This window comes from Acinetobacter sp. WCHAc060025 (genome assembly GCF_004209355.1).
GTDB classification, from domain to species: Bacteria; Pseudomonadota; Gammaproteobacteria; order Pseudomonadales; family Moraxellaceae; genus Acinetobacter; species Acinetobacter wuhouensis.
Genome location: NZ_SGSX01000003.1, coordinates 57,672 through 115,342, shown reverse-complemented (window position 1 = coordinate 115,342; position 57,671 = coordinate 57,672). Strand labels below are relative to the sequence as shown.

The 57,671-nt window shown below is 37.9% G+C and carries 55 protein-coding genes (2 of these 55 cut by a window edge); 32 read left to right on the top strand and 23 right to left on the bottom strand.

Annotated elements, in window-relative coordinates; genetic code table 11:
- Positions 1 to 934: the 5' portion of a DNA cytosine methyltransferase gene (locus EXE09_RS03385; protein ID WP_130116351.1), read on the bottom strand. 44 nt of this gene lie to the left of the window's left edge; only the first 934 of its 978 coding nucleotides appear in the window; the start codon lies at positions 932 to 934; its stop codon lies off the left edge, out of view.
- Positions 931 to 1,857: an NgoPII family restriction endonuclease gene (locus tag EXE09_RS03380; RefSeq protein ID WP_130116350.1), complete on the bottom strand. Its 927-nt coding sequence runs from the start codon at positions 1,855 to 1,857 to the stop codon at positions 931 to 933. Before EXE09_RS03380 ends, EXE09_RS03385 begins: the two co-directional genes overlap by 4 nt.
- Before the next feature lie 245 nt (positions 1,858 to 2,102).
- Between EXE09_RS03380 and EXE09_RS03375 the strand changes: the two genes are divergently transcribed.
- The 5 genes from EXE09_RS03375 to EXE09_RS03355 all read left to right on the top strand — a co-directional run bounded on the left by EXE09_RS03375 (position 2,103) and on the right by EXE09_RS03355 (position 4,962).
- Positions 2,103 to 2,681, top strand: a complete 579-nt coding sequence (locus tag EXE09_RS03375) for a recombinase family protein (RefSeq protein WP_130116349.1) — start codon at positions 2,103 to 2,105, stop codon at positions 2,679 to 2,681.
- Between the two features lie 22 nt (positions 2,682 to 2,703).
- Complete coding sequence (locus tag EXE09_RS03370; RefSeq protein WP_130116348.1) at positions 2,704 to 2,940, top strand: hypothetical protein; 237 nt, start codon at positions 2,704 to 2,706, stop codon at positions 2,938 to 2,940.
- Between the two features lie 14 nt (positions 2,941 to 2,954).
- Complete coding sequence (locus EXE09_RS03365) at positions 2,955 to 3,182, top strand: hypothetical protein (RefSeq protein ID WP_130116347.1); 228 nt, start codon at positions 2,955 to 2,957, stop codon at positions 3,180 to 3,182.
- A 155-nt stretch (positions 3,183 to 3,337) separates the two neighbouring features.
- Positions 3,338 to 4,531 carry a hypothetical protein gene (locus EXE09_RS03360; protein WP_130116346.1) on the top strand — a complete coding sequence of 398 codons (1,194 nt, stop codon included), beginning with the start codon at positions 3,338 to 3,340 and terminating at the stop codon, positions 4,529 to 4,531.
- 227 nt (positions 4,532 to 4,758) lie between these two features.
- Entirely contained in the window at positions 4,759 to 4,962 is a 204-nt protein-coding gene (locus EXE09_RS03355) for a hypothetical protein (protein WP_130116345.1), read from the top strand.
- A gap of 143 nt (positions 4,963 to 5,105) precedes the next feature.
- Here EXE09_RS03355 and EXE09_RS03350 read toward each other — a convergent pair whose 3' ends face one another.
- Positions 5,106 to 5,354 carry a helix-turn-helix transcriptional regulator gene (locus EXE09_RS03350; protein WP_130116344.1) on the bottom strand — a complete coding sequence of 83 codons (249 nt, stop codon included), beginning with the start codon at positions 5,352 to 5,354 and terminating at the stop codon, positions 5,106 to 5,108.
- A 733-nt stretch (positions 5,355 to 6,087) separates the two neighbouring features.
- Between EXE09_RS03350 and EXE09_RS03345 the strand changes: the two genes are divergently transcribed.
- The 3 genes from EXE09_RS03345 to EXE09_RS03335 all read left to right on the top strand — a co-directional run bounded on the left by EXE09_RS03345 (position 6,088) and on the right by EXE09_RS03335 (position 11,220).
- Positions 6,088 to 7,365 (top strand): sensor histidine kinase, encoded by a 1,278-nt coding sequence (locus tag EXE09_RS03345; RefSeq protein WP_130116343.1) that lies wholly within the window; start codon positions 6,088 to 6,090, stop codon positions 7,363 to 7,365.
- A gap of 151 nt (positions 7,366 to 7,516) precedes the next feature.
- The gene (gene glnE, locus EXE09_RS03340; protein ID WP_130116342.1) at positions 7,517 to 10,267 is read left to right on the top strand and encodes a bifunctional [glutamate--ammonia ligase]-adenylyl-L-tyrosine phosphorylase/[glutamate--ammonia-ligase] adenylyltransferase; all 2,751 of its coding nucleotides are present in this window, start codon (positions 7,517 to 7,519) and stop codon (positions 10,265 to 10,267) included.
- A gap of 26 nt (positions 10,268 to 10,293) precedes the next feature.
- Positions 10,294 to 11,220 carry a branched-chain amino acid transaminase gene (locus EXE09_RS03335; protein ID WP_130116341.1) on the top strand — a complete coding sequence of 309 codons (927 nt, stop codon included), beginning with the start codon at positions 10,294 to 10,296 and terminating at the stop codon, positions 11,218 to 11,220.
- Positions 11,221 to 11,317: 97 nt separating this feature from the next.
- Here EXE09_RS03335 and EXE09_RS03330 read toward each other — a convergent pair whose 3' ends face one another.
- Positions 11,318 to 12,340, bottom strand: a complete 1,023-nt coding sequence (locus tag EXE09_RS03330; protein WP_087552428.1) for an NAD-dependent epimerase — start codon at positions 12,338 to 12,340, stop codon at positions 11,318 to 11,320.
- The gene (locus tag EXE09_RS03325; protein WP_068972851.1) at positions 12,337 to 13,506 is read right to left on the bottom strand and encodes a nucleotide sugar dehydrogenase; all 1,170 of its coding nucleotides are present in this window, start codon (positions 13,504 to 13,506) and stop codon (positions 12,337 to 12,339) included. The genes EXE09_RS03330 and EXE09_RS03325 overlap by 4 nt, the downstream gene beginning before the upstream one ends.
- A gap of 213 nt (positions 13,507 to 13,719) precedes the next feature.
- Here EXE09_RS03325 and EXE09_RS03320 point away from each other — a divergent pair, with 213 nt between their 5' ends.
- The 3 genes from EXE09_RS03320 to EXE09_RS03310 are packed head-to-tail and all read left to right on the top strand — an operon-like array spanning position 13,720 to position 16,280.
- Positions 13,720 to 14,487, top strand: a complete 768-nt coding sequence (locus tag EXE09_RS03320; protein ID WP_130112923.1) for a glycosyltransferase — start codon at positions 13,720 to 13,722, stop codon at positions 14,485 to 14,487.
- Between the two features lie 38 nt (positions 14,488 to 14,525).
- The gene (locus EXE09_RS03315; protein ID WP_130112924.1) at positions 14,526 to 15,509 is read left to right on the top strand and encodes a Stealth CR1 domain-containing protein; all 984 of its coding nucleotides are present in this window, start codon (positions 14,526 to 14,528) and stop codon (positions 15,507 to 15,509) included.
- 12 nt (positions 15,510 to 15,521) lie between these two features.
- Positions 15,522 to 16,280, top strand: a complete 759-nt coding sequence (locus EXE09_RS03310) for a glycosyltransferase family 25 protein (protein WP_130112925.1) — start codon at positions 15,522 to 15,524, stop codon at positions 16,278 to 16,280.
- A 17-nt stretch (positions 16,281 to 16,297) separates the two neighbouring features.
- On the opposite strand, the gene EXE09_RS03305 is transcribed toward EXE09_RS03310, so the two are convergent.
- Complete coding sequence (locus EXE09_RS03305; RefSeq protein WP_130116340.1) at positions 16,298 to 17,509, bottom strand: hypothetical protein; 1,212 nt, start codon at positions 17,507 to 17,509, stop codon at positions 16,298 to 16,300.
- Between the two features lie 128 nt (positions 17,510 to 17,637).
- Here EXE09_RS03305 and EXE09_RS03300 point away from each other — a divergent pair, with 128 nt between their 5' ends.
- On the top strand, positions 17,638 to 18,837 hold the full coding sequence (locus EXE09_RS03300; RefSeq protein WP_165382030.1) for a hypothetical protein: 1,200 nt from the start codon (positions 17,638 to 17,640) through the stop codon (positions 18,835 to 18,837).
- 79 nt (positions 18,838 to 18,916) lie between these two features.
- Here the strand turns inward: EXE09_RS03300 and EXE09_RS03295 are convergent, their stop codons facing one another.
- The 5 genes from EXE09_RS03295 to EXE09_RS03275 form a co-directional block, all read right to left on the bottom strand.
- Entirely contained in the window at positions 18,917 to 19,825 is a 909-nt protein-coding gene (locus EXE09_RS03295; RefSeq protein WP_162994899.1) for a VirK/YbjX family protein, read from the bottom strand.
- A gap of 212 nt (positions 19,826 to 20,037) precedes the next feature.
- The gene (locus tag EXE09_RS03290) at positions 20,038 to 20,910 is read right to left on the bottom strand and encodes a lysophospholipid acyltransferase family protein (RefSeq protein WP_130116338.1); all 873 of its coding nucleotides are present in this window, start codon (positions 20,908 to 20,910) and stop codon (positions 20,038 to 20,040) included.
- Positions 20,911 to 20,922: 12 nt separating this feature from the next.
- Positions 20,923 to 21,150: a hypothetical protein gene (locus EXE09_RS03285; RefSeq protein ID WP_068972859.1), complete on the bottom strand. Its 228-nt coding sequence runs from the start codon at positions 21,148 to 21,150 to the stop codon at positions 20,923 to 20,925.
- Positions 21,151 to 21,304: 154 nt separating this feature from the next.
- Positions 21,305 to 23,092 (bottom strand): aspartate--tRNA ligase, encoded by a 1,788-nt coding sequence (aspS, locus tag EXE09_RS03280; RefSeq protein ID WP_068972860.1) that lies wholly within the window; start codon positions 23,090 to 23,092, stop codon positions 21,305 to 21,307.
- Between the two features lie 197 nt (positions 23,093 to 23,289).
- Complete coding sequence (locus tag EXE09_RS03275; RefSeq protein WP_130116425.1) at positions 23,290 to 24,060, bottom strand: DUF4184 family protein; 771 nt, start codon at positions 24,058 to 24,060, stop codon at positions 23,290 to 23,292.
- Positions 24,061 to 24,194: 134 nt separating this feature from the next.
- Here EXE09_RS03275 and znuD point away from each other — a divergent pair, with 134 nt between their 5' ends.
- Both znuD and EXE09_RS03265 read left to right on the top strand, forming a co-directional pair.
- On the top strand, positions 24,195 to 26,330 hold the full coding sequence (znuD, locus tag EXE09_RS03270) for a zinc piracy TonB-dependent receptor ZnuD (RefSeq protein ID WP_130116337.1): 2,136 nt from the start codon (positions 24,195 to 24,197) through the stop codon (positions 26,328 to 26,330).
- An 84-nt stretch (positions 26,331 to 26,414) separates the two neighbouring features.
- On the top strand, positions 26,415 to 27,878 hold the full coding sequence (locus EXE09_RS03265) for a phospholipase D family protein (RefSeq protein ID WP_130116336.1): 1,464 nt from the start codon (positions 26,415 to 26,417) through the stop codon (positions 27,876 to 27,878).
- Positions 27,879 to 27,966: 88 nt separating this feature from the next.
- On the opposite strand, the gene EXE09_RS03260 is transcribed toward EXE09_RS03265, so the two are convergent.
- Positions 27,967 to 28,425 carry a hypothetical protein gene (locus EXE09_RS03260; protein WP_130116335.1) on the bottom strand — a complete coding sequence of 153 codons (459 nt, stop codon included), beginning with the start codon at positions 28,423 to 28,425 and terminating at the stop codon, positions 27,967 to 27,969.
- Positions 28,426 to 28,596: 171 nt separating this feature from the next.
- Here EXE09_RS03260 and EXE09_RS03255 point away from each other — a divergent pair, with 171 nt between their 5' ends.
- Entirely contained in the window at positions 28,597 to 29,109 is a 513-nt protein-coding gene (locus EXE09_RS03255) for an RcnB family protein (RefSeq protein ID WP_130116334.1), read from the top strand.
- Between the two features lie 85 nt (positions 29,110 to 29,194).
- Here the strand turns inward: EXE09_RS03255 and EXE09_RS03250 are convergent, their stop codons facing one another.
- Positions 29,195 to 29,689: a phosphate-starvation-inducible protein PsiE gene (locus EXE09_RS03250; RefSeq protein ID WP_111861207.1), complete on the bottom strand. Its 495-nt coding sequence runs from the start codon at positions 29,687 to 29,689 to the stop codon at positions 29,195 to 29,197.
- A gap of 144 nt (positions 29,690 to 29,833) precedes the next feature.
- Between EXE09_RS03250 and EXE09_RS03245 the strand changes: the two genes are divergently transcribed.
- Complete coding sequence (locus EXE09_RS03245) at positions 29,834 to 30,457, top strand: FMN-binding negative transcriptional regulator (RefSeq protein WP_130116333.1); 624 nt, start codon at positions 29,834 to 29,836, stop codon at positions 30,455 to 30,457.
- A 6-nt stretch (positions 30,458 to 30,463) separates the two neighbouring features.
- On the opposite strand, the gene EXE09_RS03240 is transcribed toward EXE09_RS03245, so the two are convergent.
- From EXE09_RS03240 to EXE09_RS03220, 5 genes are all read right to left on the bottom strand, one after another.
- Complete coding sequence (locus EXE09_RS03240) at positions 30,464 to 31,024, bottom strand: hypothetical protein (protein ID WP_130116332.1); 561 nt, start codon at positions 31,022 to 31,024, stop codon at positions 30,464 to 30,466.
- 157 nt (positions 31,025 to 31,181) lie between these two features.
- A complete protein-coding gene (locus tag EXE09_RS03235; RefSeq protein WP_130116331.1) occupies positions 31,182 to 32,963 on the bottom strand; it encodes an acyl-CoA dehydrogenase C-terminal domain-containing protein in 1,782 nt (593 codons plus the stop codon).
- A 192-nt stretch (positions 32,964 to 33,155) separates the two neighbouring features.
- Positions 33,156 to 34,958 carry an acyl-CoA dehydrogenase C-terminal domain-containing protein gene (locus tag EXE09_RS03230; protein ID WP_130116330.1) on the bottom strand — a complete coding sequence of 601 codons (1,803 nt, stop codon included), beginning with the start codon at positions 34,956 to 34,958 and terminating at the stop codon, positions 33,156 to 33,158.
- Positions 34,959 to 35,411: 453 nt separating this feature from the next.
- Entirely contained in the window at positions 35,412 to 37,058 is a 1,647-nt protein-coding gene (locus EXE09_RS03225) for an acyl-CoA synthetase (RefSeq protein ID WP_130116329.1), read from the bottom strand.
- Between the two features lie 231 nt (positions 37,059 to 37,289).
- Complete coding sequence (locus tag EXE09_RS03220; RefSeq protein ID WP_130116328.1) at positions 37,290 to 38,339, bottom strand: AraC family transcriptional regulator; 1,050 nt, start codon at positions 38,337 to 38,339, stop codon at positions 37,290 to 37,292.
- Between the two features lie 136 nt (positions 38,340 to 38,475).
- Between EXE09_RS03220 and EXE09_RS03215 the strand changes: the two genes are divergently transcribed.
- The 8 genes from EXE09_RS03215 (at position 38,476) to EXE09_RS03180 (ending at position 47,407) form a co-directional block, all read left to right on the top strand.
- Positions 38,476 to 40,224, top strand: coding sequence for a neutral/alkaline non-lysosomal ceramidase N-terminal domain-containing protein (locus EXE09_RS03215; RefSeq protein WP_130116327.1), 1,749 nt, complete (start codon positions 38,476 to 38,478; stop codon positions 40,222 to 40,224).
- A gap of 12 nt (positions 40,225 to 40,236) precedes the next feature.
- Positions 40,237 to 41,535 (top strand): D-arabinono-1,4-lactone oxidase, encoded by a 1,299-nt coding sequence (locus EXE09_RS03210; protein WP_130116326.1) that lies wholly within the window; start codon positions 40,237 to 40,239, stop codon positions 41,533 to 41,535.
- Positions 41,536 to 41,611: 76 nt separating this feature from the next.
- Positions 41,612 to 42,772 carry an alanine racemase gene (locus EXE09_RS03205; RefSeq protein WP_130116325.1) on the top strand — a complete coding sequence of 387 codons (1,161 nt, stop codon included), beginning with the start codon at positions 41,612 to 41,614 and terminating at the stop codon, positions 42,770 to 42,772.
- Between the two features lie 443 nt (positions 42,773 to 43,215).
- Complete coding sequence (gene thrS, locus EXE09_RS03200) at positions 43,216 to 45,138, top strand: threonine--tRNA ligase (RefSeq protein ID WP_130116324.1); 1,923 nt, start codon at positions 43,216 to 43,218, stop codon at positions 45,136 to 45,138.
- 5 nt (positions 45,139 to 45,143) lie between these two features.
- On the top strand, positions 45,144 to 45,695 hold the full coding sequence (infC, locus tag EXE09_RS03195) for a translation initiation factor IF-3 (protein WP_086322731.1): 552 nt from the start codon (positions 45,144 to 45,146) through the stop codon (positions 45,693 to 45,695).
- A 291-nt stretch (positions 45,696 to 45,986) separates the two neighbouring features.
- On the top strand, positions 45,987 to 46,604 hold the full coding sequence (locus EXE09_RS03190) for a glutathione S-transferase N-terminal domain-containing protein (protein WP_087552701.1): 618 nt from the start codon (positions 45,987 to 45,989) through the stop codon (positions 46,602 to 46,604).
- A gap of 64 nt (positions 46,605 to 46,668) precedes the next feature.
- The gene (locus EXE09_RS03185) at positions 46,669 to 46,953 is read left to right on the top strand and encodes a hypothetical protein (protein ID WP_130116323.1); all 285 of its coding nucleotides are present in this window, start codon (positions 46,669 to 46,671) and stop codon (positions 46,951 to 46,953) included.
- 28 nt (positions 46,954 to 46,981) lie between these two features.
- Positions 46,982 to 47,407, top strand: coding sequence for a YqaA family protein (locus EXE09_RS03180; protein ID WP_130116322.1), 426 nt, complete (start codon positions 46,982 to 46,984; stop codon positions 47,405 to 47,407).
- On the opposite strand, the gene EXE09_RS03175 is transcribed toward EXE09_RS03180, so the two are convergent.
- The 3 genes from EXE09_RS03175 to EXE09_RS03165 all read right to left on the bottom strand — a co-directional run bounded on the left by EXE09_RS03175 (position 47,404) and on the right by EXE09_RS03165 (position 50,366).
- Entirely contained in the window at positions 47,404 to 48,126 is a 723-nt protein-coding gene (locus EXE09_RS03175) for an energy transducer TonB (protein WP_087552698.1), read from the bottom strand. The two genes, EXE09_RS03180 and EXE09_RS03175, sit on opposite strands and share 4 nt — an antisense overlap.
- A 102-nt stretch (positions 48,127 to 48,228) precedes the next feature.
- The gene (locus tag EXE09_RS03170) at positions 48,229 to 48,981 is read right to left on the bottom strand and encodes an energy transducer TonB (RefSeq protein ID WP_130116321.1); all 753 of its coding nucleotides are present in this window, start codon (positions 48,979 to 48,981) and stop codon (positions 48,229 to 48,231) included.
- Between the two features lie 125 nt (positions 48,982 to 49,106).
- Positions 49,107 to 50,366, bottom strand: a complete 1,260-nt coding sequence (locus EXE09_RS03165; protein WP_130116320.1) for an MFS transporter — start codon at positions 50,364 to 50,366, stop codon at positions 49,107 to 49,109.
- 224 nt (positions 50,367 to 50,590) lie between these two features.
- Between EXE09_RS03165 and rpmI the strand changes: the two genes are divergently transcribed.
- Positions 50,591 to 50,785 carry a 50S ribosomal protein L35 gene (gene rpmI, locus EXE09_RS03160; RefSeq protein ID WP_002054552.1) on the top strand — a complete coding sequence of 65 codons (195 nt, stop codon included), beginning with the start codon at positions 50,591 to 50,593 and terminating at the stop codon, positions 50,783 to 50,785.
- An 11-nt stretch (positions 50,786 to 50,796) separates the two neighbouring features.
- Positions 50,797 to 51,156, top strand: coding sequence for a 50S ribosomal protein L20 (gene rplT, locus EXE09_RS03155; protein ID WP_004723060.1), 360 nt, complete (start codon positions 50,797 to 50,799; stop codon positions 51,154 to 51,156).
- Positions 51,157 to 51,237: 81 nt separating this feature from the next.
- Here rplT and EXE09_RS03150 read toward each other — a convergent pair whose 3' ends face one another.
- Positions 51,238 to 52,401 (bottom strand): hypothetical protein, encoded by a 1,164-nt coding sequence (locus EXE09_RS03150; protein WP_130116319.1) that lies wholly within the window; start codon positions 52,399 to 52,401, stop codon positions 51,238 to 51,240.
- A 53-nt stretch (positions 52,402 to 52,454) separates the two neighbouring features.
- On the opposite strand from EXE09_RS03150, the gene EXE09_RS03145 reads away from it, so the two are divergent.
- The 4 genes from EXE09_RS03145 to EXE09_RS03130 all read left to right on the top strand — a co-directional run bounded on the left by EXE09_RS03145 (position 52,455) and on the right by EXE09_RS03130 (position 54,210).
- Positions 52,455 to 52,835 (top strand): hypothetical protein, encoded by a 381-nt coding sequence (locus tag EXE09_RS03145; protein ID WP_130116318.1) that lies wholly within the window; start codon positions 52,455 to 52,457, stop codon positions 52,833 to 52,835.
- Between the two features lie 111 nt (positions 52,836 to 52,946).
- Positions 52,947 to 53,153 (top strand): hypothetical protein, encoded by a 207-nt coding sequence (locus EXE09_RS03140; RefSeq protein ID WP_068972882.1) that lies wholly within the window; start codon positions 52,947 to 52,949, stop codon positions 53,151 to 53,153.
- Positions 53,154 to 53,157: 4 nt separating this feature from the next.
- Positions 53,158 to 53,649: a GNAT family N-acetyltransferase gene (locus EXE09_RS03135; protein ID WP_068972883.1), complete on the top strand. Its 492-nt coding sequence runs from the start codon at positions 53,158 to 53,160 to the stop codon at positions 53,647 to 53,649.
- A 12-nt stretch (positions 53,650 to 53,661) separates the two neighbouring features.
- Entirely contained in the window at positions 53,662 to 54,210 is a 549-nt protein-coding gene (locus EXE09_RS03130; RefSeq protein WP_130116317.1) for an NADAR family protein, read from the top strand.
- Positions 54,211 to 54,244: 34 nt separating this feature from the next.
- Here EXE09_RS03130 and EXE09_RS03125 read toward each other — a convergent pair whose 3' ends face one another.
- Complete coding sequence (locus tag EXE09_RS03125) at positions 54,245 to 55,276, bottom strand: hypothetical protein (protein ID WP_130116316.1); 1,032 nt, start codon at positions 55,274 to 55,276, stop codon at positions 54,245 to 54,247.
- Between the two features lie 217 nt (positions 55,277 to 55,493).
- Between EXE09_RS03125 and pheS the strand changes: the two genes are divergently transcribed.
- The gene (pheS, locus tag EXE09_RS03120) at positions 55,494 to 56,474 is read left to right on the top strand and encodes a phenylalanine--tRNA ligase subunit alpha (protein WP_130116315.1); all 981 of its coding nucleotides are present in this window, start codon (positions 55,494 to 55,496) and stop codon (positions 56,472 to 56,474) included.
- Positions 56,475 to 56,605: 131 nt separating this feature from the next.
- Positions 56,606 to 57,671, top strand: partial view of a phenylalanine--tRNA ligase subunit beta gene (gene pheT / locus EXE09_RS03115; protein ID WP_130116314.1) — the start only. Its footprint extends 1,316 nt past the window's final position; the window shows 1,066 of its 2,382 coding nt (coding positions 1-1,066); its start codon is at positions 56,606 to 56,608; the stop codon falls past the right edge of the window.

Sequence of the window (57,671 nt, the reverse complement as noted above, 5' to 3'; positions counted from 1 at the left end):
AAGTCACGGGAACTGCATTGCCGACCATTTTATAACCATCGGCAACAGAGGTGTAATCAAAAATGAAGTCATCTGGGAATGTTTGTACTCGAGCGCACTCTCTGACACTCATTCGTCTATATTTGTCTTCATATCCTTTGGCAAATTCAAATTTGTCTTTTCCAACATTAACCATTCTTGGCGCTTGAGGATGAATGGGGGCATGACGTCCGCCTGCTTGGATTGTAAAGGATGGTTCATCCCAAGTACGGACACGATTTCGTGACATGAACATAGATGAAAAACCGCCAGTCATATATTCATGGTTTGGAAATTTGACTTCGGGGTTAGTCTTTTGTGTTGAAATAGCAGGTACAGCATTATCTACTAGGTCAGAAATAGAGTCTCTTAAAGTGTGGACAACTTTAGGAGCTTCAGGAAATACAAATTTTTTATTTAGACTTTCGTGGAAACCTACGATAATTACACGTTTTCGGTCTTGCGGTACATCGAAGTCGCAGGCATTAAGAAGTTTATAAGAAATTACATACCCTGCTTCTTCAAACATTTCAATTATATTTTGAAAAGCTGTTTCATGACGTTTATGCAAGATTCCAGAAACATTCTCGGCTAAAAAAAACTTTGGCTTTTTCGCTTTAAGTAAGCGGATGTATTCATGGAAAAGTTTTCCACGTGCATCTTCTATGCCTCGTTTGGCACCAGCCTCACTCCAGCTTTGACAAGGAGGACCACCAATGATTCCATCAACGTCAGGAATAGCATCATCTTCTACATCGACAATACTACGGGTGTCTAACTCCGCTTCAGGAAAATTTGCGTGATGTGTTGGATAGACTGTTTTGTCATATTCATTAGACCAAACGATGTTGAAGCCTGCTTGTTTAAAACCAAGGTCTAAACCTCCACAACCAGCAAACAATGTTGCAACTTTCATCTAAATAAGCTCACTACTACAGCATCAATATTTTTTGCTGGATTATCTGGGTTGCAGATTTTAACATTTTTTTTATTTATTACCTCGCTATGTTCTTCTATTAAGTGGTCAAGAACTATCCTGTCTTCCTCGGGGAAAGTGTCAAACTTTTTCTTTGAAACAATTAAATGCGCAAAAAAAGGAGATTTCGTGTTCAGCTCTAAATATTCAAATACTGTTATCGGTTGGTCAATTAGCCACATCCCTCTTACTCTTAAGTCGGTAATATTTAGGGGATCAACATTATTAATTCTCGCTATTTCCCTAGTCGGAGCTAAATCTATTCCTAAGCTTTCGATTGCTTCGGTAATGGTTGATTTAATACTTGAATAAGTCTCTGCTGATGCTGCATAGCACTCGCCATACACAAACCACAGTGAACATAACTGCTTACCTTTGACCGTTCCAATGATGTATAGCATGTCTTTTTGTTGCCACTGTTCTTCTAGTGGTAAGTCGCCATCTTCCTCACAATTTCGACACTCTTCCTTAATTAAAGGGTCGTTTCGGAGTAAAAATTGTTTAGGTGCAGAACTATTTAATTGCAAAGGATTTGCTTTTGTATCACTTTTTGGCTTTTTTAGACGCTTTTTTTGGGAATTTTCATCTTTTGGAATTTTCCCTTGAACCTTTTTTACCTCGATTGCATCCCCCTTTTTTAATACGAGATCAGGTGGATGATTTTTTGAACCTAAGTATGAAAAAACCTCTTGATATTTTCTAATAGGATTTGGGTCATTGATGGAATCTGAATAAAGGTCTTTTACGAATTTTTCTAAGGCATCTCCAACTTGGTTTACCCGATTTGTAACATTGTAGTCTTCGTTGAATTCTTCTATTACTGTATTAAAAAGCCGATTAAAAGCTTGGAGTGTATTTGACATATCTTTGAAATTTAATAATGAATTAGGTAAATATTACGACTCTAAATATTTTAATCAAGGATGTTAGTGAATTCTAAACAGAAAGATGAATTTGCTCCGCATGGTTTACTTAATCGGAACGTTCCGAACAACAGGTTAAACAGTGAGCTTTCAATGTTCCGCATGGTTGAAAATTTAATTCGGAACATGCATTATTGCAACTTCTAGAACATGCGGAACGGTTTTGTTTCAAGCGAGAAAATAACATGGCACATGTAGCGTACATTCGAGTAAGTACTCTCGAGCAAAACACAGACCGTCAATTAGATGGCATCGCACTCGATAAGCAATTTGAAGACAAGGCAAGCGGTAAGGATACCCAGCGCCCACAACTTCAAGCAATGCTCGAATACGTGAGAGAAGGCGATACGGTACATGTTCATTCGATTGACCGCTTGGGACGTTCATTGACCGACCTAAAAGACCTATTGAAGCAACTCAATGCAAAGGGTGTCACTGTTAAATTTCACAAAGAGAACTTGGAATTTTCGGCAGGTAAAGCAAACCCAATGCAAGACCTAATGTTCAACATGTTGGCGTCATTCGCTGAATTTGAACGTGCCATCATCAAGGAAAGACAAATGGAAGGCATTGCGAAAGCAAAAGAAAAAGGCGTTTACAACAAGGATAAACGTAAGAAAGTGGCTTATGCACAGCTAAACAAAGCGATTGAAGACGGTATGTCATATCGTGCAGTTGCTAAACAGTTTGGCGTTGGTGTTGGTACGGTAGATCGTGCCGTTAAAGCACATAAAGAAGATAGCACTTACATCATGGGTGCCTAATAGAGGTCACAAGGACAAAGCAATGCAACGGACAGCAAAGCAAACTTTTAAAATTAACGATGCAGCGAGATACCTACGCCATGCATTACCTGAAAAAGATCATCGAGCATGGTGGGGTTATCTCAAGTGGAATCCAAAGCGCTGGGAACAGCAAGACGGCATCCGCATTAACTTCACCGAGATTGAAGGCAAGGCAATCTACGCAAGATCGGAGCTAGACAGCTTCATCGGCACATACACAGCAAATACAGCAAACTAATTGAGGAGTAGAGCATGGACGCTCAAAAACAACGCTTAAATGCGCTCAGCGCAGTTTTAGCAACAACACTAAGCAAACCAACCAAGACCGAAGCTGTTTGGGTCACAGCGAGTAATGACGGCTACAAGGTGGCATTCGATTCCAACAGCGGTACAGAAACCGCCGTGTTCAGCCTAACCAAAGAGCAAGTGACAGGGCTAGTGCAAGATGTATTGGGCTTGGACTACAACTTGCTTGAGTGAGCAAAGTTCGACACTTTAGGATTTGTAGGTAACAAAAAAAGGAAGTGTGACAACACTTCCTTTTTCTACATTAAGACAGTCGGCAAACTGATAATGATGATCAACGAACTGGTGTCATTTTAGCAGAATTTGCCAAAACTAAAAATGGGTAAGCAATGGAAATTCAACAATATATGTCACCTAAAGAGCGTGACGAATTGGAAAAAGCAACCACAGAATTAGATGAGTTTGTAGCTAACTTTTTGGCATCTGAAACCGAACCAAAGCCTGAGCGTGTCATTGCTTGGGCTGACATTGAGATAGAGGATGACTTGCCTACTGCGGTAAAGTTCGATACTTCATTTCAAACCGCTTGTGATGTTTTGGATGAGTATGCCAATCGCAAAAGCGTTAAAGAGTCGCTTGCCGAAGCTCGCAAGGTAGAAGCTAAAGCAACAGATATTAACTGTTTCGATTTGAAGCCTGAGTTCAACAATCCCGCTCTGAACCAACATTTTAAAATTGAGAAACCAACGATCACAGCGGTTATTGATTGGCTTAGATTGGAGATCATTGTCAGTAAGGCATACAAGTTTAAACGTCCAACTCAGCCGTACAATGACATTAAAGATTTCCTAAAAGCAGAAGGAATTAACGAAAATCCTTATGTGAAACAGGCAAGCAGTTGTAAGTTTGAAATTGATTTTCATGACGTTAAAAATGGTAAAGAGTATGCCGAAACTCTTAAAAAGCTACGTGATGAATATGAGCCAATCTCACTTAAAGTTGCTACGCTTGAAGTGTCAATCGACTTTTGGAATCTATCCACAGGTGCATTTTTATTGGCTTTGCAAAAGTCGGTAAAGATTACAGAACTCTTTGAAAACACAGACCTGAGAATCTACAACGACGATGGCGGTAAGGTTATGCCACGTACAGCTACTAATGCAATGAAGCACGTGCATGATGGGAAAACCATTGGCATTGGTCATAAGAACAAAGGTAGCGTGTACATACGCATCTATTTCAAGACGATGGACAAAGGATTGGATTTGCCGAAAGATCAGCACCGTACACGGATTGAAATTAATGTACGTGATGAGACACTTGCAAGCATGGGTAATGATGCAGACAATTTAAAGCACTTGGTGAATGAAAGTTTTAAGCTACTAAAATTCACACGATTGGCTGACACCGCCACAGTGAAGCAGACAGCGGAATACAGAAGCAACGTGGAATTGTTTGGTAAAGAAATTAGCGTGATTAGCAAGAGCCGAAACAGACGAAAGCACCCTGATCACATTGAAACACATACCGAGTTTAACAAGTTAGTTTCAAAAGCCGTAAGCAATTTTCTACGTGGTTTTTAATTCGTAAATTTTACCTCAAAACTTCACTTAACCACCTCAAGTGAAAATTAGTACCAAAGCCTTTAACCGTATGGTTTAGGCTGTGGTCGGCGTAGCTTGAGCTTTCAAACGTTTCTTAATAACTGTACGAAGTACCTACGCAGTGAGGTACTGACTACACCACCAACGAAGTTAAGGATTAACGAGAGGATGAGCGACAGCGAGTCCGAATGTAAAAAAGAAAACCATTGTTACAACAGCCAACATTGCTAGGTTCGATGTTTACCTCGCTACCGCTCGGTAAAATCTCTCAGCACAAATATGGTAGTCAATGTATCACCGATCAGTTTGCCTATGCTTCGCTACGCCAAACTTCACAGCATCAAATGAATGGAGATTGTATTGGATATGTGATGAGTGAAGTCTTAGGTATGGTGCAAATGCGGGAATAGGATCCATTCGTAAATCGGGAGCTAATTTGAAAGTGCTTATACTTTAAAGTTAATTGAAACTTAACATATTTAAGCCATTACGGCACCTTACAGCGCCGTTGGCATTTCATAGTAAAGATATAAATGAAGATATGTTTTAAGCCTTACAAAGCAAATGGTGAAGTTTTATGAGGGGTTTTACTTGCGGTCTTCATGTTAGCACTTTGGCATTTATTAAAATGCCAATCTTCAATTCCTTGTCGATCAAAATAGACAGGTGCCTGTCGGCTTGTCCCTTCTTTGATTGGTCTAGGGAATGTTTGATCTTTCTTGATTAACTTTTGAAGTCCACTACGACTAATGCTTAGTGTCTGGCAAACAGTATTAAAGGTTAAGCGAATTGGAGTAGCCATGCCTATATCCTCGGGCAATTTGTAGAAGTATTTTGCCTGCAGAGTTGAGAGGAAGAGAGCGTGGGAAGTGAAACACGGCGTGAATCCTATAAAACATTAATAATTAGAAATTTTAGCAACTTTTGATTATACGAACGGAGATGGGAACACGCAATTGATCGTTTGCTTGTTTTTTGTTCGAATGGTAAATTGATATTTAAGTCCCTAAATAAGTCCCTATAATTTAATAAAATAATCTGAAAGTCTTACTACAAGTGTATTTAGAGTAGTGGTTCGAGTCCGACCCTCGGGACCAGATGATCTGGAAAAGCCTCTAAGCATATTAAGACTTAGGGGCTTTTTTATTGCCTAATCAAAAGGTTGGTTACTTTGGATTCTGAACGGGAGCTATTATTGAAACTAAGCATCCACATAAACTTTAGTTTTATTACGTTTTCGAGAGGTGTATATCTATATAGCCGTTCACAAGATGTCTAAATAATTTAATCAAATCATAAACAGATATAAAGTTATAACCTTTTGCAAATATTAAAAAAAATGTGATTTTTATCGGAAATTTAAAACAGTTCATTTATTTGGTTAATAATCTGTTATATTGATTTATGTAAATAATTGTAATCGCTGTGGGATCATTCATTTTTTCATATTTCACTTTTTCAGTGCAAAAAATTAAAATATTTAAATCGAATGCTTAATAAAGTAATGCTGTACTGAAAGTGCAAATGAGGTAACCATGACTTTAAGCGTGTTAGAAGCTCAACAAGCAGATGAATTAAGCGCTTGTCGCCGATCTCTGATTTTAGGTGTATATAGTTCTGATAATAAAATCGAGCGTTATCTAAGAGTTGCTCGTGCAATCTTGAATGTTGAAAATGCAATATTTACCTTTCACAATGAACCATACGTTTGGATTGCGACAGAAGATAGTGATTTTAATGTTGCAATAATGTCAGATAAATCGAATCTTTCACATTATTTTGATCATAATTTAATTATGACTCGAACCCATAAGAATTATGAAAAACTCAGTTCATATGCACAAGATGCTGGGGTCAAGCATCAACGTTTATTGTGCTATGACTTTAAACTTGAAAGTGATGAGTCTATTGCACATATTTATTTTTATGATGATGAGTCGAGAGACTTTAGTGCCAAACAACAAGCACTTTTAGAAGAACTTACATCAGGCTTGGTCACGATATTACAACGTAAATCTGAATCTCAAGATTATTTTGAGCTCTATGAACAAGAGCGTGCACTCAACTTCAGTAAAACTAAGTTTTTCCAAGTGATTGCGCATGATCTACGTGCGCCATTTCACGGGTTGATAGGCTTTTCTGATGTACTTGCTAATGAGCGTCATACGCTTGATGAGGAAAGTGTTCAAAACATTGCAGAGTATTTATATGATACTTTGCAGTCGACGTATTCATTACTAGAGAATTTATTGAATTGGGCGATGGCAGAAGGCGGACGTTTTGTTTATCACCCGATTAACTTCAAATTAAAAGAAGTCACAAAAATTATTTACGATGTTTTAAATCCTTTAGCCGTTAACAAGGATATTGAGTTAATTGTAAATGTTGCCGATGACCTGAGTGTATTTGCAGATATGAATATGCTGACATCTATTATTCAGAACTTAGTCTCCAATGCTTTAAAATTTACCCCAATTGATGGTTCAGGATGTGTTTCTATTTCCGCAAGACAAGTAGATCAAAATATAGAAATTAAGATTCATGATACAGGCTTGGGCATGACACAATCACAAATTGACCATGTTTTTGAACCTGAAATTAAAGCAAGTCATAAAGGTACGATCGGTGAACAAGGAACGGGGCTTGGCTTAGTGCTGTGTAAACGTTTTGTCGATTTAAATCATGGACAAATTTCTGTGACCTCTCAAAAAGGTATTGGTACAACATTTACTATGATGCTTCCTGCAACAAAGGCAAGATGTGAGCAAATGGTACTTCTTCAAACGGAAGTGCCTAAACTCACAGTTTCATAAACTGTTGATGAAATTTAAAGATCGTGAAATACAATAAACCTTTGGATGGATATTTTTTAAACTGTGCATGATGGCGATGCCATAAATTTTCCCTAAAAGCCATGTAAACTGATATAAAAGAATAGATAAATTAGAAGTACAGGCTTTTTCAATGAACGCTGAACAATTGCAAAAAACATTACATGCAAGTCAGTATGCAGAACAAGTATTAGGTTTACATCAAATTGCATTAGAACAAGATTATGCAGTTGATGGATTTCAGAAATCGCTCAGTACTCAACAAATACAACAATTGGTTTATGAAAATCTCTTAGATATTCAAGATGAAATGGCTTGGATGAAAGCTTTGCGTATTCTACGTGCTCGCTTGATGTTTCGTTGGATTTGGCAAGATGCCAATCAACTGACTGATGTCGTGACATTAACACGAGAACTGTCTGATTTTGCAGATGTTAGTATTGTTGCTGCAAAAGCATTTGCACTCCCTCCTCTCATTGCAAAACATGGTGAACCTATTGGTTATCATGGTGATGTTCAAGACCTTATTGTTATTGGTATGGGGAAATTGGGCGCGCAAGAGCTTAATTTATCAAGTGATATTGATCTAATTTTCGCTTTTGATGAACAAGGTGAAACCAATGGTCGTAAATGTATCGATGTGCAACAGTTCTGTATTCTGTGGGGACAGAAACTGATTTATCTACTGGATCATATTACTGCTGATGGTTTTGTATTCCGTGTCGATATGCGTTTGCGCCCTTGGGGGGATGGTTCGGCCTTGGCAATTAGTCATGTCGCTTTAGAAAAATATTTGAGCCAGCATGGACGTGAATGGGAGCGCTATGCTTGGATCAAGGCACGTATTATCACCAGCGGAAAAGATGGCGATGATTTACTGGAAATGACACGTCCGTTCGTGTTCCGTAAATATGTAGATTACACTGCTTTTGAAGCCATGCGTGAAATGAAAGCAATGATTGAGCGAGAAGTTGCTCGTCGCAATATTGCAGATGATATTAAGTTGGGTGCAGGTGGGATTCGTGAAGTTGAATTCATTGTCCAAGTTTTCCAACTGATTTACGGTGGCTCAAAATTAGAATTACAAGATCGCCAATGTCTGGTGAGTTTACGTCATTTAGGTGAGGTGGGGTTGCTTGATCATCAATCGGTATTAGACCTTGAGGACGCTTATCTATTCTTACGTCGTGTTGAACATGCGATTCAAGCACTTAATGATCAGCAAACACAGTCTTTACCGACTGAACCTGAACTGCGTCAAAGAATTACCGATACGCTTGGCTTTACAGATTGGGATGCTTTCTTAGAATTCCTAAACCAAAAACGTAGCAAAGTGACTTTCCAATTTGAACATTTGATTAAAGAAAAAGGTTTGGAATCTCCAACGGAAAGTTTTAGTCAGCTTGAAAGTCAGCTTAACGAGGTTCTGGATGATGATGCGAAAAATTTAATTCATGAGTTTTGGTATGGTCATGCGATTAAAAAATTACCAGCCAAAGCGGTTCAGCGTTTAAAAGAGTTTTGGCCACATTTGGTTGAGGCTGTTTTACAGTCAAATCATCCTCAAATGGCCCTGACTCGGTTAATGCCTTTGGTTGAGTCAGTAATGCGCCGTACGGTGTATTTGGTCATGTTGATTGAAAGCAAAGGGGCGTTACAGCGTTTAGTGAAAATGGCAACGGTCAGTCCTTGGATTTGTGAAGAGTTGACGCATTATCCTGTGCTTCTGGATGAATTTTTGTCGATGGATTTTGAATTACCAAAGCGTAAAGATTTGGAAGATTCATTACGCCAACAGTTATTACGTATTGAAATTGACCAAGTTGAAGACCAAATGCGAGTCTTGCGTCTATTCAAAAAATCCAATGTACTCACCGTTGCAGCCAGTGATGTTTTGGCAGAAAGTCCACTGATGAAAGTTTCCGATGCTTTGACGGATATTGCAGAAGTATCGGTCATTGCAACATTAAACTTAGCCTATCAAATGGTTGCTAAACGTCATGGCTATCCTATAGATGCTGATGGCGTTCGTTGTTCGCTTGATCACATGGCTTTTGCTGTGGCAGGTTATGGCAAGTTGGGTGGAATAGAGCTAGGTTATGGTTCTGATTTAGATCTCGTTTTTCTTCACTATATGGATGAGCAGGCAGACACCGATGGGCAAAAGCCAATCAGTAGTTTTGAGTTTGCTATGCGTGTAGCACAGAAATTTATGTCTTTGATGACCACGCAAACTTTGGATGGTCGTGTCTATGAAATTGATACGCGATTACGTCCGTCTGGTGAAGCGGGTTTATTGGTGACCAGTTTAAAGGCATTTGAACAATATCAGTTGAAAAGTGCGTGGCTATGGGAGCATCAGGCGATTGTTCGCGCACGCTCTATTGCGGGTGAACAAAGTTTACGAAATAAGTTTGAAGAATTGCGCTGTAAAATATTAACCTTGCCACGAGAAGAAGAAACGGTTCGCCGTGAAGTATTAAACATGCGTCAGAAAATGAAAGATCATCTTGGTTCATCAAAAGAACAGAAAAAAGATGGCATTTTTCATTTAAAACAGGACGCAGGTGGTATCGTTGACATCGAATTTATGGCACAGTATGTGGTGTTAGCCTGGAGTGGGACGAATCAAGATCTCGCCCATTATTCCGACAATGTACGAATCTTAGAAGACGCTGCTAAAGCCGGTTGCTTATCCAGTGACGACGTTTCAGCCTTGATTCAAGCTTATCTTAGTGAACGCGCCGAGAGCCATCGTTTAGCCCTTGCAAATCATAATATGCAAGTCAGTGCAGCCGATTGGCACGATACCAGAGAGGTCGTTTGCAAATTGTGGCAAAGATTAATTGATCCAACAGCGACATTCGCTTTGGAACGTGAATAATTGTATAAAAATTTGGAGTGTGCGCCATGAACTTGGCTGATCGTGATGGTTTTATTTGGCAAGATGGACAAATGGTGGATTGGCGTGAGGCTAAAGTCCACGTCTTAACTCATACGCTACATTATAGTATGGGTGTGTTTGAAGGTGTCCGCGCTTATGAAACTCCTAACGGTACTGCGATTTTCCGTCTCCAAGACCATACAAAACGTTTGTTAAATTCAGCGAAAATTTATCAAATGAAAGTTCCATTTGATCAAGCGACTCTTGAACAAGCTCAAATTGATGTTGTTCGTGAAAATAAACTGGCTTCTTGCTATTTACGTCCAATTATTTTCATTGGTTCGGAAAAATTAGGTATCGCTGCATCAGATAATACCATTCATGCAACTGTTGCTGCATGGAGCTGGGGTGCTTACCTTGGCGATGACGCAATGGCGAAGGGTATCCGTGTAAAAACTTCATCATTTACTCACCATCACCCTAACGTGACCATGTGTAAAGCAAAAGCTGCGGGTAACTATACGTTGTCAATTCTTGCACACCAAGAAGTGGCTCAAGCGGGTTATGATGAAGCAATGTTAATGGATCCACAAGGTTATGTATGCCAAGGCTCTGGCGAAAACGTATTCCTAGTAAAAGATGGCGCTTTACATACTCCTGATATTGCGGGCGGAGCGTTGGACGGTATTACACGTCAAACGATCATTACTATTGCAAAAGATTTGGGTATTGAAGTGGTTGAACGCCGTATTACACGTGATGAATTCTACATCGGTGATGAAGCATTCTTTACAGGTACTGCTGCTGAAGTAACGCCGATCCGTGAATATGATGACCGTCAAATCGGTTCTGGTGCGCGTGGTCCGATCACTGAAAAAATTCAAAAAGCATTCTTTGATGCGGTTCAGGGTAAAGATCCTAAATATGCACATTGGTTAACTTATGTAAAATAAGTGGCTGAATGCTAAAAAGGATTCCTGTCTTTATGGATAGGAATCCTTTTTTTATTTCAAGGTATTGATGCTAATAATTAACACCAATCGTCTCTATTTAGACTTTATAAAAATTTCGATACCAATCCACAAATTGTTGTACACCATCTTCAACTGACACTGAAGGTTTATAACCCACAGCATTTTGTAAAGCTGTACTGTCTGCCAAAGTATCTTGTACATCACCAGGTTGTAATGGAAGCAATTCTTTAATCGCTGAATGACCTGTTGATTGTTCAATAGCATTGATGAAATCAATCAATTTCACTGGGTTATTATTGCCAATATTGAAAATACGGAATGGTGCATAACTGGTTGATGGATCAGGATTGTTGCTGTCCCAATTTGGATTAGGTTGCGCAATTTGATCGCTGGTACGAATCACACCTTCGACAATATCTGAAATGAAGGTAAAGTCACGGCTATGATTACCATGGTTATACACTTGAATGGTTTTACCTTCGATAATGTTTTTGGTGAATTTGAAAGGCGCCATGTCTGGGCGACCCCAAGGGCCATAAACCGTAAAGAAGCGTAAGCCCGTTGTAGGTAATCCAAATAAGTGACTATAGCTATGCGCCATCAATTCATTGGCACGTTTTGTTGCGGCATAGAATTGAACAGGGTGATTGACACCATGTTTTTCACTAAATGGCATGGTGGTATTGGCACCATACACACTACTGGTACTTGCATAAGTCAAATGCGGAGTTTTGTTGTAGCGACAAGCTTCAATAATATTAGTGAAGCCGATTAAGTTACTTTCGACATAAGCCAATGGATTTTCAAGTGAATAACGCACACCTGCCTGAGCAGCCAAATGAATGACACGATCAAACTGATGATCTTTAAAACATTGATCCACAATCGCTTTATCGGCAAGGTTCGCACGAATAAAGGTGAATGTTCCTTGAGTGTGTTGTGCAGTTTGCTCTAAAACTTCAAGACGAGCTTCTTTCAATGCTGGATCATAATAATCATTCACTACATCGAAACCGACAACATCATCTCCACGTTCTAACAGCTTTTTCGCAACACTGAATCCAATAAAACCTGCGGCACCTGTGACAAGGACTTTCATTCATCTGCTCCGAAAATATCTCGTGTATACACTTTTTCTAATACATCACTTAAATCATCTGAAATACGATTGGCAATGATCACATCACTTTGTTGTTTAAACTGCTCTAAATCATTGACCACTTTAGATTTGAAGAATTCTTCTTCTTGCAAAGTCGGTTCATAAACAATCACTTCAATGCCTTTGGCTTTAATGCGTTTCATTACACCTTGAATCGCAGAAGCTCTGAAGTTGTCCGAACCACTTTTCATAACCAAGCGATAAATCCCGACAGTATTTGGGTTTTTCGCGATGATAGAATCGGCAATAAAGTCTTTACGGGTACTGTTTGAATCGACAATTGCTTGAATCAAATTACTCGGGACATGGTTGTAATTTGCTAACAATTGTTTGGTGTCTTTCGGTAGGCAGTAACCGCCATAGCCAAATGATGGATTGTTATAGTGATTACCAATACGTTGATCTAAACATACGCCATCAATAATTTGATGGGTATCTAAACCAAAGATTTGTGCATAAGTATCCAATTCATTGAAGTAAGCGACACGCATTGCCAAATAAGTATTGGCAAATAATTTAATGGCTTCGGCTTCAGTTGAATCAGTAAATAGAACAGGGCTGTCTTTTTTGATTGCGCCCTCAATAAGTAAGTCTGCAAAGAGCTTGGCACGATCAGACTTTTCACCCACGATAATCCGAGAAGGATATAAGTTATCGTGTAAGGCTTTACCTTCACGTAAAAACTCTGGTGAAAAGATAATGTTTTCTGTTTTGAATTTTTCTTTTAAGCCTTTGGTGAATCCAACAGGAACGGTTGATTTAATAATCATCACTGCACTAGGATTGATCTCTAAAACTTGTTGCACCACACTTTCAACACTTTGGGTATTAAAGTAATTGGTTCGAGTATCATAATCGGTTGGTGTCGCAATAATCACAAAATCAGCATTCAGATAAGCTTCTTCAGGATTGGTTGTGGCTTTGAAGTTTAATTTTTTTTCTTTTAGAAACTCTGAAATATCAGCGTCTTGAATGGGTGATATTTTATTATTCAGTAGGTTGACTTTGTCTTGAATAATATCTATTGCAACAACTTCATGGTGTTGTGCAAAAATCATAGAGTTCGATAAGCCAACGTAACCTGTTCCAGCGACTGCTATTTTCATAAAAACCTAATCTAGAAAATGTGCTTGCAAAATGTATATCATGAATCAGTGAAACGATAAAAATGACTTATTCAAATCATAATTCAGCCGTTTAATGATAACGACATCATAACATATTCTCATGAAACAAATTGTTCAGCTTATGCAATCGAATACAGTAACTTGGCGACGGTAATGGTATGATAAGGTATTGCTCAGGTGGAAGATTGATGCATGCAGGTCAATGAATCAAATTTACAGTCGAATTTAGCTGAATCAGAACAAAATATTGTGCTGTGTATGAAGTGGGGCACCAAATATGGTGCTGATTATGTCAATCGACTCTACAACATGGTTAAGCGTCACACCACAGTCGATTTTCAAATGGTCTGTTTGACTGATCGCACAGAAGGCATCAATCCTGATGTGAAATGTTTTCCAATTCCTTCATTGGCACTTCCAGAGGGAAGCCCTGAACGTGGTTGGAATAAACTTTCAACTTTCGAGCCTGATTTATATGGTTTAAAAGGCAATTTATTGTTTTTAGACCTTGATGTGGTCATTGTGGATAATATTGATGGATTCTTTACTCATCCTGGAGAGTTCCTGATTATTCACGACTGGAAACGACCTTGGCGTGTGACAGGGAACAGTTCAGTTTATCGTTTTAAAATCGGTGCTTTTCCTGAGATATTATCGTATTTTCGTGAAAATTTTGACGAAGTTAGTCATAAATTCCGTAATGAGCAAGAATATCTTTCTTGGTACGTAAATCAGCAGAAAAAACTGAGCTATTGGCCGAAAGAATGGTGTAAGAGTTATAAATATCATTGCCTACAAAAGATTCCATTGGCGTATTTTAAGCCACCTATAAAACCACAAGATGCAAAAATTATCATTTTCCATGGTGAAATCAATCCGCCTGATGCTGTTTCTGGTGGTGGTGGTAAATGGTATCGTCATGTATTGCCATCTGATTGGATTAAAGATGCTTGGCAATAATAAAGTAAAATGATTGACAAAATTTGAGTGTAAGTTAGATGCAAGAGTTGGATATTGTTATTGCTTGGGTAGATGGCAATGACCTTGAATTAAAGCGTAAACGTCATAAGTATTTGACTGGTGAAGATGCATCAGATGCAGTCAGCGATACACGTTTTGCGAGCAATGATGAGATTTATTACAATATTGCGTCTATCTTGAAATATGTGCCATTTTGTCGCCGTATTCATATCGTCACAGACAATCAACAGCCGGAATTTTTAAATGAATTTGTTTCGCAGGGTTTGTGTGAAGCAGATAAAATTCGTGTTGTAGATCATCGTGAAATTTTTGCAGGCTATGAGCAGTTCTTGCCAACGTTTAATACACGTTCAATTGAGAGCATGTTGTGGAATATCCAAGGGCTTTCCGATTATTTTATCTACCTAAATGATGACTTTTTCTTTAATTCGACAGCGCAAACTGAAGACTTTCTAGAAAGTGATAAAATTGTGACTTATGGACATTGGAAGAGTTGCTTTAGTTATAAGACCAAACTGAAATATCGTAAGTTTTTGAACAAACATTTTAATAAACCAATTCAGCCTGGTCATGTAATCGGGCAGATGTTGGGCGCAGATATTTTAGGTTTGAAAGAGTTTTTTGAAATTCATCATTATCCTCATTGCGTAGATCGAAAAATTTTGAGTGAATATCTACTTAATCATCCTGATTTATTGGAAACTCAGATTAAGTATAAGTTTAGAAGCGTCGAACAGTTGAATCCAATTTCATTGATGAATCATTTGAAAATTCAAAAGGATGAAGCGGTTTTAAAGCCTGATTTAGAATTGGCTTATCTAAAAAATGCTGAGAGTATTGAAACTTTTGTTTCGGCTCTAAAGCAGAATGAGATTAAATATGGTTGTATCCAAAGTTTGGACCAACTCAATGCTCAAGATGCTGAAATTGTGCGAAATGCAATGATCGAAAAATTACGCGGTTATTTACCACAAGCTGTAATTTCTGCCAAAGTTTTATAATAGGAATTCTTCATGAAAGTTGAAACATATCTGATTAATTTAGATGGCAGTGATGAGCGTTTAAAAAATGCTTCAGAAATTTTGACAGCTCAAAATGTTAAGTTTGAAAGATTTCCTGCTGTAGATGGTCGTGGTAAGCCTTTAGAAGCCTTTGAAACTTATAATGATGATAAAGCAAAACAAGTCATGGGACGTAGCCTGCTTAATGGTGAGATTGGCTGCTATTTGAGTCATGTTGGATGTATCCAAAAATTTTTAGCTACTGATGCGGATTATCTTGTTGTTTTAGAAGATGATATGAAGCTGGCAGATGATTATAAAAAAAGTATAGATGAGATCTTAGATTTTTTACAAAATAATCAAACATTTGAATGGAACTTAATTAATATTGGTCCTAAGAAAAAGAAAATTTGTAAAACGCTTAAAACCTTTGACAGACATGAATTATTGCAGGCGTATTATTTCCCAATTCGAACTATTGGACTTGTCTGGTCGCGTAAAGGTGCTCAGGAATTCATTGAATGTGGATTAGAAATCTTTATGCCAGTTGATAATTTTTTACAAGCTTGGCTGAGTGAGAGCAGCAAAGGTTTATCTGTTTGGGAACCCTTGGTTAGACCAAGTGGCTTTGAAAGTGTGATTGATGTAAACAGAAGTAATAAGAAGAAGAATACACTCTCATTCAGTGTAAAAAAACAAATCAGAACTTGGAAAACTCGTTTTATCGCGATGAATAATAAATTATTAAATAAAAATGGAAGTAAAATTTAATACTTCCATTTTTAGATTTATGCTTTAAATATTGCTTTAATCTTTTCAAAAAGTCCTGTCGATATGGTCTGAGAGGATAGTGCAATTTTAGGGGATTCGTGAGGAAACAAGTTGTTAAGCTGGGTATAAACATTATGATCTATATAATGTTTAGACTCGTTATAACTTATATTGTCTACACGTTGAGTTTTCCAATTGTAATTGATAGCTTTGAAATGCGCATAATAGACACCTTTCAAACTCTTTAAATTAGTTTTTCGAATAGAGTGTACTTTCCATTGAGTTTGATCATCTAATTTAGAAGGGTTTATGCACCATTTATTATCACTATGCTTGTCATCTTTACTTCTATAGGCATAATTAAAGAAACGAGTCTCTTTATTATCCCCTAATGGAATGGATTGAATCCAATAGCCTGGATAGAGTAGCCCTTTATGATCAGCGAGTAATTCGAAAATAGACGATCCATTTGGAGTAATGACTAACTCATCAATATCTGCATTAATTACACCAGCAGAATATTTTAAGAAGCGGTGTTTTGCATGTTCAAACATACCATATTGGCAAAAGTCGGAATCCCAAGGTGTTTTACCTTTGCCACTATAAATACCACCTTGTGGTCCATATTTAAAATTCCAAGGAACTAGATAAATATCAATATCTAATTCTTTTTCTTCGAGGTAGATTTTAAGCTCATCAAGTGAGTAATTATTTGAATTATTGTCATAAAATAAAACAGTATCTATATGATGATATTTCTTATAAAACAAAATCCAATCATAAATCCATTCAAATTTATTATTTTTGGATAGCGTAAAAAGAACTTTTTTACCTTTGAATTCATTTAAGAAATGATTATTAACTTGGGTGTGAATTGAAATATCTTCATATTCCCAGGTAAGCTCATGCGGTTGTGTTTCAATTTGAGTAATATGATTACTTTGAGTGCGATCAAAATGAATAGTTTTAATATTTTGAGTATGATCTTGGTCATCTAATAAGATTTTACCATTCTCAATAAATTTTTCTAAGCCGTACAGAGGTGGCCCAGATAAGATAACTTTACCTTCAGAATAAAAAGTATCGAAACTTAATGTCTTGTAATCAAATTTCTCTTGGTAATCATCTGGTTGTAAATGTGCTTCACGAGGAGCTGTACGATTGTATGGCTTGTTATCTGGAATAATACAAGGAGATATTTTAACAATTTCAATCGTATGTTGAGACATGGGTACACCATAAAATACATAATAAAATCAAAGCATTATTTTTTGCTCGAATTCTGGTACTAATTTAACACTAATAATTGTTTTAATAAAGTTAAAAATTTTTAAAACGGATGTGTGAAGATGTTAAAATGCTAGTAATTCAACTGGTTATGTTTTTTATCGTGGAAGCTAAGAAATTTATTTTTGAATACCCACAAGATTGGGTAAAAAAAGCAGATCATCATAATATGATTTTTTTGAATAATATTACGACTAGTTTAATTGAGTTGAATTTAGTGGTGAGTTTGCTTCCAGTGAGCTATCCAACCTATGGAATACCTCGTAATAATACTTCGAATCCTTATTTATCGTTTCATAGTTATGAGAATCCATCAAATATCTGGTCCTATAAAGAGGCTCCTATAAAGGGGCTGTATTCTATAGATCCAAAGGGTTATGGTGGGTGGGCTGATATTGCTCAAAATTTAGATAAGTATAAGAGTGAAATTGAGAAAATTCAAAAACCAGATGATATTTTAGAGCCTTATATACAACAATTGAAAAAAGGGCTGTCTAAATATAAACAGTCAAAAGCTAAAGTGACTTTAGATGATGGTTTTATATTATTTGCACTTCAAGTTAGAACGGATAGTGTTGCTGATCACGCATATTTAGATGTTGTTGATGTTTTAAATGAAGTCTCTTTATTTGCTAAAAAATTTCAACAGAAAGTTGTGATTAAACTTCATCCTAAATGTGATTCTGAGTTATTAAAAGCGCAAGTTTTTAAATTATGCCAGGAAAATAAATGGCTCGAAGTTTCTAATAGTGATATCACTCAACTTATACAACTTAGTAAAAGTATTTTGGCTTGTAACTCAGGCGTGAGTTTAGAAGCGTTAATACTGAATAAAAAAGTGTATTGTTTTGGTCAAAGTGAATGGTCGGTTATTACTCATTGCATCACTCAAATAGATCAGATTAAACAAGTTTTTACTAATGATGAGCAGAATTACAGTTTGAATTTATTTCAGAAAAAATATTTAGCTTATTTATTATTGTGTTATTGGGTACGTTTTGATGATCAACAAGCAATAAAAAATAAATTGCAAAGAATCGTAGCAGAAAATGAATCCTTGAATCATTTAAATGTTGAAGAGGTAGCAAGTCTAAATCTGTTAGAGGCGCAAAAGCAGTATACAAAAAAAATGAAACGTATTAACTTGATAGAGCGCGACTTTGAATATCAAAATAAATTACTGAAAGATATAAGAACGAATCCTTTTTTTATGATTGTATACTTTTTAAAATTTAATTTTATAAAGCTCAAAAATAAAATAGGTCTTTGATAAATTTATATAAAATTTAACTTAGAGTCGATATAGTATTTCTTATTTAAAAGTAAGCAATACTATATCTTTTTGGGTATTAACTAATTTTTTTTACCATTTCAAGTTGTTGATTTCCCTGTTCAGTTAATGCATCTAAAATTAACTGTCTCTTTCTATACTGACTTCTTTTCTTGGACGCAATTTCAGATAAATCAATTTGACTGCTTAGTGGATTAAATACATAGTTACCTGAAGGGTCTAATGATCCACCAAATTCTAACCAAAACTCATCTAAATTGGTTTTTACACGATTTTGATCGCGTTTTTTACGACTATGTTGATAGAAATGATTTTGATTAGATACACCTACAATATGTTTAACTTCATAGAACTCACAAAGTGTAGATAAACTATGTAATAACAGTTGTTTAGGTCGTAAACCATATAATGATTTTGTTAAATGCTTAATCGTATCCAGATTAATTTTATCTTGTTTTCCTGCTTGTAACCCTCCAATAAAGAATGTTGGTTCTCCATTTAGAATAATATATGAGAAACTCAAAGCATATTGAACTTGCCCATCTAATTCTAGAAGAATACAACTTTCACCCTCTCTACGATGTTTACCTTTAAAGTGTAAATTAAGTGTTAAAAGCTGTGGATTTTCTCCTTCAATTTGATATTGAAGTAATGGGAGAGCTTTGTTTTCACATAGTTCAGTGTTAACTTTTGAAAATAACCAATCATAATGATTAGTGAGGCTTAGTAGTTTTTGATTATTGTCAAAGCTATTACTTAAATAAGCATTATGAAATTTAAGATAAAAGTCAGCTTCATGTTCTGATCGCCATTGGATGATCTGCGGACCTGAATTTAGATATTTAACCCAATTTAAGTTATTATTCCAGTCTAATAAAAATCTTAAAATATATCTTGTATATTTTGAATAAGACGATTGAGTAATCACAAATGGGATTACTAGCCAATAATAAAATGGGTTAAACATTGTCATTACCTTATATATACATCTATGTTGTATATAAATTAATTTACGTCAAGTCAGAATTTAGAAATGATATTTTAATGCAAGTTTCTAAATGTATATGATAGCTTAGTTTTGTAAGGATAATAAGCATGGTCTTAATTCTAGATTACACTTAGTTATTGGTACAACTATAAAGTAATTTTGATGTTCTTTCTTAAGCTAAGCTAAAAATATTACGATTTAGGTTTATACAAATTCTTCCCACCTTCTAACTTGCGAAAACGCTTATAAGCCCATAAATATTGTTCTGGTGCGATGTTGATCATTCGTTCCATTTCTTTATTTAAAGTATCAACAGAAAGCTGTAAATCTTTTGAGTTGATCTCTTTTGATAATTCTGTGAAGTGTAAATCAAAGCCAGAGTAGTCTGGACGACGGATACAGGTTAGTCCAACGACTGAGCATTGGGTCTTTGCTGCTAATTTAGAAAGTAGAGTGGAGGAAAAAGCTTTTTGCCCATAAAAATCTGAATAGATGCCACCAGAATCTTTCGGAATATGGTCGGGTAGGATTGCTGAAAATCCACCTTGTTTTAAATGCTTAAATAAAGCGCGAACACCTGTATCATCTGTAGGGACGAGTGTAGCTTTTAATTGTTCACGAGACTCCAGCATAAAACGATCTAGGTCTTTATTTCTACTGGGTTTATATAGAATTACAGGGCTTGTATGCTGATTCACCCACGCATTCATGATTTCCCAAGTCCCAAAATGAGGAACCACACCTAAAGTGCCATTGGGATTTTTTAAAGCTTCTAGGAAAATTTCTGCGTTATGTACTTGTTTGATTTGTGACAATGCAAATTCAGGTGATGAACCCCAAACTTTGATAGATTCGACATAAGTCATACATTGGCTTTTTAAACTCGCCTTAACCAATTGTATTTTTTGCTGATTATCTAGTTCAGGATATGCAGCATTAATATTCAATTCAGTCGTACGTCGTGCTGAAGAATGTGTAGTAAATAATATACTACCAGCACCACGTGCCAATGTCTGAAGCATTGGCATTGGTAGGCGCGAGAAATTTTTGAGTAAGTTATACATGTATGGCTTTAATTATCGCGCTTCATCACGATTGTCATTGCCTTTAACAACCAAATAAATCAATGATGCCATAATCAGAAAACCACCACCAAAACAGCTTAAGCAGAATAATAAAATACGTTGATATTTATCTAAATCAAAAAGTTGATGGTTGAGGATATATAAGACAAAGCCCCATTGAATCAGAGAAAACGCAATAAGAATAATCGTATGACGACGAACATTGGGACGCATAGCCATGGGAGAATTACCTTGTCAAAGAACGAGCTTAGTATGCCATTTTTGAGAACGAATCTCAATTTAATATCAGCTTCGATGTATTTATCTACATGTAACTTGTTTGAATCATTAAAAAACCCTGCGCGATGGCAGGGTCTTCACTGATCTAAAAGAGTTAAGCTTCTTTTGTTTCAGCTTTTGGTTTTTCACGTAAGCGAATACCTAGGTCACGCAATTGATTTGGTTCAACTGGTGCTGGCGCTTGTGTCAATGGACATTCAGCTGTTTTGGTTTTCGGGAATGCAATCACGTCACGGATTGAAGATGCACCTGTCATCAACATCACTAAACGGTCAAGACCGAATGCCAAACCACCATGTGGAGGCGCACCAAATTTCAATGCATTCAATAGGAAGCTGAATTTCTCTTCTGCTTCTTCTTCACCAATACCAAGCGCTTCAAAAATCGCTTTTTGCATTTCAAGGTTGAAGATACGCAGTGAACCACCGCCCACTTCCGTACCATTCAATACCATGTCATACGCAACTGAAAGTGCAGCGCCTGGATTGTTTTTCACTTCTTCAACACTTGATTTTGGCAGTGTGAATGGGTGGTGAACAGAAGTCCATTTACCATCATCAGTTTCTTCGAACATTGGGAAGTCAACAACCCAAAGTGGCGCCCACTCGCATGTTGCAAGTTTCATGTCGTGACCAACTTTGATACGTAAAGCACCCATTGCATCGTTCACAACTTTGGCTTTATCTGCACCGAAGAATACGATGTCGCCATTTTCAGCACCAACACGTTTCAACAAATCAAGCACGATTGGCTCGATGAATTTAACGATTGGAGATTGAAGACCTTCAATGCCTTTTTCAAGTTCGTTGACTTTGATATAAGCCAAGCCTTTTGCACCGTAGATACCAACGAATTTAGTATATTCGTCGATTTGGCTACGTGGAAGCGCACCTGCACCAGGTACACGAAGTGCAACAATACGACCTTTAGGATCTTTAGCAGGACCTGCGAATACTTTGAACTCAACGTCTTGCATCATGTCTGCAACGTCAACCAATTTCAAAGGAATACGCATATCTGGTTTATCAGATGCATAATCACGCATCGCATCTGCATAAGTCATACGTGGGAATTTGTCGAACTCAACATTTAAAAGTTCTTTGAACATTTTAATCGTTAAAGTTTCCATCAAATCCATGATGTCATCGTCACTCATGAACGATGTTTCAACGTCGATTTGAGTAAATTCAGGCTGACGATCCGCACGTAAGTCTTCGTCACGGAAACATTTAGCGATTTGGTAATAACGGTCAATACCACCCACCATTAACAACTGTTTGAACAATTGTGGTGATTGTGGAAGTGCATAGAAGCTACCGTTAGACACACGACTTGGAACTAAATAGTCACGAGCACCTTCAGGTGTCGCACGTGTTAAAACTGGTGTTTCAACGTCTAAGAAACCATTTTCTTCGAAATAGTTACGAATTAAATTCGTTAATTTAGAACGGAAGCGTAAACGGTCAATCATTTCAGGACGACGAATATCGAGGAAACGATATTTCAAACGTACTTCTTCAGAAATGTTGGCATTCTCATCATTTAATGGGAATGGAGGAGTTTCAGATGCAGCAAGAACTTCGATTTCTTTACCTAAAACTTCGATTTGACCACTCACCATATTGGCATTTTCTGTGCCTTCATAGCGACGACGTACACGACCAACGATTTTTAATACGAATTCTGAACGTGCTTTGTCTGCTGTTGCAAAAGCTTCAGGTGTATCTGGGTCGATGACCACTTGCACTAGACCATCACGGTCACGCATATCAAGGAAAATAACACCACCGTGGTCACGGCGACGATGAACCCAACCGCATAATGTAACGGTTTGGTCAATTTGAGCTTCGGTTAAAGAACCGCAATAATGAGTTCGCATCATAGCGTTAGAAATCCAACTATATGGGTTAAGGAAGCGAATACGTAAACAGCGCATCGCCTAAAAATGTAATGTGAGATTATGCCTCTTTGAGCAGGCAGTCACAAGGACTTCGACTAAAAACTAAGAGATTGCCTTATAAATTTAAGCTGATTTGAATAAAACTTTAGTGATTAAATCGGCAAAGTCTAAATCTTAATTTAAATCTCATCAAAATATTTACGATAGTTCAAAAAACTAAACAAAAGACAACCTAGTGTAAAACACAGCATCGCACCTTGGGTAAAACCTTTGACAAAGAACCCAATCCAATTATATAGGTCAGTCTGTTGTGGGATGAAACCTTGAGTTTTTGCGAAATATATATAATAAAAACAGCCACTAAATAATGAAATGAGAAATAAGGAAAAACCAAACACCTGAGTTTTATAAGTTGAGATATGATCCATTCGATATTTAAAAAAATAATGCATTCCCATCCATGCTAAAAAAGGCAGCGCAATGGCAGAACAGCCAATTTGCAAAACCCTGTGCATGGGATAGGTATGCTGAAAAAGTGTTATGGGTTGGGCTAAAAAATCATGAAATGCAAATGTTCTAAAATCTAAGTGGGTCAAACCATCCCAAATAATATGTGTGGCTGTACCGATGATGATTGCCAAAATCATCCAGATAAGAAAATGAATGAAAGTTGTGATCGAGTTGATATTTAAGGGTTTATTTAAGCCCAAAAATTTAAAAAGAAATGGGCGATATAAGCCATACCATAAAAGACAAAAGAATAAACCGACCAACAGATCAGGATAAATGATGCCTTTAAACTGGTGATTTAAATGAATTTCTGTTTTAACCAACAGTCGATATAAGTCAGGTGTCATTGTCCCAATCGCTATTGCTGCTATTGGCAGACGATTGCCTGAAAGTTTAGAAAGTGGTGGTGCTAAAACAGCATGAGAAAGGGTAAAAGGCATCGCTTTAAAAGGTTGAATGATCATTTTCATTTGATTCTAAACAAAATCTTTTAATGGGAATGTTTTTTATTGCAAAAAAATAGAAATGTTATAATATAACATTTATTAAGAGTACTGAGCTTCGAGAGCATTCCATGTCTTTTTCAAAAAGTGTCCTGACACTTTCTATTACCGCTGTTTTTACTACATCTATCTGGGCAGATGATCAAACCAATTCTGCGCAAGTTAGTTCATTTCAAGCGCATACAGCACAGCAACCTCAACAATTAGAAACAATCAAAGTAACAGCACATCCTTTGGTTCGTTCAGACAAAGATTTTGGGGAGGTGGATGAGACTGTTTCACGTGAAAAATTGCAACAAGCAGGCACAACGATAGGCGAAGCCTTGAAAGATGAATTAGGTGTGTATTCTAATTCTTTTGGTTCAGGTTCAAGTCGTCCTGTGATTCGTGGGCAGGATGGCGCTCGGGTGAAAGTGACACAAAATGCAACAGAAAGTATGGATGTATCGAGTTTATCTCCAGATCATGCTGTTACTGTTGACCCTCAGCTGGCGCAGAAAGTTGAGGTGATTCGTGGGCCATCAACCTTGCTCTATGGTGCAGGTTCAGTCGGTGGTTTGGTGAATGTTGTAGATACTAAAATTCCAACAGTCATGCCTGAAAATAGCTACGAAGGTAATGTTGGCGTACGTTACAACTCAGGCAATGATGAAAAATTAGGACATGCAGGTGTAACGCTCGGCTTGGGTTCAAATATAGCTTTGCGTGTGGAAGGCTTAAAACGTGAAGCTAATGATTATATTACGCCAAATTATAGTGTGATCGAAGATCATGGTGATCATACTCACACTATAAAAGAACGTCGTGTAGGCAATACATTCTCTGAATCTGACAACGTCAATGTCGGTTTATCTTGGATTGGTGAACGTGGTTTTGCAGGTGTCTCTTATAGCAATCGCCAAGACAAATATGGTCTGCCAGGGCATAGTCATGAATATGAATCCTGTCATCCACATGGTGATCATTTACATTGTGGCGGGCATGACGATCATGATCATTCGGATGAACATGAGCATTCTGCACATGATGAACACGACCATGACCATTCAGGTGCAGGGCCGTGGATTGATATGAAAACTGAGCGCTATGATTTCCGTTCTGAGCTGAATGAGCCATTTGCAGGTTTTAAAAAATTACGTGCACAGGCGAGCTATACCGATTATCAACATGATGAAATCGAAGGTAGTGAAGCCATGACGACTTTTGAAAGCAAAGCTTATGAAGGTCGTATTGAGCTAGTCCATAATCCAATTGCACAGTGGGAAGGTGTATGGGGTGTACAAGCCAGCCAGCAGAAATTGGATATTTCAGGTGAAGAAGCGATTTTTGCACCGAACAAAACCCAAAAATACAGTTTATTTGGTTTAGAGCATCGTCAGTTTGGCGATGTGCATGTGGAGTTGGGCACACGTTTTGATCATCAAAAAATCGAGATTGATTCAAAACAAAAAGACTATGATGGCAATGCTTTTTCTGTATCAGGTGCGGCAAATTGGGAGTTTAAACCAGATTATACATTATCTCTGTCAGCATCCCATCAACAGCGTTTGCCGACTGCACAAGAGCTATATTCAAATGGTGGACATTTCGCCACCAATACTTATGAATTGGGCAATGAAAACTTGGATAAAGAGAAATCCAATAATGTGGAGTTAGGGCTACATTATGAGGGTGATCAACTGAGTTATCACGTGCATGTGTATCATAATTGGTTCGATCACTATATTTATGCCAAAACTTTAGATCAGTATGAAAACTTTCGTTTGATTGAATATCGTCAAGCCGATGCGAAGTTTTATGGTACTGAAGCTGAAGTGGCTTATCAGTGGAATGACACTTATAACACCAGTTTATTTGGTGACTATGTGCGTGGTAAAATTGAAGATGAAAATGCGCCACGAGTGCCTGCAGGTCGCTTAGGTACACGTGTTAAAGCGGATTTTGATGATCATTGGTCTGGTTCTGCTGAATATTATCATGTGTTTAATCAAGATAAATTTGCAGCTTATGAGGCTGAAACGAAAGGCTATAATATGGTCAATGTGGGCGTTGCATATAAATATCCATTGTCAGGTAAGCAAGAAGCAAGTGTATTTTTCAATGCCAATAACTTGCTTGATGAAACCGTTTATGAGCACACTTCTTTCTTAGCGAATATCCCACAAATCGGACGTAATTTTGTGGTCGGTGTAAATTATAAGTTCTAAATTATTCGCATTCATTCACCAAATCATTATTGAAAAATAATGGGAAAAAACCTAGTCTGACCTGAGTAGACTAGGTTTTTTCTTATGCGTATTTTTAATAAAATTCATAACAAGCTGAATTGGTCCAAACGACGCTATTTCAGTATCATTTTGGGTGTATTGGCTTTAGGATATTTATCGTCCGCGATTTATCACACCTACAAACCTTTACCAGAGGGATTGAATTTTACAGGTCAACTTCGTCATGCCAAGGTTAAGTTTATTGCAGATGAAACGTATATCGATGCTCAAGGGCAACAACAACTTGATCAACTTATCTTTGACCAAGCTTTGCAATTGATTAAGCAAGCGAAAACCACCATTGTCGTCGATATGTTTTTATTTAACAGTGAGGTGGGTGAGTCTAAAATTCAGCAAAGAGCATTAACTCATCAATTGACGGAAGCTTTGATTAATCAAAAAATCGTCAATCCAACACTTGAGATTAAGTTTATTACCGACCCAATTAACTCCGTGTATGGTGGCATTCAACCAGAACAGTATCGCCAGTTACGTTTAGGCGGAATTGAAGTTATAGAAACCAATCTTGTACCGCTTCGTACATCTAATCCAACATGGTCTGGAATTTGGTATTTGTGTTGTCAAGATATAGGCAATAATCCTGAAAAAGGTTGGTTAAATAATCCTTTTGGTAAAGAAAAAATAACAGTACGAAGCTATTTAAATTTATTTAATTTCAAAGCCAATCACCGTAAAACGATTGTGGTTGATACGGATGATGGTTGGAAGACCTTAGTGACTTCAGCAAATCCGCATGATGGTAGTTCACGTCATTCCAATGTTGCTTTAATTGTTGATGGTGCAATTGCCACTGATCTTTTAAAAACAGAACAAGCTGTGGCACATATGTCAGGTGGTGATATGCCTTTTGTGATTTTAGGCAAATTACCTGAAGACCGAAATGATCCACAAGTTCAAGTACTCACAGAAAAAGCAATTTATGATGCAGTTGTGAAAATGTTAGATACGGCTAAAGCCAGTGATCAAATCGATTTAGCAATGTTTTATTTGTCGGAACGTAAGATTGTTAAAGGTTTAATTGCTGCCAAAGAACGTGGCGTAAAATTGCGAGTTCTACTTGATCCAAATAAAGATGCATTTGGTCGTCAAAAGAATGGTATTCCCAACCGTCAGGTCGCATCTGAGTTACATGATGCGGGTGTTGATGTACGTTGGTGTAATACCCAAGGTGAGCAATGCCATAGCAAAATGATTGTGAAACGTAATGCGCAATCTGCGGAAATGATTCTAGGTTCAGCGAACTTCACCGCACGTAATTTAAAAAATTATAATTTGGAAACTGATTTACGTGTTGTGGGGCAACCTCAACAACAAGTTTTCATTGACGCAGATCAGTATTTTAATACAGCTTGGTCAAATTTGAATGGTCGAAATATGAGTGTGGATTATAGTAAATTTGCTGATGAATCTAAGTTCAAATATGGCGTCTATCGTTTTATGGAATGGAGTGGGTTGTCGACTTTTTAAGACCCTCATCCCAACCTTCTCCCAAAGGGAGAAGGAGTTTCCTCTCTTTGCAGAATGAGGATAAGATTCCGCAAGAGGAATAGACTTTTTAATTTTTAGGTTCAGGATTCGGTGGAACCATTTTATCCAAATCTTTATCAGATACCTGATCCAATTCTTTGATATCGGTTTTAATTTTCCACTTCTCAAGATCATCGACAGGTTTCGGTAAACGTGCTTCTAGCCAATCGCAAACAACGTCAGGTGGGAAGTCAGCATGATTACATTGAATCACCCATGAAAGGAATTGTTTTGCATCACCATTCATATAAGGTGGTGGTGAAACAGGTAAAAATTGAGTCGGTAGGCGTTCATTTTTAGAAATGTAATTAAGTACATGTCCTAATTCTTGTACGGTTTGCCATGCTAAAGGATGTTCGATATTAATCTGAAATTTAAACCACCAAGCCGACTTTCCATCTGAACCATAGCTATCAATAAAAGCCTCTTGCACACTCGGCACTTTACAGAAAAATTGATGTAAACGGTCAAAACTTGGTTCAGCCACAATTCAGCATCCATCAGAAGAAAACGATATTTTATCAGATTCAGTTCAGAATAGACTCAGGATAGGCAATAATCATAGAAATGAGTTAAATTTTGTCTATAAATTATTCATTATTTGTCTTAGATTGTGGATTATGATTACAGTTAATGAGTCATCTACGTGGGGGTAGAAATGAAACAAATACTCAATTTTAGTTTATTTGCATTACTGCTTTCAGGTGCTTATACAACAACTTGGGCAGATGGAAAGGACTGGGGCAATTATCGAAGTGTAGAGCGTCATCAGCATCAATCCCCGACGAGAACGTATACTTATACGGATCAGTATGGTCGTCCGATGTCTGAACAAGTCCCGATACGACCTCAGAATAATCGACCGTATCCGAACTATCCAAGCTACCCGCATTATCCTCATCAAAATTACCCAGATCATGGTTATCCAGATCGCCCTTATCCTGTTTATCCGCCACAAAATGGTGTAACGATTATTTATAATCATCAGTTTCCAACACAGACAACCTACTCTGAAAACAGCTATGGTTATGTCAATGGAAATGGGACGATTAAAAGTTCGCAATATACCTTGATTAGTGATTGGCGTCGTTATGGTTTGCCTGATCCACAAGCAGGAATGCATTGGGTTTTTGAAAATGGGCGTTATGTACAGATTCCAAATGATCGCTAGATAAATTGATATCAATCACTAAGATAATTCCCTCTCCTTGAGGAGAGGGTTAGGGTGAGGTGGATTTTTGTAAAAAATTTGATTTTTAAGCCAATTCATCATCCTCAGGTTTTGGCGTTTTACCGTAAGGAAGTGGTTGATCTTGGTGTTTTTCTCGAATGACAGAAGGAAATTTCCAAGAAGCAAAGCGCACGATCAAAATTGAAATGGCTAAAATCAGGATTGAGCCTGTAATAATGAGTTGATCAATATCCGCTTTATGGTCATGTTGAATATCTGAAATAAGAAGGCGAGTCAGCGCAGTAATGGCGATATAAATCAGGAAACGGACAGGCATGTGATTGGTTTTAAAATAAATTCCGACCATTGCGCCAAGTTCTAGGTAAATGAATAACAATAAAATATCATCAATCGTAGCGTATTTTTTTACGGTTAAAATATCAATAATGGTATGCACTGCCGACCATGCGATCATACAGCCGATAATAAAAAGTGCTAAATAGTGAAAGGCTTCTACAGCAATATTGCCAAATTTATCGAGGAGTTTTTCAATTTTTTCAATACGTGGGTCTTTATTCATCACATCCTCAATTGTCTAGGTTTTAAGTTATTTAAAACCATGCAAATTTCATGCACATGAAAGGAAAATGAATATTTTTCGATTTAGAAATAATCATTTTTGATGTTATGTTATTTCTGCCCTTGTAATTTGATGACAATAAAAATGTACTTACCAACCCACTTTAAACAAGAAGATTTAACTGAACTTTTTGAGTTGATTGAAAATAATCCATTGGCAAGTGTCATGGTGGTGCATGAGGGAGAGATCGAAGCCAATCACATTCCTTTGGAATTGGATCGTTCTATCGGTGAGTTTGGTGTTCTACGTGGTCATATTGCCAAAGCCAATCCATTATTTGCCTTACTTGAAAATGACCAATCAGCTTATGTGATTTTTCAGGCGGATCAAGCGTATATTTCACCAAATTGGTATGAGGGCAAACAAGAACATCATCGCGTCGTACCGACATGGAATTATCGTGTGGTACATGTTAAAGGTATGCTTCGTAAAGTCGAAGATGAAAAATGTTTACGCGGTGTCTTAGCTCGTTTGACTCGAACACATGAAGCAACGCAAGAGATTCCTTGGAAAATGGGCGATGCACCCCAGGATTTTATTGAGGAGCAATTAGAAAAAATTATCGCGATTGAAATTCAGATCAAGTCGATTGTGGGGAAGTTTAAGGTCAGTCAGAACCGTAGTGCAGTGGATGCGGAAAATGTCGCAAAGGCTTTGGAAATGGAGAATCCAGAAATGGCGGAGTCGGTGAGGAAGTATCGACTTTAATAATATTCAGGGAAATACTTGTTTACGCCAACGTGAAAGCTGTTCTTCATTATAGATGTTGCGAATTTGACAGTTTTCAGTTTTTTCTAATCGTATTTCATCAGAGAGTTTTAAAGTATTACCCCACCAGAAATTTTTGTGTGTTGAAAATTTAGCTATTGAAAAAGCATTTTGAATACTTTTATCGAGGCTTGCTGAATCTGTACTAGGGGTAATTGTGATGTTGTATGCCTTATTATCCATTTTTAAATCAAAGTCGACTTTTATAATTAAATTTTTAGGTGGCTGTATAATTGGACTTTCTTCATATTGATAAATACTGTTCGTGTTTTTTGAGTAAATAAAGGGTAAGGCTGATTTAGCAATTTCATCATTATCAAATTTTTTTTGTTTTTCTAAATTTGTATAAAATATTTTATATTCACATGAATAAATTTTACTAAAAACTTTTTGTGCTGAAGCTTTAGCATAGGTAATAGATTTTTCAGTTGGATTTTCAGCAAAAGAAGTGTTTGAATAAATACCAAGAATAAAGATAGTGTTTAATAGTTTATTTATAAATTTCATCTTTTCAAATAGTCCATATAGTTAAGGTAAAATCAGACATGCTAATAGATTTAGATAATACCTGTTTATTGATAGAAGAAAATCTATAAAAAACACCCCCAACTTTTACAAGTTGAGGGTATTCTCAAAGTCTAAAACTTATTTAAGAGTTCTGAACTTAAGCTTGATTGGTAAAGTAATCTTCGCTAAAGCTCATAATCACTTCTGCACCTGATTTAATCTTCGCAACGCGAGAACTTAATTCAGGCAATACACGCTGAATGAAGTAATGTGTCAATGCCAATTTGTCTTGGTAGAATTGACCTTCTTTGGCTTTTGCCGCTTTGGCAATACGTGCATACATATACGTAAAGCTGAGTAAGCCCACAGCATGTAAGTAATCTACAGCAACAGCATTTGAGAAGTCCGCATTTTCTTGCGCACGTTCAATAATACGCTGAGTCACGACTTCAATTTCAGTCGCAACATCTAAAGTTGCGTCTTTGATGAAATTCAAATCTGAGTCTAAATCATTGGCAAAATCACGGATTTCAGCGATGTATTCAGCAATGAATTCACCATTACATTTAATAGTTTTACGACCAATTAAATCTTGTGATTGAACGCCGTTGGTGCCTTCATAGATTTGTGCAATACGTAAATCACGTACACATTGTTCCATGCCCCATTCACGGATAAAGCCATGACCACCAAAGACCATTTGTGCATCAATTGCTGCATTAAATGCTGTATCAGTTAAATAGGCTTTTGCAATTGGTGTGAGTAATGCAACACGGTTGTTGGCAGCAGCAACCGCTTCAGGATCTGTAGAGAATTTAGTAATGTCTAATTGTTGACCGACATAAACTGCAAATGCACGAGATGCTTCATTGTTTGCACGAGCATTCAATAACATACGACGTACATCACCGTGTACTAGGATGCTATCCGCAGGTTTGCTTGGTGATTGAACACCTTGTGCGCTACGACCTTGTAAACGATCTGTTGCATATTGAGCAGCATTTTGATAGGCATATTCAGAAGCACCAAGACCTTGGATACCCATAGACAAACGTTCATAGTTCATCATCACGAACATCGCTGCAAGACCGTGGTTTTCTTTACCTACAAGATAACCTTTGGCTGCATCAAAGTTCATCACACATGTTGCAGAGGCTTTGATCCCCATTTTGTGTTCAATTGAACCCGGACCTGCTGTATTGCGTTCGCCTAAAGAGCCGTCAGCATTGACAATGAATTTTGGTACGATGAAGAGTGAAATACCACGTGAACCCGCAGGTGCATCAGGTGTTTTCGCTAAAACAAGGTGAATGATGTTTTCAGAAAGGTCGTGATCACCACCTGTGATGAAGATTTTTGTCCCTGTGATGTTGTACGTACCATCAGCATTTGGTTCAGCTTTAGTTTTGATAATGCCTAAATCTGTACCTGCATGAGGTTCAGTCAAACACATGGTACCAGACCATTCACCTGTATACATTTTCGGTAAATAGGTTTCTTTTTGCTCTTGAGATGCATAGCTGTTCAACGCCATACCTGCACCCACAGAAAGAAGCGGGTAGAGCATGAATGATGGGTTAGTTGCAAATAACATTTCGTCAGCAAGTACAGTCAGCATCTTAGGCATTGCTTGACCGCCCCATTCTTCATCTGCACCTAGACCAATCCAACCGCCTTCAGCGTATTGTTTAAATGCTTCTTTGAAGCCTGTAGGTGTGGTCACTTTACCATTTTCATAATGCGCACCTTCTTCATCACCAGTACGGTTCAAAGGCAGAGTGACATTTTGGGCAAATTTCGCCATTTCTTCCAAAATTGCTTCAGCCGTTGCTGAATCAACATGAGCAAGCTTTTCATTTGATTGCCAGAATTGTTCTGCATTGAAAACATCATTCAAAATGAATTTCATATCTGCAAGTGGCGCATTATAAATTGGCATGTGGGTTCACCTGTTTATTGTTTGAATCTGTTAACTCAGATCAGTTTAAGCAACATTTGTGAATGTTGTTAGGGGACCTAAGTTGAATAATGGTTATTTATAAAGAAAAAGGACGGTGAATGCTATGACCGTCCTTTCTCTATTTCTGCACTCTTGAGTACAGTTTTTTAGCTGACTGTTTAGACAGTCAAATTAGAATGCAAAGTCTTCAGCATCTAATGCCATCAATGGATCTAAGCCACCTGCGATCACGTCAACGTGTGAACGAACGCGTGGTAAGATTTTCTTGAAGTAGAATTGAGCTGTTTTGATTTTTGCATTGTAGAAACCAGTTTCAGTTGAACCTTCAGCCAATTTCTGTTGTGCAACAAGCGCCATACGTGCCCATAGGAATGCAAGCGTTACATAACCAGAGAAGTAGAGGTAATCTACTGCAGCAGCACCAACTTCATCAGGGTTTTGCATTGCTTTCATGCCGATTTGCATGGTTAAGTCGCCCCATTCTTTATTCAGCGCAGCAAGTGGCTCAAGGAACTGAGCTAATTCAGCATTGTCTTTGTTTGCTTCGATGAATTTGTGGATGATCTTAGTGAAGTCTTTCAACATTGCACCTTGAGTACCCAAAACTTTACGACCTAACAAATCAAGTGCTTGGATTTCTGTAGTACCTTCGTATAAGCAAGAGATACGTGTATCACGTACGATTTGCTCCATACCATGCTCAGAAATAAATCCATGACCACCAAATACTTGTACGCCGTGTTTCGCAGATTCTGAACCTGTTTCAGTCAAGAATGCTTTTGCAATCGGTGTAAGTAGAGACAAGATGTTGTCAGCAAATTTACGTTCTTCTTCAGTTGCGCCTTGTTCAACAACGTCAGCGTATTGAGAAAGGAAGTAAACCAGTGCACGACCACCTTCAGCATACGCTTTTTGTGTCATCAACATATTACGTACAGCAGGGTGTACGATGATTGGATCTGCTTCTTTTTCAGGTGCTTTAGGACCTGAAAGTGAACGCATTGCCAAACGGTCTTTTGCATAAGCCAAAGCACCTTGGAATGAAGATTCAGAAGCAGTCAGACCTTGTACAGCAGTACCGATACGTGCAGTGTTCATAAATGTGAACATTGCATGTAAACCACGGTTTTCAGGTCCGATCAAATAACCTTTTGCGTTATCAAAGTTGATGACGCAAGTTGCGTTACCATGGATACCCATTTTGTGTTCAATCGAACCACAACGTACGCCATTACGGTCTGCAATAGAACCGTCAGCATTGACATTGAATTTTGGAACAATGAATAAAGAGATCCCTTTAGTACCTTTAGGCGCACCAGGAAGACGAGCAAGAACGATGTGAACAATGTTCTCTGCCATATCGTGTTCACCAGCAGAGATAAAGATTTTCTCGCCAGAGATCGCATAGCTACCGTCTGCTTGTGGTTCAGCTTTAGAACGGATAATACCCAAGTCAGAACCTGCATGTGATTCTGTTAAGCACATGGTACCTGTCCATTCACCTGAAACAAGTTTCGGTAAATACGTTGCTTTTTGTTCAGCAGAACCGTGATGCTCAATGGTACGTACTGCGCCATGAGAAAGACCAGGATACATACCCCATGCCCAGTTTGCAGAACCGACCATTTCAGAAATAGCCGTTGCTAAAGAACCAGGTAAGCCTTGGCCGCCATGTTCTTCAGGTACAGAAAGAGAAGGGAAGCCTAGCTCTACATATTTGTCATAGGCTGCTTTAAAGCCCGTAGGTGTGGTTACAACGCCATCGTTCCAGGTACAACCTTCACGGTCACCGATTTGGTTCAATGGAGATAATTCATTTTCACAGAAATCCGCGCCAGCTTCTAAATATTGATCAATCAATTCACGGCTTACGGTTTCTTGGAATGCAGGTAGTTTCGCGTAATGTTCTTCAGCATTTAATAATTCATGCAAAACGAAGTGCATATCACGTAAGGGCGCTTTGTATTGTGGCATATCGGGTTCCTCAATACTGGTTAAACCAGATTTATAATCTTGATAAATACAATGTGTCTTCACTGACACATATTTGTTCTAGTACATCGTGCAACATCTTATAGTGACGTACAAGTATTTCATGGTTATTTCTCTGTGACTGTAAAGTCAAAGAAAAATAGCTTGAAAGTTGTAAGTGCATTGAGTGTAAACACTTTTCACTGAAAAATAAGGATACAAATTGTCAAAATCGTAAACAGTTGTGTCTTGCGGGATTGGTGCGTATATCGCTTCAATAGCGTGGAATGTGTTTTGAAAAATAACTTAAATTGTTGCTGATTTGACGATTTTAAATCAGTTGGTGAAAGAGAAACGAATATGGTGGATCAGCTCTTAGTCGCTAGAAGGAAAAACAGCTCAAAAAGAAAGGTGGCTTATGCCACCTCTCTTATTAATGAATGGGCATTATCCCGATTAATTAAACTCACCGACTGAACGCTCTTTCGCCCAATCACGTAGTACAAATTTCTGTAATTTACCTGTCGAGGTTTTTGGAATCTCACAAATCACCACATCTTTTGGCACTTTGAAGCGAGCTAAATGCTGTTTACAGAATTCAATCACATCTTCTGGTGTGGTTTCAGCACCTTGTTTCAGTTCGATAAATGCACAAGGGACTTCTTGCCAACGAGGATCAGGTTTTGCTACTACAGCCGCAGTCATGATCGCAGGGTGGGTATAAAGGACTTCTTCAACTTCAAGCGATGAAATATTCTCACCACCTGAAATGATAATGTCCTTTGAGCGATCCATGATTTTTGCATAACCATCAGGTTGGCACACTGCCAAATCACCCGTATGGAACCAACCACCTTTAAAGGCTTCTTCAGTGGCTTGGGTATTTTTCAGATAACCTTTCATCACGATGTTGCCACGGAACATGATTTCACCCATGGTCGTGCCATCATTCGGTACAGGTTGCATGGTTTCAGGATCAAGCACACGCATCCCATCTTGTAATGGATAAGGTACACCTTGACGCGAATGAAGCTGTGCTTGTTCCTGAATCGACAACTCACTCCAACCTGCTTGTGATGCACACAGCGCAGAAGGACCATAAGTTTCAGTCAAACCATAAACATGATTCACTTGCACGCCAATATGATGCATACCTTCAATGATTGCAGCAGGAGGCGCAGCACCCGCCACCATCACTTCAACACGATGATTAAATTTGATTTGTTTGTCTTTAGGTGTGTTAATCAACATCGACAAGACAATCGGCGCACCACAGAAGTAATCCACTTGGTACTGATCAATCAGTTTGAAAATAAGTTCAGGATCAATTTTGCGTAAACAAATATTAGTACCGCCATTAGCAGCAATCGTCCATGCAAAACACCAACCATTACAGTGGAATAGAGGTAGTGTCCATAAATACTTACAGCGTGGTGTCATGCCACAGGCAATGATATTACTTGCTGCATTGATATACGCACCACGATGATGATAAACCACACCTTTCGGGTTACCCGTCGTACCAGAAGTATAGTTTAGGCTGATCGCATCCCATTCATCTTGAGGCAAGTGCCATTCAAAGTTTTCATCGCCAGCACTTAACCAGTCTTCATATTCGATCTGACCAATACGTGCAGTAGAATCATTGGCTTCATATTCAACATCTGCGACATCGATGATGTAAATCTCTTGTGGTACCAGTGCAACCGCTTCCTGCGCCATTGCTGCAAATTCTGGGTCAACCAAAAGTACTTTGGTTTCAGCATGTTCCAACATGAATGCAATGGTTTTTGCATCTAAACGCGTATTTAGTGTATTTAAAACTGCACCCGCCATTGGCACAGCAAAATGTGCTTCAACCATGGCTGGAGTATTCGGTAAAAGCACCGAAACTGTATCATTTTTTTGAATGCCTAGATTTTGTAATTGATGGGCAAATTGACGGCAACGGGCATAAGTTTCACGCCAAGAAATACGTCGTGCACCATGTACAATCGCATCTTGATGTGGGTAAATATATGCTGCGCGTTCTAAGTAACGTAGCGGAGATAATGCTACGAAATTGGCAGGTGTGCGTGGTAATTCATCGTATGCACTGACCATGTAAAGCTCCATCTGTATTTGTTTTATTTTCCATGCCTAAAAGATATGCATATCGTGAATTGAATGCATTTATTCTTTAGTCGAGTATTTATTCTAAATGTAAATGCATTTACATACTTAGAATTTATTGAAGAATGATTTTTTTATTTAATTTATTGAAAATAAATAAAATAATATAATTTTTATATTCGCATAAATCTTTCTACTATTTACATTTGGTTAAATAAAGCACTAAGAAACTGAACCCAAGAGTTTAGTTTTTTTGTACTCTGTAGGTGAATATCCTGTCCATTTTTTAAATGCACGGCGGAATTCACGCAACTCACTAAAGCCCAATTTGAAACTCACTTCACTGATGGATTGATTATCTTCGATCCATTGTTTGGCTTTCGTTTCTAAAACTTGTTGTTTGAGTAGTTGAAAATTTAGACCTTCATTGAGCAATAAACGGCGTAGATGGCGCTCACTGATATGAAAATGTTGAGCTGCTTGTTGCATGTCGAAACGATCAGGTAAGTGACTTTCAATAAGATGTTGTAACACATTGACCAAACTATGTTGATTCATTTGCTCAAACTGTTTTAAGGCTTGATCGCAGATTTGAATTGCCGATTGAAAATTGACAGGGCTATAAGTTTTAATGGCTCTTGCTAAAATTGCCGCATTAAATCGAATCAAGTTTCTATGGGCATTAAACAGGATTGGACAATTGAAAAATTTTTGGTAGTCATCTAAATAAACAGAATGATCATAACTTAATTCTAAGCGAACCAAATCATGATGATCCCCTAGCATCATGTTTAAACAGGTGATCATACTGGCAAAGGCTTCATCACAAAAAAAAGCGGTTAAATCCCCACAATGACTCCGCTCACTCAGTTCAATTTCGCAATAATCATTCACAATATTAAAAGAAATGTCTAAGACACTCCCTGAAATAGGGTAATAGTGCAGGGCGGTTTGCATCGCTTCTTCTACGGTTTTACAGGCTTGCATCGCGAAACCTAAAATTCCCATTGAAATTTGACCTTCGCTGCTGCCCAGTAAAACGCCTAAGTGAGGTTGCTGTGTTTGTTGAATTGCCTGAGAAATGACGCTACAAATTTCTGAAAACTCGACAAAACCATGTCCTTGGCGTATTTGTTCCAAGTCTAAACTTTGTGTTGAAAACCATTCCGCATAAGACCAGTGTTGTTGTTCTGCATAGTGGATCAAACTGGTCAAAATCATCGGTGGTATATAGTATTGAGAATTGGCAAATTCCTTTTGCTGTTCGCTCATGAAGTCCGATTCGCCCCCCTTATTATTGTTGCTTTTACCCTCGTTGGTATCGCATATTTTTGATTAAGATTCAATCTGCTTCTGATATTGTAAAAGATTTAATTACACTAAAGACGGAAAATAAAGGATTTTAATTATGTTTATGGTCGGCTGGGATAAGCAGGAAATACACATACAAGCACAAGGTTTTGCTATGTTCGGCTTTGGTTCCTGGACGCATCGTGCTTATGAAAAACGCACCGCTTTATTTGCCAGAACATTTACGATTCGAGATTCTGTACAGACACAGCCTACGATAATGTGTTGTTTGGATTTTGGTTGTATTACCTATGCGATGCGCCAAGGTGTCGTGGATGCTTTAAAACAAAAATTAGCAGATAAGTTTGATGAACAAAAATTATTGATGATGGCAACGCATACGCATTCAGCACCAGGAGGCTGTGCCTATGAAGCACTTTATAATATGCCGACACCTGGTTTTGTACCTGAACATTTAAATGCTGTGATTGAAGCGGTTACGCAAAGTATTTTCAATGCGATGGATGCAGAACAGGAAACTGAGATTTGTTATCAAACTTGTCAGTTTTCAGATCAAATCCCCGTTGCTTGGAATCGTTCATTGCAAGCCTATAATCGCAATCCAGATGTCGTGCAAAGAGTTGAAACAGAAACTCATTTGGCGTTGAATCGTGAAATGCAATTGCTCGGTTTTTATCGTCATAATGAGAAAAAAGAAAAACAGTTGCATGCTTTAATTTCCTTATTTGGCGTGCATGCAACCTGTTTGGGCAATACTTTAAAAGCCCATGATGGAGACAATAAGGGCTATGCCTCTGCTTTAAGTGAGCAATATCTACAAGCTCAAGGTGTTGAATATCCTGTCGCGATTTTTGCTCAAGCGACCGCAGGTGATGTATCGCCACATTTTCATGGTCCGAAGCAAGATAAGATTCGCAAACAAATTAAAGGCGAAAAAGAATATCAATATGCTGAACAAAATGGGCGTTTTCAAAGTGAGTTGGCAATAAAAGCATTGAGTAACCATCATGCGTCAGTGACATGGTTAAAAGGTGATTTGGATGGTGTACTCAGTTATGTGAATCTAAGTCAAATAGATGTACCTGCTGAGTTTAGCAATGGTGTTGAAAATGCTAAAACCAGTGTGGCATGTCATGGTGTAGGTTTTTTTCGCGGAACACCTATCGATGGTCAAGGTGCTGCAAAACCGATTACCCAAGTGATGTCTTTATTTTCAAAGCAAGTGCGTAAAAAACGCTTGGCGAATCCAAATGCGCCAGATTATTTAAAATACAAAGCACTTTATGATTCACAATTTCCAAAAGATATTGTATTGGAAAGCGCTGAAAATCGATTATTTGGTCAGAATATAGATATTTCACCAAGCATTATTGATCCTTTAATTGCGGAAATGAATCGGCAAGTCAAAGCAGGTGCGATTCAAGTCAGTCCATTGGTACCGAGTGTTATTCCACTGCAAATTTTAAAAATTGGTCAATTGGTATTGGTTTGTTGCCCAGGTGAAATCACCACAACTGCAGGGCAAAGGGTGATTCAAACTGTAGTGAAGCAATTGGCAGGGAATTCTGCATTGGAAAAAACCTGTTTGGTGTCTTATTGCAATGACTATATGGGCTATATCACCACCAATGAAGAATATCAGCAACAAGCCTATGAGGGTGCGCATACCTTATATGGGCAATGGACACATGCAGCGATTCAATTCAAGTTTCAACAACTTTCGCAGCAGTTAAATTTAGAGTCTTCGCAGCGTCAATATGATCAGACGACACGCCCCGCAGAGATTCCAAAACATGAATTAGAAAAAAGAACCAATCACGGCAATTTAAAAACAGCCGTACGCTAAAGGATGAGCGTTATGAATCAAGCATTGACTCAAAATAAAAAATCACTGACATGGAATAATTGGTCGGGTTATCAAAAGTCACAACCCACGCAAATTCTGAAACCGCAAAATATTGATGAGTTAAAAAATATCGTACAAAACCATTCTAAAATTCGAGTGGTGGGCGCAGGGCACTCATTCACACCATTGGTCTGCACCGATGCAACATTGTTGTCATTGGATCATATTGCAGGGGTAGATCAAGTGAATTCTGCTTTGTCGCAAGCGAGTATTTGGTCAGGAACACGCTTATTTAATTTAGATCAGTATTTACAACCGATTCAACAATCTTTAATGCAACAGGGCGATATTGATCAACAAAGTTTGGCAGGAGCTGTATCGACAGGAACACATGGTACAGGCACTGATTTACATTGTATTTCAGCCTATGTTGAGGCGTTTGAATTACTCACTGCATCAGGCGAGATCTTGCGTTGTAATCGTCATGAAAATGTTGATATTTTCAATGCAGGGCGGGTATCACTTGGCACATTGGGGATTTTGACCAAAATCACCATGCAAAATAAACCACGTTATAAGCTCAAAGAACATGTGAAGCTCTGTGATGTGCAGGACTTTATACAAAATATTGCACAATGGAAAAATGAACACCGGCATATCGAATGTTTTGCCTTTTCACATGCGTCTAAGTTGATGTTGAAAACCTTGGATATTTCGGAAGAAGAAATTCAGCCACGTAAAAATGCTTTTCCATCAGAAGATACATTATTGACGGTGTGTTGTGAGTTGACCAAGACATTTCCCTCGTTAAATCCGAAATTACAAAAGCTGTTGGGGGTATTTATTCAGCCAACAACTTTTGTGGATTGGTCGAGCAAGATATTTCCAACGCCACGCAATACCAAGTTCAATGAAATGGAATATCAAGTTCCTGTCGAGCTGGGCGTGGATTGTTTGCAGGAAGTGCTTGCCAAGATGAAACAATCCAAACAGCAAACTTTTTTCCCGATAGAGTTTCGTTTTGTCAAAGGCGATGATATTTGGCTAAGTCCATTTTATCAGCGTGATTCGATTTCGATTTCTATACATCAATACATTAAGCAAGATCCACAATTGTTATTTAATGAAATTGAACCCATTTTACAGCGCTATCAAGGTCGTCCACATTGGGGGAAAATGCACAGCATGACCACAGCGCAATTACGCGCTATGTATCCGATGTGGGATCATTTTCAACAAATACGTGAGTACTTGGATCCTGAGCGGAAATTTTTGAATCCGTATTTAGAAAAATTATTTTTGTCAGAATGAGTTGATGGACTTTGAATGTGCTATTGATGGAAAAGTAACATTGGCATGACGTTTAAAATATAAAAAAGGGCAGGATATGAATCATTTTTTTGCACAACTCAATCAAGACTTGAAGCAGAGTGAATTGGCTTTGCCACGACTGATTGTAGATGCTCAAGCATTTGAACAAAACCTGCATTATGCAGAAAAGAAATTTCAGTATGTGCCACATGTACAACCTCGTTTGGTGGTGAAGTCATTGGCATGTTTGGAACTACTGAAACAGATCAGTCAACGGCTGGCGACGCAACGCTTTATGGTATTTCATTTGCCACAGCTCTTGCCGATTTTGGAAACATTTTCAGATGCAGATGTTTTGCTTGGAAAGCCAATGCCTGTGTCGTTGTTGCAACATTTTTATCAAGAAAATCATCATTGGCAGTATGCAAAAATTCAATGGTTGGTGGATACACAACAACGCCTTGAGCAGTATTTAGACGTTGCTAAAAAGTTTGCGATCAAACTGAAAATAAGTATAGAAATTGATGTCGGTTTGCATCGTGGTGGTGTGTCATCAGAACAAGATTTACGATCTATTTTAGCGTTCATTCAGACACATGCTGAATATTTAGAATTTGCAGGGTTGATGGGCTATGACGCACATGTGACAAAACTCCCATCGATCATCAAAAAAGCTGAAGAGGCTTATGCAGAATCTCAGCAAATCTATCAAAACTATCAATTGCTGATTCAACGACAATTTCCACAGCTTTGGCATGATGAGCTTTGTTTCAATGGTGGCGGAAGTCCAACTTTTGCGTTTCATGTGGAACAAAGTGTATGTAATGATTTGGCTTTTGGTTCGATGTTGTTGAAACCGAGTGATTTTGATTCTGAGAGTTTACATGTTTTAAAATCCGCATTGTGGATCGCAACCCCTGTATTGAAAGTATTGCCTTATACACAATTGCCTGGATTGACACTTTTAGATCGTCTACCACATCGAACTAAGGCTTTGTTTGTGTATGGTGGTTATTGGATGGCGGATTATGTCCATCCGCAAGGTATTCATCCACATGCATTGTATGGACGCAGTACCAATCAGGAAATGGTCAATGTGCCAAAACAGACGCAAATTGATGTCGATGATTTTGTCTTTTTAAGACCGACACAGAGTGAAGCGATTATTCCGCAATTTGCCAAACTTTGGTTTTATAAAAATCGCCAATTTGAAGCGTGCGAGACGTTTAGAGAGTAGTTTTTATATTTTCTCATAAAATTTCGAATTAATAGACCTCTTGCGAAAGTAATTTCCAAAGTGAATGAGCCAAAAATGGAGGTTCCCTCTCCTGCTAGGAGAGGGTTAGGGAGAGGTTTTTCTTTAAAAATCCCCTCATCCTCTTGCGGAGTTACCTCCTCATCCCTGAGCTATATATGGCGCAAGAGAAGGAACTCCTGATGCTTTTTAGATTAATATTTGGATTTAATGCTTGCTTATTTTTTGATTTACGCAAGAGGTTTAATAGAAGTGGATTGAACATAATTTTTTGACAAAGGTTTATAAAAGCCGATTTAAGGTGTAAAATTCGACACACTTTTATTCTGTTCCACCGATTTTATCTTTTGAGGGTTTCCCTCGATCATAATCTCGCGGTGATATGCTCTATTGTACGGGGCATCACTCCTTAAGGATTTTTAAATATGCCTATTATCACATTGCCAAATGGCGATCAAAAACAATTTGATCAAGCAGTTTCTGTGATGGAAGTTGCGCAAAGTATTGGACCTGGACTGGCGAAAAATACGCTGGCAGGTAAAGTGAATGGTCGCTTAGTCGATGCAAGTGATTTAATTACCGAAGATGCAACACTGGAAATCATTACCCCTAAAAATCAGGAAGGTGTTGAAATCATTCGTCACTCATGTGCTCACCTTGTGGGACATGCGGTAAAACAACTTTTTCCTGAAGCCAAAATGGTGATCGGTCCTGTCATTGAAGATGGTTTCTATTACGACATTTTCAGTCAAAAACCGTTTACACCTGAAGATATGGCTGCCATCGAAGCACGCATGAAAAAGCTGATCGATGAAGATTATGATGTCATCAAAAAAATGACACCACGTGCTGAAGTGATCAAATTGTTCACTGAGCGTGGCGAAGATTATAAGTTACGTTTAATTGAAGATATGCCTGATGAAACGCAAATGGGCTTGTACTATCATCAAGAATACGTAGACATGTGTCGTGGTCCACACGTACCGAATACTAAATTCTTAAAATCATTCAAACTCACTAAAATGTCTGGTGCGTACTGGCGTGGTGATGCGAAGAATGAACAATTGCAACGTATTTATGGTACTGCTTGGGCAGATAAAAAAGAACTCGCTGCTTATATCAAACGTATCGAAGAAGCTGAAAAGCGTGATCACCGTAAAATCGGTAAAGCTTTAGACTTGTTCCATATGCAGGAAGAAGCACCAGGTATGGTGTTCTGGCATCCAAATGGTTGGACAATTTACCAAGTGCTTGAACAGTACATGCGTAAAATTCAACAAGACAATGGCTATGAAGAAATCCGTACTCCGCAAATTGTAGACTTTACACTTTGGGAGAAATCAGGTCACGCAGCCAACTATGCAGACAATATGTTTACGACTCAGTCTGAGAGCCGTAACTATGCTGTAAAACCAATGAACTGCCCATGTCACGTACAAGTGTTTAACCAAGGCTTGAAGTCTTACCGTGATTTGCCAATTCGCTTGGCTGAGTTCGGTTCTTGTCACCGTAACGAGCCATCAGGTTCTTTACACGGCATCATGCGTGTGCGTGGCTTTACTCAAGATGATGCACATATTTTCTGTACCACTGAACAAATTGGTAAAGAAGTTGCAGATTTCATTAAGCTCACTTTAGATGTGTATAAAGATTTTGGCTTTGAAGAAGTACAAATGAAATTGTCTACACGTCCTGAAAAACGTGTCGGTGCAGATGAGCTTTGGGATGTTGCTGAAAAATCTTTGGCAGATGCTTTAGATACAGCAGGTCTTGATTGGCAAGAACAGCCTGGTGAAGGCGCATTCTACGGTCCGAAGATTGAATTCTCATTGAAGGACTGTTTAGGTCGTATCTGGCAGTGTGGTACAATTCAGTGTGACTTTAACTTGCCGTTACGTTTAGATGCCTCTTATGTAACAGAAGATAACGATCGTGACCATCCTGTGATGTTGCATCGTGCAATTCTTGGCAGTTTTGAACGTTTTATTGGTATACTTATTGAACACTACGCTGGCTTTATGCCACCATGGTTGGCGCCAATCCAAGCATGTGTCATGAATATTACAGATTCACAAGCGGAAGCATGTGAGTCAGTGGTCGCAAAACTCAAAGAAAATGGAATTCGAGCAATTTCAGACTTGAGAAATGAGAAAATCGGCTTTAAGATTCGTGAGCGTACATTAGAGCGTATTCCATACTTATTGGTACTTGGGGACCGAGAAGTGGAAGAAGGTACTGTAAACGTACGTACCCGTTCTGGAAAAAATTTAGGTACTATGTCAATTGATGCATTTGTTGACTTAGTGAAAGCAGCCGTTGCCGAACGCGGCCGGTACATTGTGGAGTAAGAAAGATTAAACAGCCTGACCGTAACCAACAACAAGGTGCTAAAAGCAATCGTCCTGCATTGAACGACGAGATTAAGGCAAAAGAAGTCCGTCTCGTTGCTGCAGATGGTGAACAGAAAGGTATTGTAACGCTTGCAGAAGCGTTGCGTGCTGCTGAAGACGCAGATCTTGACCTTGTTGAGATTGTGGCAAATGCAGAACCGCCTGTTTGTAAAATCATGGATTTCAACAAACATTTATTTGATCTGAAGCAAAAGCAAAAAGATGCGAAAAAGAAACAGCATCAAGTTCAGGTCAAAGAAATCAAGTTACGTCCTGGTACAGATGTTGGTGATTACAACGTTAAGTTGCGTGCTATTCTCAAGTTCCTTGAGGAAGGTAACAAAGTCAAAATTACTCTACGTTTCCGTGGTCGTGAAATGGCTCACCAACAGTTGGGTCTTGCTCAATTACAAAAAATTGAAGCAGATGTGGCTGAGTGTGGTGTTGTTGAACAAGCACCAAAAATGGAAGGTCGTCAAATGGGTATGTTACTTGGTCCTAAAAAGAAAAAGTAATCCCTTGTTTATCTTAAAAAAGCACTGCATTTGCAGTGCTTTTTTTATGGACAGCGTTTTCAGATTTAATGGCGCTGGTTTTTTGGATAGATAAACTTTAATAGTGTCCTAATTCAAATATCAAAATATGATAATTAGGATTGTTTAATATGAGTTTATTGCTTTATTTTAGAATAAATTATGAAAATATCTTGATTGATGACATATTCGATTTAGCAAAATCATGTTATAAAAGTACAATACTTAAGTCATAAAATATAGAAAATACGCGAGAAAGCGGAAGGATGAAATATGATTGATCTGTATTATTGGGGGACACCCAATGGTCATAAAATTACCATCGCACTTGAAGAAATGGGTTTGGATTATCAAATTTTCCCGATCAATATTTTAGAAAATGATCAATTCCAACCTGATTTTTTACGCATATCCCCAAATAATAAAATTCCAGCCATTGTCGATCAAAATGGCCCAAATGGCGAAGCGATTTCAGTGTTTGAGTCTGGTGCGATTTTACAATATTTAGGGCGTAAAACAGGCTTATATTATCCTGAAAATGAGCAAGAACGTGTTGAGGTTGAGCAATGGTTGATGTGGCAAATGGGCGGTTTTGGTCCAATGCTTGGACAAAATCATCATTTTGGAAAATTTGCCAAAGAGCAAATTCCTTACGCCATAGATCGCTATGTGACTGAAACAAAGCGTTTATATGGGGTTCTAAATCATCAATTGATCGGTCAGAAATATGTGGCAGGTGAGTATTCGATTGCAGATATGGCAATCTTACCTTGGGTTTTACGCCATGAGTGGCAACAAATTGATTTAGATGATTATCCTTATGTGAAAGAATATGTTGAGCGTTTAACTGCACGTCCAGCCGTTCAACGTGCATTATCCATCAAAGTTTAAAATCAGAATATGCTAAACTGCTGAACCACCAAATCTGGTGGTTTTTTAATGTTGGATATGAGCAATGAAAGCATTCTTTTTAAATCTCACGTATATTTTAGAAAAAAATCCTAAAATTTATTGGTGCGTGATTATGGGGATCGCCCTATGTTCAGTGTTATATATCGTGGAAGTGGTGCATATTCAGAGCCTATTGCCCGATGTAAAAGTGCAAGATACCTCAGTATTACGTGCGACGATTGATCCGATAGCACAGCGTTATTCTTGGGCACGTCTTGCAGTGATTGTCGTGGCAATTATTGTTGCAAATATTCAATATTTTAAAACCAAAAAATCTTTAAATTTGTAAATTAAGCATCGCTTATTTTTGCATTTTCATGGCTTATCTTTTACTTTTTTTATCTGCCTTTGGTGCAGCAACTTTATTGCCCTTACAGTCCGAAGCGGTATTGCTTGGGTTGTTGGTGCAAACGCAATATTCAGCTTATTTATTACTTATTATTGCAACGATAGGTAATGTATTAGGCTCGTGTGTGAATTGGTATTTAGGTTTGAGAATAGAGCGATTTAAAAATAAGAAATGGTTTTCTGTCTCTGAGCACAATATGCTGAAAGCAGAAGGTATTTACCAAAAATATGGCTTCTGGTCTTTGTTGTTGAGTTGGACGCCCGTGATTGGTGATCCAATCACACTCATTGCAGGTTTGATGAAAGAAAACTTTTGGCGCTTTCTATTCATCGTCACAATTGCAAAAGCAGGGCGCTATCTGTTTATTTATTGGGTTTACTTAGGTCTGATTTAAGGACATTTATTCAGGTCAAATACAATCTGATCTTGATGTGTCACTTTGTAAAATTGCCACCATTTTTTATCAGAAGTGATTCTCGTTGTGGATAGCGCTGAAATCACTTGTTGATCAAGATGATTTAAACCAGAGCTTTTATTGATTTTAATATTTGAGATTTGGTCTTTATTGGAAAGTTTAAAAGAAAAATGAACTTCTCTGCTTTCACCTTTTAGTTCATCTTTGTGAATAAAGAATTTAGGCACTTCTCTATATTGAAAAGGCGTCTTATGTTTTAAAATCTGTTCGCCTAAAACTTTGGTTTCAAATAAATACACACAAGTATTTTGCTGTTTTACAGGTCTACATGATGCTGTTGGTTGTCCTGTGAAATTTAAAGCAAATGCTTGGCTCACAGTAAAAGTTTCGCCAGTGGGTCTAAAGCGAGATGCATATACCGTTTTTATAATCTTTTGATCGAGATGGTCAACCCCAGTACTTTCTAAAACTTTTACATCAGTCACTTTCCCTTGCGGATTTGCTGTGATCTGAAGATCAAGTTTACGGTTTTGATTTTCAAGGTCGCAGGGTTGGATACGAATGCGAGGTGCGATGCGCCATTGTGCTGAATCCCGTGTAAGTTCAGCCGCTTGTTGGGCAGAAGATGTTTGCGCGACGTCTGCAAGGATTGATTGGTTAAGTAAGAGTGCGGTACTGATTAAAAATATTTTTTTCATATCGTATAAAGTGTTATATCGCAGTTTTAGTCGTTTAGCTGTAAAAGTGAAAATAGTTAGACCAGTAGCTCAGTTATTTTTCACCAAGCTACTGAATTTATTTTATTGACAATCATTGGTTTTGAAATGAATTTCATCACTAAAAGTCGAAGGCTTATATGTCCATAAAGTTCGATATGAGCGTTTCACTTCAATTTTTGCATTTTCAACCGCAGTAAGTACTTGCTGATCTAAAGCATTGACACCTGAAAGTTTGGTCAATTTTGCTTGAGTCACATCACCCTGTTTATTCACTTTAAATTTGAATTTCACTACGCGATTTTTAAACTTCAATAACGATTCATCAAGTGCAAGTTGAGGTTGTTTGGTATAGCGGAATGCAACAGATTTGCCATTTTCCTGCTTGTTCCAATGATTTGAATGAAATGTATAGGTGCATTGTGCCGATGGCTTGTGGTCTGTTGCATTATTCATAGTTAAGGTGAATGTCTGATAACCCACCATTGCAACGGATTTACCATTCTTTATTGCAGGTTTAACTTTGGCAACTTCAACAGCATCAATAATTTTTTGATCAAGTTGGCGAATGCCTGTGCTTTCTTGAATTTCAGCATCAAGCACTTTACCTGAATGATCTGCTTTGACGCGAATAATGGCTGAACGTTCTTGGTCTTTTAATTCATTACTTTGGTATTTAATTTGCGGGAACTTAAGCCATTGAATACGAGTAGTTAAATGTTGTGGATCATTTTGTTCTAATTGGTTACCTTGCACTTTAATGGTAGGTAATTTTTCAGCACTATAACTATATGTAGAAAGGCATAAAAGGCATGTTGTAAAAATAACTTTATTCATAGCTTTGGCAATTCATGCAAATTGAACTTGCATGTAAATAATTTAATTGTGCAAAGTATTTATCGAAATACCAAATCTCGCAATAGAAAATGTACCCGAAGGCACATTTTTCTCAGTTTTTAACTTTATTTCGATTGTTCTTGTCCTTTGGTAATGTCAACTTTGAATAAATCCTTGGTTTTAATCCAACTGATCGCAACAACAGCCATGGTCATACAACCCCCGAAAACGGTTGCAGTAATCGTCCCTAGATATTTTGCAGCCAACCCCGATTCAAACGCACCGAGTTCATTACTGCTGGAAACAAACATGCCGTTGACCGCCGCAACACGACCACGCATATTCTCAGGTGGGTAAACTTGTAAAATAGTTTGACGAACCACAACTGAAATACTGTCGCATGCCCCAGTCATTGCTAAAGCAATCAATGAAAGCCACATACTGTTCGAGAATGCGAAGATGATGGTAAAAATCCCAAAGCCTGCAACAGCTAAAAGCATATTGCGCCATGCATGATGGGTAGGCGGAAACTTGGTTAATGCGATCATCGTGATAAGCGCACCAATGGATGGCGCTGCACGTAAGTAGCCTAAACCTTCAGGACCAACTTTTAAAATATCTTCAGCAAAGATCGGCAGTAGGGCAATCACACCACCAAATAGCACGGAAACTAAATCTAAAGAGATCGCCCAAAGGACGATTTTAGTTTTCCAAATGAAGCGGAAACCTTCGCTTAAGCTGTCTTTTAAATTACTCTGTTCCATTTTTGGAAAGGTTCTTTTCTTTAAGCGCGCAATAAGACAAAAACAGACAAATAGAAGTACGGCTACAGATAAAAGACTGTTTTCACGTCCTAACCATGCCAACATGAAACCGCCGAGCATTGGGCCAATAATGACGCCACTTTGCCATCCAATCGTAGTCCAAGTTGCACCATTGGCATATAACTCACGGGGAATTAAGAATGGTTTGAGAGAGGTTGCTGATGGATTATAAAAACCTCGAATCGTTCCTAAACCAAAAATTACTGTATAGATTCCCCATGACAAGGTATGAATACTGATTTGAGCGTGATCAAAACTATGGAATAACCACCACAGTACGAGTGGTAATGGAACTGAGAAAAATAGACAAATTTTCATAATCGTTTGTTTATTAAACTTATCTGCGAAATATCCACCCCAAAGTGACAGGGCGATAAATGGAATGGCTTCAGCCAAACCAATTAGACCGAGGGTCAAAGGATCTTTGGTAATTTGATAAAGTGAATAAGCCACGATAATTTCTTGGATTAAAATTGCCAGTGTTAAGCAAAATTGATTGATGGTGACAATTGAGAAATCTCGATAGCGGAGCGCAGCAAAAGCATCCTGTGCAGGGTTCATAACTGTCCAGTTTTATCATGATGTGACGATTATAAAGATTTATAAGCCTTTTTAATTGTCATCATGCGTGAAATTAACATCGGAAATTACATTAAGGAAATTTGAAATAGTCCGTAGTTTTGCTTTTGTTTTATACAGAGATGATTTAGAATATTGCCTCCCTTACCTGCAGGTCGTCTTCGCAATGGTGCGAACGTTCCGAACAGGTGTTTAAAGAGGTTGTTATGGCTAAGTTAAAAACTCGCCGTGGTGCAGCTAAGCGTTTCAAAGCGACTGCTAACGGTTTCAAGCGTAAACAAGCGTTCAAACGCCACATTTTGACCAAAAAATCTGCTAAACGTATTCGTCAATTGCGCGGTTGTGTCATGGTTCACGTAAGTGACATGAATTCAGTTCGTCGTATGTGCCCATACATCTAAGGAGATTATAAATGGCTCGTGTAAAACGTGGTGTACAGGCTCATCGCCGTCATAAAAAAATTCTTGCTCGTGCTAAAGGTTACTATGGTGCGCGTTCACGTGTTTATCGTGTAGCGTTCCAAGCGGTAATTAAAGCAGGTCAATACGCTTACCGTGACCGTCGTCAAAAGAAACGTCAATTCCGCGCTTTGTGGATTGCACGTATCAATGCTGGTGCTCGTCAAAATGGTTTGTCGTACAGCCGTATGATCGATGGCTTGAAAAAAGCTCAAGTGATCATCGACCGTCGCGTACTTGCTGACATCGCTATGCATGACTCAGTTGCATTTGCTGCTTTAGCTGAAAAAGCTAAAGGTGCATTGGCTGCTTAATCATCATTGATGATTTAAAAAAGACCGCTTTTAGCGGTCTTTTTTATTTTAAGAAAAATAATTCTAATGAGTTAAAAATAGCTATTCAGATTGTTCATTTGATTTAGGCAGTATTTTGTATAGTGCATATAAAAAAGCGATACCGAGTACAAAAATATTTCCCCAACGTACCGTAAAATATGCCAATGTCCATAAGGCGCAGTAACACCACAACATAAACCATAAAAACTTAATCAGCCCAAACCATTTGAAACCAGAAGATACTTCATTTAATTCAGGTTTCTCAGGTTCAATATTTTCTAAATTTGATGTTGACGCATCGCGTGAATTTTCTATTGTTTTTGAGGTGGAAACAAAAGGCATGTTTGATTGTGTTTGTGCATCGAGGGTTGCATTTTGATAATGGTTAGCTGAATGTTTTAAGATAATAGGAAGAAATTTCTCTACAATATTTGAGGCTTGAGAAAATTCAACTTTTTCATTACTTGCCATGTGCCAATAATCTGCATATTCATTTTTAGCATGAGATTCATTATTAAAGCGATGACGCAGTGCAGCCGCATTGATAATTAAATTACTCACATAATTTCGTTTTAAATTATACGGTAATAGGGGAAATTGTTCCTCTTTTTGATAGAGATTACCTTCATAGCAATTACTTTCTGTCAGTGGAACGGGAAAAGAACCATAGCGCTTTGAGATTTCAAAATCATAGACTTCTTTTTGATATTCCGCATAAAAAGATTGCCATGAAAGAGGCTGTAAATCCGCTAAAATTTTGTCTGAAAAATCAGGTGATACATCCATCAATACATAGTTTTCTACGCTATCATGATAATTATTATAGTTAGACTGTAATGGAAATTGATTCGGATCATATTCTTGCCATAGTGGTTTTTCATCAACATGAATGAGCACTTTAAATATTTGATTTGGGAAATGACAGACAATGCAAAAATTGTATTCACCTACATTAAAATCAAAGATTTGAGAATCAGTACGTGGCTGTAATACATCAGATGCAAAGTGTAAACTAATTTTATAAAGCCCCTGTACTTTGAGATGATTGAGTAAATGTGAAGCAGAACCTGCCAGTAAAGTACCTTTTTTAAGATCACGCAAAATAGGAAAATGAGTAAAGAGTAGAGGATGGCGATCTAAAATTTCTGAATCCACTGCGCCAGTTAAAAATTCATTTCCATAACTGACCAAAGCCACTTGGCGATAAGCTCTTTCAAAATGCATGTATTTTCCTGTTATTATATTTTCTGATCGTCATATAGCATGTGTGAAAAAATATGAGAAAACAATACCATTTTCGCCAAGTGGGTGACGATACTTGTATTTGGGATGTGCATCGCTTGGTTGAGTTAAGCCAAAACTTTCTAACAATTGAAATTCCGTTGATCGAAATTCGAGAATTGAATGAAAGCTACTGGTTTCCTGACATATATCCAACGACGCAACAAATTATTGATCATATTCAATTGGTTCAAGATGCTGATTTAAAATATCCGATTATTGTCTGTGCAGAAGGGCGCGTAATGGATGGAATGCATCGTGTTGCTAAAGCTAAACTACAAGGACAATTGACCATTCAAGCAGTCAAATTTGAAGTTACACCACAGCCAGATTTTATTAATGTTGATGCAGATGACTTGAATTATGACGATGACTAAAAGAAAGTCTTTGAAGCTAAATTACACAATATCAACATGAAATAATTGTCGAATTGAATTGCGCTCGCATACATTAAGGCTATCTCCAAATAAAAAGATAGGAAAAGAATAATGCGTGTAGAAATTGAAGGCGTTCCACAAGGTGCAATTGAAGTTGAGTTACAACTCCTGCCGAGAATCGGAGAAACCATTAAAGTGATGTATGGAGCAGATGCGGAAGTGAAGGGGGAAGTGACTGGTTTACAACATTATATCAACCAACATGCCAATGATCATAAAGTGATTCTCACTATTCGCCCTATTATTTCACCAGAGTAAAATTGTGATTCGAATTGCAAATCAAAATGATGTGCAACAAATTGCCCAAGTTCATGTGCAGAGTTGGAAAGAAACTTATATTGGTATAATTCGTCAACACGTCATAGATGAGTTAAGTGTAGAACAACGGATTCAACTTTGGCAAAAATTAGTCATTGATCAGAATCATCGAATCTTTGTATATGAACACGAAGGTCAAATTTTGGGGTTTTTAGATGGTTATTTAAATCCAAATAACAATATTGCTGAAATTAAGGCATTTTATTTTCTAAAAGAAATTAAAGGGCAAGGTATTGGTCGTACAATGTTTGAACAATTCTATCAGCTTGCGAATTCTGCACATTATCAGCGATTGCAATTGGGTGTGATTAATCAAAATCCCAGCCGTTATTTCTATGAGAAAATGGGTGGAAAAATGATGGGTGAAGATGAAATTCCTGAATATGGAAAGGGAATTTCCGAAGTATTTTATCAATGGGAACTACATAAAGCATAGAGCAATATAAGAATGATAGATTCACAATTTTTAATAGATTTACAAGAACAGATCAGAAAGGGTCAGCGTTTTAAATATCTATGTTTTTGGGGACATACACCAAAGCAGAAAAATGTTGTAGATAAAAGCTGTTTAAGTCAGTGGTTCCCTGCACATTTTGATGTTGATGATGTGCATTATCGAAATACGGAACAGTATATGATGGCGCAAAAGGCTAAGTTATTTGGTGATGATGAAATCTTTGAAAAAATTTTACAAACAACGAGTCCAAAAGAGATTAAGGCTTTGGGGCGTTTAGTCAAGAATTATCAAGACGATATTTGGATTGAACATCGTTATAAGATTGTGCTTCGAGGAAACGTGGAAAAATTTTCTCAAAATGTAGAATTAAAGCAATTTCTGCTTAATACTTCCAATAAGGTCATTGTTGAAGCATCACCTTATGACAAAGTATGGGGAATTGGATTATCTGCTGATGATGGAAATGCTGAAAAACCCTTACAGTGGAAAGGATTGAATCTACTAGGTTTTGCTTTAATGGATGTGAGAAAGCAACTCTAAGGTTGCTTTCTATTTGATTAACCCGACTAAATAATTACAAACCAAAATAATACGCGGCTAAGCAGATCAAAATCGTAATCACAATTAAAGCAAAAACACTGGTTTTCCCCGGTTTATGCTCACCACTTGGTTTGCTGTTAAAACTCTGACGTTGCTCCGTCTTTGTATTGAAATTGCTATTGTCAAAAGGCGATTCAACGACTTTGGGTGTTAATCGTGCTGTTTTATAGTGGTTTGCAATTTTGACAATAAACTTGGCTTTTAAATCTTCAAATTTCTGTAAAAAATGACGCAAATTCATCTGTTCTTCTGGACTGAGAATTTGTTCATTTTCATCATAAGGATGCTGTAGTTTTGTAGAAATAAAGCTTTCTAAAGCGTCAAAACGATAGAAAGTTTCATGTCCATAATCAGATTGGTAATCAGTTGGAAGTAATGAAAGTTTTACACTTGCATCATTTTCAACTTGATCATTATTTTCTAAGCCATAGTAAGGCAAATCTTTATTGATGGGTTCAACAAAGCCTTGTGCATATTTGCTATCAAATAATTCATTATCTGTATAAATTTGAATATCATCCCAATTGGGTTGTACCAAATCCTGTTCGATGCGTTTCACCAATTTAGCGTTAAGATCAAATCGCCAAAAAACTTCTGTACGAATGTTAGGACGTTGAGCTAATGGTGCTTCGTAGTCATTGTCTGCACTGTACCATTCAGCCAGTTCTTTACCGAAGATCCAAGCCGTTTTCTTTTGCTTATCGTGACTAACAATAAAATGTGGAATGGCTAAAAGCTCAACATTGGCATTTGGATTCTGTTCATCATTCAGCAAGCTTGAGCTATGTAAACTCAGACGATAGACGCCTTGTTTTTTTAAACCTTCCAGCCAAATTTGAAAATGTTGTGCTAACAAATGTTGCGTCATCAAATCACGAAAGCCAAAGGCATGCTGATTAAAAATGGCATGATTGACCCAGCGAGAGAAACCAATCTCTTGGGTTAAATATTCATTACCATAAGTCACAAGGGTAAGTTGTCGTTTCCAGATTTGATCGAGTGCCATTTGTTATAAATCTCAGTGACATTGAATCCATTTTATACTTTTTATAAATCAAAGTTCTAGCATTGCAACAGTATTCACACAGGGAAATTCACAATTTATTTGGAATAAGTGCTGTCTAATCGTATTTTTCATCAAGCGGAAACTTCATTCAACTGCATAAAAACTGTTAGAATATGCAGTTATATTATTTTTCTAAATTGTTGCTTTGAGAGTTACTATGTCACTGGAAGCCCTGACCACTGAAGCGCTCGCTGCGATTGCAGCAGCTCAAGACCTTGCTACACTCGATCAAGCTCGAGTGCAATTTACAGGGAAAAAAAGCCAGCTTGCGGAACAGTCGAAATCATTAGGTAAAATGGATGCAGAAGAGCGTAAAGTTTTTGGTGCGCAAATTCATGCCGTACGTGAAGCAATTACGACAGCACTCACTGAACGTCAAACTGAATTACAAAAAGCTGCACTAGAACAAAAACTTGCAAGCGAAACGATTGATATTACTTTGCCTGGACGAGGGCAAACTGTCGGTAGTATCCATCCTGTGACTCAAGTTCAAGAACGTATTTGCCAATTCTTTACCAAAGCAGGCTTTACCGTTGCGACAGGTCCAGAAGTTGAAGATGATTATCACAACTTTGAAGCATTGAATATTCCAGGACACCATCCTGCACGTGCGATGCATGATACTTTCTATTTTGATGCAAACCATTTGTTGCGTACGCATACTTCAGGTGTGCAAGTCCGTACTATGGAAAAGAATCAACCACCGATTCGTATCGTATGTCCAGGTCGTGTATATCGTTGTGACTCGGATCAAACCCATTCTCCAATGTTCCATCAAATCGAAGGTTTATACGTTGCTGAAAATACCAGCTTTGCTGAATTAAAAGGCTTGTTGGTCAATCTCCTCAATGAATTCTTTGAAAAAGATTTGAAAGTACGTTTCCGTCCATCTTATTTCCCATTTACAGAGCCAAGTGCTGAAGTGGATATTATGGATGAGCGTGGTAAATGGTTGGAAGTTTTAGGTTGCGGTATGGTGCATCCAAATGTACTCCAAGCTGCGGGAATTGATCCTGAAAAGTATAAAGGTTTTGCCTTTGGTTTAGGTGTAGAACGTTTCGCGATGTTGCGTTATGGCATCAATGACTTGCGTATGTTCTACCAAAATGATGTGCGTTTCTTACGCCAATTTGCTTAACAAGTTTATACCTCTCCCTGACCTCTCCTGAAAGGAGAGGGGTTGTCCATTGTGATGAGATGACGGGTACTTTGCTTTTAAAAGTGGAGTGAGAGGGGATTAGAAATTTAGAAATTATAGGTTTTTACGAAATGAAAATTAGCGAAAATTGGCTACGCACGTGGGTAAATCCTGCAATTGATAGCGAAGCTTTATCTGACCAGCTGACTATGCTTGGTTTAGAAGTTGATGATTTAACACCAGCAGCAAAACCATTTACAGGTGTAGTGGTTGGTGAGGTTCTTACTGTAGAGCAACATCCTGATGCAGATCGTTTACGTGTAACCACAGTCAATATTGGTTCGGGTGAACCATTGCAAATCGTTTGTGGTGCGCCAAATGTCCGTGCAGGGATGAAAGCACCTGTTGCAACGATTGGTGCAGTATTACCTGGTGATTTTAAAATCAAAAAGGGCAAACTTCGTGGCGTTGAGTCACAAGGAATGCTGTGCGGTGCTTCTGAAATTGATCTTGAAGATAAAATTGATGGTCTTTTAGAACTTCCAGATGATGCGCCTGTTGGTGTGAATATCCGTGAATATCTAAATCTTGATGATCATGTGATTGATATCAGTATCACACCAAACCGTGGTGACTGTTTCAGTATCCGTGGTATTGCCCGTGAAATTGGTGTGATTAACCAGTTGCCTGTGACTGCTCCTGAAATTCAAGAAGTTGCAGCGACAATTGCAGATCAAAAACAAGTTGTGATTACAACTGAAGGTTGCCCACGTTACTTAGGTCGTGTGATCAAAAATGTGAATACCAAAGCACCGACTCCTGCATGGATGGAACAAGCTTTAGCACGTTCAGGTATTCGTCAGCACAGTATTTTAGTAGATATTACCAACTATGTATTGATGGAACTCGGTCAGCCTTTACATGCTTTTGATGGTGGCAAGGTACAGGGTTCAGTTCATGTACGTCAGGCAACAGCAAATGAAAAGCTTGTATTGTTAAATGAACAAGAAGTTGAATTGTCTGAAAATGTCATGGTGATTGCTGATGACAGTAAAGCATTAGCAATTGCAGGAATCATGGGCGGTCTGTCTTCTTCTGTGACAGATGCAACTACTGAGATTTTCTTAGAATCAGCATTCTTCGCTCCACTTGCGATTGCAGGTCGTGCGCGTAGTTTTGGTTTACATACTGACGCAT

What these genes read in the sequence shown, in the direction of transcription:
- EXE09_RS03380 (WP_130116350.1), bottom strand. Translation starts at nt 1,857, where the DNA reads ATGTCAAATACACTCCAAGCTTTTAATCGGCTTTTTAATACAGTAATA.
- EXE09_RS03375 (WP_130116349.1), top strand. Translation starts at nt 2,103, where the DNA reads ATGGCACATGTAGCGTACATTCGAGTAAGTACTCTCGAGCAAAACACA.
- EXE09_RS03370 (WP_130116348.1), top strand. Translation starts at nt 2,704, where the DNA reads ATGCAACGGACAGCAAAGCAAACTTTTAAAATTAACGATGCAGCGAGA.
- EXE09_RS03365 (WP_130116347.1), top strand. Translation starts at nt 2,955, where the DNA reads ATGGACGCTCAAAAACAACGCTTAAATGCGCTCAGCGCAGTTTTAGCA.
- EXE09_RS03360 (WP_130116346.1), top strand. Translation starts at nt 3,338, where the DNA reads ATGGAAATTCAACAATATATGTCACCTAAAGAGCGTGACGAATTGGAA.
- EXE09_RS03350 (WP_130116344.1), bottom strand. Translation starts at nt 5,354, where the DNA reads ATGGCTACTCCAATTCGCTTAACCTTTAATACTGTTTGCCAGACACTA.
- EXE09_RS03345 (WP_130116343.1), top strand. Translation starts at nt 6,088, where the DNA reads ATGACTTTAAGCGTGTTAGAAGCTCAACAAGCAGATGAATTAAGCGCT.
- glnE (WP_130116342.1), top strand. Translation starts at nt 7,517, where the DNA reads ATGAACGCTGAACAATTGCAAAAAACATTACATGCAAGTCAGTATGCA.
- EXE09_RS03335 (WP_130116341.1), top strand. Translation starts at nt 10,294, where the DNA reads ATGAACTTGGCTGATCGTGATGGTTTTATTTGGCAAGATGGACAAATG.
- EXE09_RS03330 (WP_087552428.1), bottom strand. Translation starts at nt 12,340, where the DNA reads ATGAAAGTCCTTGTCACAGGTGCCGCAGGTTTTATTGGATTCAGTGTT.
- EXE09_RS03325 (WP_068972851.1), bottom strand. Translation starts at nt 13,506, where the DNA reads ATGAAAATAGCAGTCGCTGGAACAGGTTACGTTGGCTTATCGAACTCT.
- EXE09_RS03320 (WP_130112923.1), top strand. Translation starts at nt 13,720, where the DNA reads ATGCAGGTCAATGAATCAAATTTACAGTCGAATTTAGCTGAATCAGAA.
- EXE09_RS03315 (WP_130112924.1), top strand. Translation starts at nt 14,526, where the DNA reads ATGCAAGAGTTGGATATTGTTATTGCTTGGGTAGATGGCAATGACCTT.
- EXE09_RS03310 (WP_130112925.1), top strand. Translation starts at nt 15,522, where the DNA reads ATGAAAGTTGAAACATATCTGATTAATTTAGATGGCAGTGATGAGCGT.
- EXE09_RS03305 (WP_130116340.1), bottom strand. Translation starts at nt 17,509, where the DNA reads ATGTCTCAACATACGATTGAAATTGTTAAAATATCTCCTTGTATTATT.
- EXE09_RS03300 (WP_165382030.1), top strand. Translation starts at nt 17,638, where the DNA reads ATGCTAGTAATTCAACTGGTTATGTTTTTTATCGTGGAAGCTAAGAAA.
- EXE09_RS03295 (WP_162994899.1), bottom strand. Translation starts at nt 19,825, where the DNA reads ATGTTTAACCCATTTTATTATTGGCTAGTAATCCCATTTGTGATTACT.
- EXE09_RS03290 (WP_130116338.1), bottom strand. Translation starts at nt 20,910, where the DNA reads ATGTATAACTTACTCAAAAATTTCTCGCGCCTACCAATGCCAATGCTT.
- EXE09_RS03285 (WP_068972859.1), bottom strand. Translation starts at nt 21,150, where the DNA reads ATGGCTATGCGTCCCAATGTTCGTCGTCATACGATTATTCTTATTGCG.
- aspS (WP_068972860.1), bottom strand. Translation starts at nt 23,092, where the DNA reads ATGATGCGAACTCATTATTGCGGTTCTTTAACCGAAGCTCAAATTGAC.
- EXE09_RS03275 (WP_130116425.1), bottom strand. Translation starts at nt 24,060, where the DNA reads ATGCCTTTTACCCTTTCTCATGCTGTTTTAGCACCACCACTTTCTAAA.
- znuD (WP_130116337.1), top strand. Translation starts at nt 24,195, where the DNA reads ATGTCTTTTTCAAAAAGTGTCCTGACACTTTCTATTACCGCTGTTTTT.
- EXE09_RS03265 (WP_130116336.1), top strand. Translation starts at nt 26,415, where the DNA reads ATGCGTATTTTTAATAAAATTCATAACAAGCTGAATTGGTCCAAACGA.
- EXE09_RS03255 (WP_130116334.1), top strand. Translation starts at nt 28,597, where the DNA reads ATGAAACAAATACTCAATTTTAGTTTATTTGCATTACTGCTTTCAGGT.
- EXE09_RS03250 (WP_111861207.1), bottom strand. Translation starts at nt 29,689, where the DNA reads ATGAATAAAGACCCACGTATTGAAAAAATTGAAAAACTCCTCGATAAA.
- EXE09_RS03245 (WP_130116333.1), top strand. Translation starts at nt 29,834, where the DNA reads ATGTACTTACCAACCCACTTTAAACAAGAAGATTTAACTGAACTTTTT.
- EXE09_RS03240 (WP_130116332.1), bottom strand. Translation starts at nt 31,024, where the DNA reads ATGAAATTTATAAATAAACTATTAAACACTATCTTTATTCTTGGTATT.
- EXE09_RS03235 (WP_130116331.1), bottom strand. Translation starts at nt 32,963, where the DNA reads ATGCCAATTTATAATGCGCCACTTGCAGATATGAAATTCATTTTGAAT.
- EXE09_RS03230 (WP_130116330.1), bottom strand. Translation starts at nt 34,958, where the DNA reads ATGCCACAATACAAAGCGCCCTTACGTGATATGCACTTCGTTTTGCAT.
- EXE09_RS03225 (WP_130116329.1), bottom strand. Translation starts at nt 37,058, where the DNA reads ATGGTCAGTGCATACGATGAATTACCACGCACACCTGCCAATTTCGTA.
- EXE09_RS03220 (WP_130116328.1), bottom strand. Translation starts at nt 38,339, where the DNA reads ATGAGCGAACAGCAAAAGGAATTTGCCAATTCTCAATACTATATACCA.
- EXE09_RS03215 (WP_130116327.1), top strand. Translation starts at nt 38,476, where the DNA reads ATGTTTATGGTCGGCTGGGATAAGCAGGAAATACACATACAAGCACAA.
- EXE09_RS03210 (WP_130116326.1), top strand. Translation starts at nt 40,237, where the DNA reads ATGAATCAAGCATTGACTCAAAATAAAAAATCACTGACATGGAATAAT.
- EXE09_RS03205 (WP_130116325.1), top strand. Translation starts at nt 41,612, where the DNA reads ATGAATCATTTTTTTGCACAACTCAATCAAGACTTGAAGCAGAGTGAA.
- thrS (WP_130116324.1), top strand. Translation starts at nt 43,216, where the DNA reads ATGCCTATTATCACATTGCCAAATGGCGATCAAAAACAATTTGATCAA.
- EXE09_RS03190 (WP_087552701.1), top strand. Translation starts at nt 45,987, where the DNA reads ATGATTGATCTGTATTATTGGGGGACACCCAATGGTCATAAAATTACC.
- EXE09_RS03185 (WP_130116323.1), top strand. Translation starts at nt 46,669, where the DNA reads ATGAAAGCATTCTTTTTAAATCTCACGTATATTTTAGAAAAAAATCCT.
- EXE09_RS03180 (WP_130116322.1), top strand. Translation starts at nt 46,982, where the DNA reads ATGGCTTATCTTTTACTTTTTTTATCTGCCTTTGGTGCAGCAACTTTA.
- EXE09_RS03175 (WP_087552698.1), bottom strand. Translation starts at nt 48,126, where the DNA reads ATGAAAAAAATATTTTTAATCAGTACCGCACTCTTACTTAACCAATCA.
- EXE09_RS03170 (WP_130116321.1), bottom strand. Translation starts at nt 48,981, where the DNA reads ATGAATAAAGTTATTTTTACAACATGCCTTTTATGCCTTTCTACATAT.
- EXE09_RS03165 (WP_130116320.1), bottom strand. Translation starts at nt 50,366, where the DNA reads ATGAACCCTGCACAGGATGCTTTTGCTGCGCTCCGCTATCGAGATTTC.
- rpmI (WP_002054552.1), top strand. Translation starts at nt 50,591, where the DNA reads ATGGCTAAGTTAAAAACTCGCCGTGGTGCAGCTAAGCGTTTCAAAGCG.
- rplT (WP_004723060.1), top strand. Translation starts at nt 50,797, where the DNA reads ATGGCTCGTGTAAAACGTGGTGTACAGGCTCATCGCCGTCATAAAAAA.
- EXE09_RS03150 (WP_130116319.1), bottom strand. Translation starts at nt 52,401, where the DNA reads ATGCATTTTGAAAGAGCTTATCGCCAAGTGGCTTTGGTCAGTTATGGA.
- EXE09_RS03145 (WP_130116318.1), top strand. Translation starts at nt 52,455, where the DNA reads ATGAGAAAACAATACCATTTTCGCCAAGTGGGTGACGATACTTGTATT.
- EXE09_RS03140 (WP_068972882.1), top strand. Translation starts at nt 52,947, where the DNA reads ATGCGTGTAGAAATTGAAGGCGTTCCACAAGGTGCAATTGAAGTTGAG.
- EXE09_RS03130 (WP_130116317.1), top strand. Translation starts at nt 53,662, where the DNA reads ATGATAGATTCACAATTTTTAATAGATTTACAAGAACAGATCAGAAAG.
- EXE09_RS03125 (WP_130116316.1), bottom strand. Translation starts at nt 55,276, where the DNA reads ATGGCACTCGATCAAATCTGGAAACGACAACTTACCCTTGTGACTTAT.
- pheS (WP_130116315.1), top strand. Translation starts at nt 55,494, where the DNA reads ATGTCACTGGAAGCCCTGACCACTGAAGCGCTCGCTGCGATTGCAGCA.